Origin of the sequence: Pseudomonas sp. ICBG1301 (assembly GCF_016918385.1) — a bacterium.
GTDB classification, from domain to species: domain Bacteria; phylum Pseudomonadota; class Gammaproteobacteria; order Pseudomonadales; family Pseudomonadaceae; genus Aquipseudomonas; species Aquipseudomonas palleroniana.
The window spans coordinates 342,813-398,627 of sequence record NZ_JAEKGB010000004.1; the positions used below are offsets into that span (position 1 = coordinate 342,813).

54 protein-coding genes (1 of these 54 cut by a window edge) are annotated in these 55,815 nt (G+C 60.2%); 33 read left to right on the forward strand and 21 right to left on the reverse strand.

Going from position 1 to position 55,815, the window contains the following annotated elements; all coding sequences use genetic code 11:
- On the forward strand, window positions 1-34 hold the 3' portion of the coding sequence (locus JBE38_RS11615) for a secondary thiamine-phosphate synthase enzyme YjbQ (protein ID WP_060753622.1). It extends 392 nt beyond the left edge of the window; only the last 34 of its 426 coding nucleotides appear in the window; the start codon falls outside the window, past its left edge; its stop codon occupies window positions 32-34.
- A gap of 103 nt (window positions 35-137) precedes the next feature.
- Window positions 138-461 carry a transcriptional regulator SutA gene (sutA, locus tag JBE38_RS11620; RefSeq protein ID WP_198760999.1) on the forward strand — a complete coding sequence of 108 codons (324 nt, stop codon included), beginning with the start codon at window positions 138-140 and terminating at the stop codon, window positions 459-461.
- A 198-nt stretch (window positions 462-659) separates the two neighbouring features.
- Here sutA and JBE38_RS11625 read toward each other — a convergent pair whose 3' ends face one another.
- Genes JBE38_RS11625 through lptM form a run of 6 tightly spaced genes read right to left on the reverse strand, consistent with a single transcriptional unit; the run spans window position 660 to window position 5,245 of the window.
- Complete coding sequence (locus JBE38_RS11625; RefSeq protein ID WP_205344339.1) at window positions 660-1,355, reverse strand: HAD family hydrolase; 696 nt, start codon at window positions 1,353-1,355, stop codon at window positions 660-662.
- On the reverse strand, window positions 1,352-2,251 hold the full coding sequence (gene xerC, locus JBE38_RS11630; protein ID WP_205344340.1) for a tyrosine recombinase XerC: 900 nt from the start codon (window positions 2,249-2,251) through the stop codon (window positions 1,352-1,354). Before xerC ends, JBE38_RS11625 begins: the two co-directional genes overlap by 4 nt.
- A 2-nt stretch (window positions 2,252-2,253) precedes the next feature.
- Window positions 2,254-2,970 carry a DUF484 family protein gene (locus JBE38_RS11635; protein ID WP_060753618.1) on the reverse strand — a complete coding sequence of 239 codons (717 nt, stop codon included), beginning with the start codon at window positions 2,968-2,970 and terminating at the stop codon, window positions 2,254-2,256.
- 13 nt (window positions 2,971-2,983) lie between these two features.
- Complete coding sequence (gene dapF, locus JBE38_RS11640) at window positions 2,984-3,814, reverse strand: diaminopimelate epimerase (protein ID WP_090368005.1); 831 nt, start codon at window positions 3,812-3,814, stop codon at window positions 2,984-2,986.
- A 3-nt stretch (window positions 3,815-3,817) separates the two neighbouring features.
- On the reverse strand, window positions 3,818-5,065 hold the full coding sequence (gene lysA / locus JBE38_RS11645; protein ID WP_205344341.1) for a diaminopimelate decarboxylase: 1,248 nt from the start codon (window positions 5,063-5,065) through the stop codon (window positions 3,818-3,820).
- A gap of 9 nt (window positions 5,066-5,074) precedes the next feature.
- On the reverse strand, window positions 5,075-5,245 hold the full coding sequence (gene lptM / locus JBE38_RS11650; protein WP_078739734.1) for an LPS translocon maturation chaperone LptM: 171 nt from the start codon (window positions 5,243-5,245) through the stop codon (window positions 5,075-5,077).
- A 238-nt stretch (window positions 5,246-5,483) separates the two neighbouring features.
- Between lptM and cyaY the strand changes: the two genes are divergently transcribed.
- From cyaY to rnk, 3 genes are all read left to right on the forward strand, one after another.
- A complete protein-coding gene (gene cyaY / locus JBE38_RS11655) occupies window positions 5,484-5,816 on the forward strand; it encodes an iron donor protein CyaY (RefSeq protein WP_060753615.1) in 333 nt (110 codons plus the stop codon).
- A 2-nt stretch (window positions 5,817-5,818) separates the two neighbouring features.
- Window positions 5,819-6,037 carry a DUF1289 domain-containing protein gene (locus JBE38_RS11660; protein WP_081086974.1) on the forward strand — a complete coding sequence of 73 codons (219 nt, stop codon included), beginning with the start codon at window positions 5,819-5,821 and terminating at the stop codon, window positions 6,035-6,037.
- Between the two features lie 130 nt (window positions 6,038-6,167).
- Window positions 6,168-6,581 carry a nucleoside diphosphate kinase regulator gene (rnk, locus tag JBE38_RS11665; RefSeq protein ID WP_060753614.1) on the forward strand — a complete coding sequence of 138 codons (414 nt, stop codon included), beginning with the start codon at window positions 6,168-6,170 and terminating at the stop codon, window positions 6,579-6,581.
- Here the strand turns inward: rnk and JBE38_RS11670 are convergent.
- The 3 genes from JBE38_RS11670 to JBE38_RS11680 all read right to left on the reverse strand — a co-directional run bounded on the left by JBE38_RS11670 (window position 6,578) and on the right by JBE38_RS11680 (window position 10,277).
- Entirely contained in the window at window positions 6,578-9,418 is a 2,841-nt protein-coding gene (locus JBE38_RS11670; protein ID WP_205344342.1) for a class I adenylate cyclase, read from the reverse strand. The two genes, rnk and JBE38_RS11670, sit on opposite strands and share 4 nt — an antisense overlap.
- A gap of 170 nt (window positions 9,419-9,588) precedes the next feature.
- Window positions 9,589-9,840, reverse strand: a complete 252-nt coding sequence (locus JBE38_RS11675; protein WP_060753612.1) for a TIGR02647 family protein — start codon at window positions 9,838-9,840, stop codon at window positions 9,589-9,591.
- A 152-nt stretch (window positions 9,841-9,992) separates the two neighbouring features.
- Entirely contained in the window at window positions 9,993-10,277 is a 285-nt protein-coding gene (locus JBE38_RS11680; RefSeq protein ID WP_060753611.1) for a hypothetical protein, read from the reverse strand.
- A gap of 126 nt (window positions 10,278-10,403) precedes the next feature.
- Between JBE38_RS11680 and JBE38_RS11685 the strand changes: the two genes are divergently transcribed.
- Window positions 10,404-11,063: a glutathione S-transferase family protein gene (locus JBE38_RS11685; RefSeq protein ID WP_205344343.1), complete on the forward strand. Its 660-nt coding sequence runs from the start codon at window positions 10,404-10,406 to the stop codon at window positions 11,061-11,063.
- Between the two features lie 58 nt (window positions 11,064-11,121).
- Here JBE38_RS11685 and argH read toward each other — a convergent pair whose 3' ends face one another.
- On the reverse strand, window positions 11,122-12,516 hold the full coding sequence (gene argH, locus JBE38_RS11690) for an argininosuccinate lyase (RefSeq protein ID WP_034110688.1): 1,395 nt from the start codon (window positions 12,514-12,516) through the stop codon (window positions 11,122-11,124).
- A 503-nt stretch (window positions 12,517-13,019) separates the two neighbouring features.
- Here argH and JBE38_RS11695 point away from each other — a divergent pair.
- The 7 genes from JBE38_RS11695 to rsd all read left to right on the forward strand — a co-directional run bounded on the left by JBE38_RS11695 (window position 13,020) and on the right by rsd (window position 19,403).
- A complete protein-coding gene (locus tag JBE38_RS11695) occupies window positions 13,020-13,766 on the forward strand; it encodes a LytR/AlgR family response regulator transcription factor (RefSeq protein ID WP_060753609.1) in 747 nt (248 codons plus the stop codon).
- A gap of 138 nt (window positions 13,767-13,904) precedes the next feature.
- Window positions 13,905-14,846: a hydroxymethylbilane synthase gene (gene hemC, locus JBE38_RS11700; protein ID WP_205344344.1), complete on the forward strand. Its 942-nt coding sequence runs from the start codon at window positions 13,905-13,907 to the stop codon at window positions 14,844-14,846.
- The gene (locus JBE38_RS11705; RefSeq protein WP_205344345.1) at window positions 14,843-15,601 is read left to right on the forward strand and encodes a uroporphyrinogen-III synthase; all 759 of its coding nucleotides are present in this window, start codon (window positions 14,843-14,845) and stop codon (window positions 15,599-15,601) included. The genes hemC and JBE38_RS11705 overlap by 4 nt, the downstream gene beginning before the upstream one ends.
- A gap of 18 nt (window positions 15,602-15,619) precedes the next feature.
- Entirely contained in the window at window positions 15,620-16,732 is a 1,113-nt protein-coding gene (locus tag JBE38_RS11710; RefSeq protein WP_090368016.1) for a uroporphyrinogen-III C-methyltransferase, read from the forward strand.
- 5 nt (window positions 16,733-16,737) lie between these two features.
- Window positions 16,738-17,979 (forward strand): heme biosynthesis protein HemY, encoded by a 1,242-nt coding sequence (locus JBE38_RS11715; RefSeq protein ID WP_090368018.1) that lies wholly within the window; start codon window positions 16,738-16,740, stop codon window positions 17,977-17,979.
- A gap of 235 nt (window positions 17,980-18,214) precedes the next feature.
- The gene (locus JBE38_RS11720) at window positions 18,215-18,736 is read left to right on the forward strand and encodes a disulfide bond formation protein B (protein ID WP_060753604.1); all 522 of its coding nucleotides are present in this window, start codon (window positions 18,215-18,217) and stop codon (window positions 18,734-18,736) included.
- Between the two features lie 208 nt (window positions 18,737-18,944).
- Entirely contained in the window at window positions 18,945-19,403 is a 459-nt protein-coding gene (rsd, locus tag JBE38_RS11725) for a sigma D regulator (RefSeq protein WP_205344346.1), read from the forward strand.
- A 53-nt stretch (window positions 19,404-19,456) separates the two neighbouring features.
- Here the strand turns inward: rsd and JBE38_RS11730 are convergent, their stop codons facing one another.
- Window positions 19,457-20,134, reverse strand: coding sequence for an FKBP-type peptidyl-prolyl cis-trans isomerase (locus JBE38_RS11730; RefSeq protein ID WP_126870977.1), 678 nt, complete (start codon window positions 20,132-20,134; stop codon window positions 19,457-19,459).
- A gap of 192 nt (window positions 20,135-20,326) precedes the next feature.
- On the opposite strand from JBE38_RS11730, the gene JBE38_RS11735 reads away from it, so the two are divergent.
- A complete protein-coding gene (locus tag JBE38_RS11735; RefSeq protein ID WP_205344347.1) occupies window positions 20,327-21,445 on the forward strand; it encodes an AlgP family protein in 1,119 nt (372 codons plus the stop codon).
- On the opposite strand, the gene JBE38_RS11740 is transcribed toward JBE38_RS11735, so the two are convergent.
- Window positions 21,442-21,906 (reverse strand): TIGR02444 family protein, encoded by a 465-nt coding sequence (locus JBE38_RS11740; protein WP_205344348.1) that lies wholly within the window; start codon window positions 21,904-21,906, stop codon window positions 21,442-21,444. The two genes, JBE38_RS11735 and JBE38_RS11740, sit on opposite strands and share 4 nt — an antisense overlap.
- Window positions 21,907-21,956: 50 nt before the next feature.
- On the opposite strand from JBE38_RS11740, the gene JBE38_RS11745 reads away from it, so the two are divergent.
- From JBE38_RS11745 to JBE38_RS11760, 4 genes are all read left to right on the forward strand, one after another.
- Window positions 21,957-23,867, forward strand: coding sequence for an ATP-binding cassette domain-containing protein (locus tag JBE38_RS11745; protein ID WP_104994997.1), 1,911 nt, complete (start codon window positions 21,957-21,959; stop codon window positions 23,865-23,867).
- A complete protein-coding gene (locus JBE38_RS11750) occupies window positions 23,867-24,421 on the forward strand; it encodes a mechanosensitive ion channel family protein (RefSeq protein WP_090368030.1) in 555 nt (184 codons plus the stop codon). The genes JBE38_RS11745 and JBE38_RS11750 overlap by 1 nt, the downstream gene beginning before the upstream one ends.
- Before the next feature lie 70 nt (window positions 24,422-24,491).
- A complete protein-coding gene (locus JBE38_RS11755) occupies window positions 24,492-25,124 on the forward strand; it encodes a LysE family transporter (RefSeq protein WP_060753597.1) in 633 nt (210 codons plus the stop codon).
- Window positions 25,125-25,278: 154 nt separating this feature from the next.
- A complete protein-coding gene (locus JBE38_RS11760; RefSeq protein WP_104994995.1) occupies window positions 25,279-27,177 on the forward strand; it encodes an FTR1 family protein in 1,899 nt (632 codons plus the stop codon).
- A gap of 124 nt (window positions 27,178-27,301) precedes the next feature.
- On the opposite strand, the gene elbB is transcribed toward JBE38_RS11760, so the two are convergent.
- Window positions 27,302-27,976, reverse strand: a complete 675-nt coding sequence (gene elbB, locus JBE38_RS11765) for an isoprenoid biosynthesis glyoxalase ElbB (protein ID WP_060753595.1) — start codon at window positions 27,974-27,976, stop codon at window positions 27,302-27,304.
- 116 nt (window positions 27,977-28,092) lie between these two features.
- Between elbB and JBE38_RS11770 the strand changes: the two genes are divergently transcribed.
- On the forward strand, window positions 28,093-29,328 hold the full coding sequence (locus JBE38_RS11770; RefSeq protein WP_060753594.1) for a sterol desaturase family protein: 1,236 nt from the start codon (window positions 28,093-28,095) through the stop codon (window positions 29,326-29,328).
- On the opposite strand, the gene JBE38_RS11775 is transcribed toward JBE38_RS11770, so the two are convergent.
- The gene (locus tag JBE38_RS11775; RefSeq protein ID WP_090368034.1) at window positions 29,309-29,944 is read right to left on the reverse strand and encodes a DedA family protein; all 636 of its coding nucleotides are present in this window, start codon (window positions 29,942-29,944) and stop codon (window positions 29,309-29,311) included. The genes JBE38_RS11770 and JBE38_RS11775 overlap by 20 nt on opposite strands.
- A 209-nt stretch (window positions 29,945-30,153) precedes the next feature.
- Between JBE38_RS11775 and hemB the strand changes: the two genes are divergently transcribed.
- Window positions 30,154-31,167, forward strand: coding sequence for a porphobilinogen synthase (hemB, locus tag JBE38_RS11780; RefSeq protein WP_060753592.1), 1,014 nt, complete (start codon window positions 30,154-30,156; stop codon window positions 31,165-31,167).
- Between the two features lie 18 nt (window positions 31,168-31,185).
- Window positions 31,186-33,408, forward strand: a complete 2,223-nt coding sequence (gene ppk1 / locus JBE38_RS11785) for a polyphosphate kinase 1 (RefSeq protein WP_060753591.1) — start codon at window positions 31,186-31,188, stop codon at window positions 33,406-33,408.
- Between the two features lie 241 nt (window positions 33,409-33,649).
- On the opposite strand, the gene ppx is transcribed toward ppk1, so the two are convergent.
- Entirely contained in the window at window positions 33,650-35,152 is a 1,503-nt protein-coding gene (ppx, locus tag JBE38_RS11790) for an exopolyphosphatase (RefSeq protein ID WP_090368040.1), read from the reverse strand.
- 444 nt (window positions 35,153-35,596) lie between these two features.
- Here ppx and JBE38_RS11795 point away from each other — a divergent pair, with 444 nt between their 5' ends.
- From JBE38_RS11795 to JBE38_RS11810, 4 genes are all read left to right on the forward strand, one after another.
- Window positions 35,597-36,253 carry a DUF1120 domain-containing protein gene (locus JBE38_RS11795; RefSeq protein WP_060753589.1) on the forward strand — a complete coding sequence of 219 codons (657 nt, stop codon included), beginning with the start codon at window positions 35,597-35,599 and terminating at the stop codon, window positions 36,251-36,253.
- A gap of 168 nt (window positions 36,254-36,421) precedes the next feature.
- A complete protein-coding gene (locus tag JBE38_RS11800) occupies window positions 36,422-37,078 on the forward strand; it encodes a fimbria/pilus chaperone family protein (protein ID WP_205344349.1) in 657 nt (218 codons plus the stop codon).
- A 3-nt stretch (window positions 37,079-37,081) separates the two neighbouring features.
- Window positions 37,082-39,577, forward strand: coding sequence for a fimbria/pilus outer membrane usher protein (locus JBE38_RS11805; protein WP_205344350.1), 2,496 nt, complete (start codon window positions 37,082-37,084; stop codon window positions 39,575-39,577).
- The gene (locus JBE38_RS11810; protein WP_205344351.1) at window positions 39,567-40,100 is read left to right on the forward strand and encodes a hypothetical protein; all 534 of its coding nucleotides are present in this window, start codon (window positions 39,567-39,569) and stop codon (window positions 40,098-40,100) included. Before JBE38_RS11805 ends, JBE38_RS11810 begins: the two co-directional genes overlap by 11 nt.
- Here JBE38_RS11810 and JBE38_RS11815 read toward each other — a convergent pair.
- The 4 genes from JBE38_RS11815 to JBE38_RS11830 are packed head-to-tail and all read right to left on the reverse strand — an operon-like array spanning window position 40,072 to window position 42,911.
- Window positions 40,072-40,809: an amino acid ABC transporter ATP-binding protein gene (locus JBE38_RS11815; RefSeq protein ID WP_060753585.1), complete on the reverse strand. Its 738-nt coding sequence runs from the start codon at window positions 40,807-40,809 to the stop codon at window positions 40,072-40,074. The genes JBE38_RS11810 and JBE38_RS11815 overlap by 29 nt on opposite strands.
- Window positions 40,796-41,446, reverse strand: coding sequence for an amino acid ABC transporter permease (locus JBE38_RS11820; RefSeq protein ID WP_060753584.1), 651 nt, complete (start codon window positions 41,444-41,446; stop codon window positions 40,796-40,798). The genes JBE38_RS11815 and JBE38_RS11820 overlap by 14 nt, the downstream gene beginning before the upstream one ends.
- A complete protein-coding gene (locus JBE38_RS11825; RefSeq protein ID WP_205344352.1) occupies window positions 41,443-42,111 on the reverse strand; it encodes an amino acid ABC transporter permease in 669 nt (222 codons plus the stop codon). Before JBE38_RS11825 ends, JBE38_RS11820 begins: the two co-directional genes overlap by 4 nt.
- 14 nt (window positions 42,112-42,125) lie before the next feature.
- Window positions 42,126-42,911 carry a transporter substrate-binding domain-containing protein gene (locus JBE38_RS11830; RefSeq protein WP_060753583.1) on the reverse strand — a complete coding sequence of 262 codons (786 nt, stop codon included), beginning with the start codon at window positions 42,909-42,911 and terminating at the stop codon, window positions 42,126-42,128.
- Between the two features lie 254 nt (window positions 42,912-43,165).
- Here JBE38_RS11830 and JBE38_RS11835 point away from each other — a divergent pair, with 254 nt between their 5' ends.
- The 6 genes from JBE38_RS11835 (at window position 43,166) to JBE38_RS11860 (ending at window position 50,443) form a co-directional block, all read left to right on the forward strand.
- Complete coding sequence (locus tag JBE38_RS11835) at window positions 43,166-43,861, forward strand: FadR/GntR family transcriptional regulator (protein ID WP_205344353.1); 696 nt, start codon at window positions 43,166-43,168, stop codon at window positions 43,859-43,861.
- Window positions 43,862-43,982: 121 nt separating this feature from the next.
- Window positions 43,983-44,312 carry a thioredoxin TrxA gene (gene trxA / locus JBE38_RS11840; RefSeq protein WP_060753581.1) on the forward strand — a complete coding sequence of 110 codons (330 nt, stop codon included), beginning with the start codon at window positions 43,983-43,985 and terminating at the stop codon, window positions 44,310-44,312.
- Between the two features lie 234 nt (window positions 44,313-44,546).
- Complete coding sequence (rho, locus tag JBE38_RS11845) at window positions 44,547-45,806, forward strand: transcription termination factor Rho (RefSeq protein ID WP_003206716.1); 1,260 nt, start codon at window positions 44,547-44,549, stop codon at window positions 45,804-45,806.
- A 154-nt stretch (window positions 45,807-45,960) separates the two neighbouring features.
- Window positions 45,961-47,949, forward strand: coding sequence for an acyltransferase family protein (locus JBE38_RS11850; protein WP_090368052.1), 1,989 nt, complete (start codon window positions 45,961-45,963; stop codon window positions 47,947-47,949).
- A 59-nt stretch (window positions 47,950-48,008) separates the two neighbouring features.
- Window positions 48,009-49,475 (forward strand): 4-hydroxy-3-polyprenylbenzoate decarboxylase, encoded by a 1,467-nt coding sequence (gene ubiD, locus JBE38_RS11855; RefSeq protein ID WP_060753579.1) that lies wholly within the window; start codon window positions 48,009-48,011, stop codon window positions 49,473-49,475.
- Window positions 49,475-50,443, forward strand: a complete 969-nt coding sequence (locus JBE38_RS11860; protein WP_060753578.1) for a CDP-6-deoxy-delta-3,4-glucoseen reductase — start codon at window positions 49,475-49,477, stop codon at window positions 50,441-50,443. Before ubiD ends, JBE38_RS11860 begins: the two co-directional genes overlap by 1 nt.
- Here JBE38_RS11860 and JBE38_RS11865 read toward each other — a convergent pair.
- Window positions 50,440-50,904 carry a hypothetical protein gene (locus JBE38_RS11865; protein ID WP_060753577.1) on the reverse strand — a complete coding sequence of 155 codons (465 nt, stop codon included), beginning with the start codon at window positions 50,902-50,904 and terminating at the stop codon, window positions 50,440-50,442. The genes JBE38_RS11860 and JBE38_RS11865 overlap by 4 nt on opposite strands.
- Window positions 50,905-51,188: 284 nt before the next feature.
- Between JBE38_RS11865 and JBE38_RS11870 the strand changes: the two genes are divergently transcribed.
- Together JBE38_RS11870 and JBE38_RS11875 are read left to right on the forward strand one after the other, a co-directional pair.
- A complete protein-coding gene (locus JBE38_RS11870) occupies window positions 51,189-53,573 on the forward strand; it encodes a TonB-dependent receptor plug domain-containing protein (protein WP_205344354.1) in 2,385 nt (794 codons plus the stop codon).
- A 27-nt stretch (window positions 53,574-53,600) separates the two neighbouring features.
- Entirely contained in the window at window positions 53,601-54,257 is a 657-nt protein-coding gene (locus JBE38_RS11875; protein WP_060753575.1) for a gamma-glutamylcyclotransferase, read from the forward strand.
- Here the strand turns inward: JBE38_RS11875 and glpT are convergent.
- A complete protein-coding gene (gene glpT / locus JBE38_RS11880) occupies window positions 54,243-55,592 on the reverse strand; it encodes a glycerol-3-phosphate transporter (protein ID WP_060753574.1) in 1,350 nt (449 codons plus the stop codon). The genes JBE38_RS11875 and glpT overlap by 15 nt on opposite strands.
- Window positions 55,593-55,815 lie beyond the last annotated feature (223 nt).

Sequence of the window (55,815 nt, forward strand, 5' to 3'; positions counted from 1 at the left end):
AGTCCTCGCCACCTTGCACGGTGATGAGGCATAAGCCACTGGTTATCCGGTGGATGTTGATTTTTTTCCGGCGACCTTCGACAGAAGGCGAAGCTGGGCTATAACTAATCTGCTTTTCGCAAGTCATGAGGTAGAACATGAGCGACGATGATCTGGAAAACGACGACCTCGAAGTGGGTGACGACGACACCGAAGAAGGTCTTGAAGCCGCGGCGGAAGACGTTGCTGAAGACGACGGTGGTGATGATGTACCTGTTCCTGCGGCCAAAGGCAAAGCCAAGGCTGCGGTTTCGGTAGACGAACTGCCGAGTGTTGAAGCCAAGAACAAAGAGCGCGACGCGCTTGCCCGTGCGATGGAAGAGTTCCTCGCCAAAGGTGGCAAAGTGCAGGAAGTCGAGGCTAACGTGGTGGCAGACCCACCGAAGAAGCCGGATAACAAGTACGGCAGCCGACCTATCTGAGGTCAGCCACCTGCTTGTAAGAAAAAGCCCGCCGTCGCTGCGGGCTTTTTCATGCCCTGGTCATTGTAGTGAGCGGGCTTGCCCCGCGCTGGGGGGCAAAGCCGCCCTAAACCCAGGCGCCTCGGTTTTTCTGAAATACCGCGATGCCCTTGTTGGGGCGGCTTCGCCCCCCAGCGCGGGTGTAGAACCGAAGACAGGTCATTGCCAGCTGGCGAGCAGTGGCGGTAACTCGGTCAGGCTGCGAATCTCCGCGTCCGGACGCTTGTCCGCTTCCCACGCCTTGCCCGTCGGGTTGAACCACACCGCCCGAAGGCCGGCCTGCTGCGCCCCAGCGATGTCATCCCCCGGATGATCGCCAATATGCACCGCCTGGTCGGCCTCCACGCCACCCCGCTGCAATGCCTCTTGAAACAGTCGCGCATCCGGCTTGGCAATGCCGATATCTTCAGCGCGCAGGGCGAAGTGAAAGTAGTCCGCCAGCCCCACACGTTGCACATCGGCATTGCCATTGGTGATAACCCCCAGCAGGAAGTGCTGGCGCAAGGCTTGAAGCATGGGCTCGGCCTCGGGAAAAGGGGTGAGCTGATGACGCGCATGGATGAAGGCTTCGAAGCATATGTCCGCCATCTGTGCGGCTTCAGGCGGTGGATAGCCGGCCTCTTCAAATGCATGCAGCAGTATCCGGTGACGCAGGATGCTGATGCGGTGCTTCAACTCGGGATGGCGCTCCAGCACTTGCTGGCGCAGGCTGGCGAAATGCTCAAGCGGCAGGTCGCCGACCTTGGCGGCATGGGTCGCCAGCCATTCGCGCATCGACGCTTCGGCACTGATAATGACGGGGACGTTGTCCCACAGGGTGTCGTCCAGGTCGAAAGTGATCAGTTTGATACTCATGAGTCGCCGCCCTTGATGCGTTTGGCCCGAGGATGGGCGCTGTCGTATACCGTTGCCAGGTGTTGGAAATCGAGGTGGGTGTAGATCTGCGTGGTCTTGATATCGGAGTGGCCGAGCAGCTCCTGTACCGCACGCAGGTCCTGGGAGGATTCGAGCAGATGGCTGGCAAAGGAGTGGCGCAGCATGTGTGGATGCAGGTTCTGCCCCAATTCTCGCTCTCCGGCCGCCTTGACCCGCAGTTGGATTGCTCGTGGTCCGAGGCGCCGCCCTTGTTGGCTGATAAACACGGCATCGTCCACCGGGTTGGCCAGGGCGCGCAGCGGCAGCCACAGTTGCAACGCTTCCCGGGCTTTGCGGCCCACCGGCAGCACGCGGGTCTTGCTGCCCTTGCCGAGCACTTGCACCAGGCCGTCGGCCAGGTCCAGTTGGTCAAGGTTCAGGCCGGTCAGTTCCGATAGCCGCAGGCCAGAGGAGTAGAACAGCTCAAGGATCGCCTGGTCGCGATGGGCGAGGAAGTCGTCTTCAACGGCGCCATCGAGCAATTGCAGGGCGCGATCGGTATCCAGCGTCTTCGGCAGGCGTCGTTCGCCCTTCGGCGGAGAGAGGCCATTGGCCGGGTCGTGGTCGCACAGACCCTCGCGGTTCAGAAAGTGATACAGGCCACGCACCGCTGATAGCAGGCGTGACAGGCTGCGCGAAGATTGGCCGGCCTGGTGCAGGCGGGCGATCAGGCTGCGCAGGCTCTGGATATCCAGGGCCTTCCAGCTGGTGATCTGCTGTTTTTTACAGTGTGCCAGGACCCTGTCCAGGTCCCGCCGGTAGGCTTGCAGGGTATGGGGCGACACCTGGCGCTCGTTGCGCAGGTGAGCGCAATAAGCGTCCAGTTGCCGTTCCATGGCTAGCGCACCGCGCGCAAGGTGCTGGTGAAGCGCGGTAATACGCGGCCAAGCACTTCGGCAATGTAGGTCAGGAACAACGTGCCCACCGAGCTCTTGTAGTGCGCAGGATCCCGACTGGCGATGGCCAATACGCCATGCAGGCCCTGGTGGCTGAGGGCGACCACGGCGGTGGAGCCGATCTGCTTGCGTTGTTCGGCACCAAACAGGAAGTCCAGTTCGTGTTCGCGCAAGGTGCCGCTGATGGTCTTGCCTTCGGACAGCAGGCCACCGATAGCGGTCTGTGCCTCGCCACCGCTGACCCAGCGACCCACCGGCATCGGGTTGTCGCTGAACAGGATCAGGCTGACAAACGGCACCTGGAAGTCCTGGCGCAGGCTGTCTTCCACGGCGATCACCGTTTCTTCCAGGCTGTTGGCGTCCATCAGGGTCAGGATCAGGCGGCGTGTCTTGTCGAACAGGCGGTCATTGTCGCGGGCCACGTCCATCAGATGGGAGAGCCGATGGCGCATTTCGATATTGCGCTCGCGCAGGATGTTCATCTGGCGCTCAACCAGCGAAACGGTGTCGCCGCGCCGGTGAGGAATGCGCAGGGCCGGCAGCAGTTCTTCGTGATCGACGAAAAAGTCCGGATGAGCCTCAAGGTACGCCGCGACGGCAGCGGCCTCCAGACTGTCGGTTGGGGATGCTTGTGCGGGTACTTGAGGCTTATCGGTCATTGGTTTGGCTCACTCATAGACGGACCTGTCCTTCGTATACGCGCGAGGCCGGCCCGGTCATCATCACCGGGTGGCCAGGGCCTGCCCATTCGATGGACAAGCGTCCGCCGGGCAGGTCGATCAGCAACGGCGAATCCATCCACCCCTGGCTGATCGCGGCCACGGCAGCGGCGCAAGCACCGGTACCGCAAGCCTGGGTTTCGCCGGCGCCGCGTTCCCATACACGCAATTGCGCGCGGGAACGGTCGATCACCTGCAGGAAGCCCACATTGACCCGTGCCGGAAAGCGCGGGTGATGTTCGATTTTCGGCCCCAATTCATGCACAGGAGCGTTGTTGATGTCATTGACCCGCAGCACGGCATGCGGGTTGCCCATGGAGACGGCAGCGATGTCGACGTTCTTGCCGTCAACCTCCAGCGCGTAGCTTGCGGCCTGCTCGGTAGCCTGGAACGGAATGTCTGCCGGCACCAGGCGGGGCTCGCCCATGTTGACGCTGATCTGGCCGTCGTTGCGGACATCCAGTTCAATCACGCCACCCTTGGTCTCGACGCGAATCTGGCGTTTGGCGGTCAGGCGCTTGTCCAGCACGAAGCGCGCAAAGCAACGTGCACCGTTGCCGCACTGTTCCACTTCGGAACCGTCGGAGTTGAAGATCCGATAACGGAAATCCACCTCCGGGTTGCTTGGCGCCTCGACGATCAGCAACTGGTCGAAGCCAATGCCGGTGTGACGGTCGCCCCACTGTTTGGCGTGTTTGGGCTGGATGTGCGCGTGCTGGCTGACCAGGTCGAGGACCATGAAGTCATTGCCCAGCCCGTGCATCTTGGTAAAACGCAGCAGCATGGCTTACTCCGGCAGCAGGCTTTCGCCAGCATACAACTCGGCTACCGTCTCGCGGCGACGCACTTCGAACGCTTGATCACCGTCCACCAGCACCTCGGCGGTACGGCCGCGGGTGTTGTAGTTGGAACTCATGACAAACCCATAGGCACCTGCCGAATGTACGGCCAGCAGGTCGCCTTCTTCCAGGGCCAACTGACGATCCTTGGCCAGGAAGTCGCCGGTCTCGCAGATCGGGCCGACGATGTCGTAGGCGCGTGCAACACCTTCGCGCGGTGTTACAGCGGTGACGTTCATCCAGGCCTGGTACAGCGCCGGGCGGATCAGGTCGTTCATCGCCGCGTCGACGATGGCGAAATCCTTGTGCTCGGTGTGCTTGAGGTACTCGACCTGGGTCAGCAGCACGCCGGCATTGGCAACGATGTAGCGGCCCGGCTCGAACATCAGCGTCAGGCCGCGGCCCTCGATGCGCTGGAGTGCTGCCTTGATGTAGTCGGCCACCAGCGGCGGTTCTTCGTCGCGATAACGCACGCCCACACCACCACCGAGGTCGATGTGGTGCAGGTAGATACCGCATTCGCCGAGGCGGTCGACCAGTGCCAGCAGGCGGTCGAGGGCGTCCAGGAACGGTGGCAGCGTGGTCAGTTGCGAGCCGATGTGGCAGTCAACGCCCAGCACTTCCAGGTTGGGCAGTTGAGCGGCGCGGATGTACACGTCTTCGGCGTCGGCAATGGCGATGCCGAACTTGTTCTCTTTGAGACCGGTGGAAATGTACGGGTGGGTGCCGGCATCGACGTCCGGGTTGACGCGCAGGGAGATCGGCGCACGAACGCCCATCTCGGCGGCGACCACTTGCAGGCGCTCAAGCTCGTCGGTGGATTCGATGTTGAAGCAATGCACGCCGACTTCCAGCGCACGGCGCATGTCTTCGCGGGTTTTGCCGACGCCGGAAAACACAATCTTGTCCGCTTTGCCACCGGCTGCCAGCACGCGTTCCAGCTCGCCACGGGAGACGATGTCGAAACCGGCGCCCAGGCGCGCCAGGACATTCAGTACACCCAGGTTGGAGTTGGCCTTGACCGCGTAGCACACCAGGCTTGGTGTGCCTTCCAGCGCGTCGGCAAAGCTGCGGTATTGGGCTTCGATATGCGCACGGGAGTACACATAGGTCGGGGTGCCAAAGCGCTCGGCAATCGCGGACAACGCCACGCCTTCCGCGAACAGCTCGCCGTCCCGGTAGTTAAAAGCGTCCATGGAGTTCCCTTATTCGTAGGTGTCGTGCTTATGCGCTTTGGATGGCTTTTGCGACGATTGTGCCTGGTCGTTCGGGTCTTTGCTGTCATCCGGCAGGTACAGCGGGCCTTTTTGACCACAGGCACTAACGAGGCAAGCGACCGCGACGAGCGCAGCAAGGGAAGAGATCAGGCGCTTCATGGCGAAATCCTTGAATATGCATTAATTGCGCCCGAGTATACCGACCACCCGCCAGCTTGCCTATGCGCTGAAATACCCGTCCGGCGGGGGTTTGCCGAGACGGCCGGGAAGCGTACTACGCTGCTTGAGGATATTTCACGCCGCCAATCGTGTTGAAATCGGTATCCTTTGCAATTGGCGAAGCTCGCCCGTATGGTGCGGCGCTTGAGCAGAACCAGACACTTTTGAGGTTGCCACAATGAGTTTGACCGAAGCCCGTTTTCACGACTTGGTGGATTCGACCCAGCAGGCGCTGGAAGATATTTTCGACGACAGCGGCCTGGACGTGGATCTGGAAAATTCGGCTGGCGTGCTGACGGTCAAGTTCGAGAGCGGCCAGCAGCTGATCTTCAGTCGTCAGGAGCCGCTGCGTCAGCTCTGGCTGGCGGCGCGTTCTGGTGGTGTACATTTCGACTACGACGAAGAAAGCGGCAAATGGCAGTGCGACAAGAGTGAAGAGCTGCTGAGCGAGATGCTCACGCGCCTGGTCAACGACTACACCGGCGTCGAGCTGGACTTCGACGAGATCTGACGGTGACCCAGCCCGCACCTGCACGCCCGCCAAAGCCACTGTTCAGTAATGTCAGCCCGGCGGTGCCGTCACCTTGTATCAGTTTGTGTCGACTGGATGAGCAGAAAGTCTGCCTTGGCTGCTTTCGTCACGTGGAAGACATCCGTGAATGGCGCTCCGCCGACGATTCCCGGCGCCGGGTGATTTGTGCCGAAGCCGAGCAGCGCAGGGCGCGCGTCTGAGGCCGTCTTGTTTATTTGTGACGCTGTGGTAGTGTCCAGATACACCTCAACTCATCGAGGTCCGCGAGAACCCCGCCTTTTTTGGCGGGGTTTTGCTTTTTTGTGCAGAAAAAAGGAGTCTGCCTGAATCATGACCACCGCACCGTCCATCATCCTCACCCGTCTTGACGTGCAGCGCCTGGAGCAATTGATCGACCGCTTGGGCGACGAGTCTCCCGGCGTCGAAGCGTTGCAAGCCGAACTCGACCGCGCCGAAGACGTGGTTGGTCACGATGAAGTGCCTGCGGGTGTCGTGACCATGAACTCCAGCGTGCATTGTCGCGAGCAAGGCAGCGGCAAGGACTACCACCTGACCCTGGTCTACCCGAAACACGCGAACGCCGATGAAGGCAAAATCTCGATCCTGGCACCGGTGGGCAGTGCGTTGCTCGGCCTGCAGATAGGCCAGCACATCGACTGGCCGGCACCGGGCGGCAAGACCCTCAAGCTGGAGTTGCTCAGCGTTGAAGGCCAGCCCAAGGATGGCGGCGCCTTTCCTCTCTAAACCTGGTTCAGCGCCTTGTTGAGCGAGAGTTCGAGCTCGGCCTTGTAGCGCAGATACAGGTTGCTCGGGCTTTGCACATCACCGAGCAGGCCCGAGAGGTCCAGGTCGGTGATGTAGCAGCGGTAGCGCTCGGCTTCGCGGCGTTGCCCGACGATCTCCTGGGCGACCACGGCAAACAGTTGGTCGCCAAATTCCAGTTCGGAAAACTCGCGCTGATTGCAGTACAGCGTGATGCCCACTCGGCCGTGAGCGGCTTTGCCGATAATCGCCTGCACCTCATAAAACGCTTTGTCGGCCGGGGTCGAAGGTGCCGGCCGAGGCTCGATGCCGCGTGCACGGGTACTGCCGGACGGCAATAGCTGGTAATACAGGGTTCGCACTTCGCCCAGCGGTTGTTGTGTGTCCAGGGACGACAGGGCCTCGCGGCGATAGATGATCGATTGAAGGAACCGTTGCAACGGTGCCAACAGGCTCTGTTCGTCATGAAAGGGCAGGCGTTGCTGCCAGAGTGCATTGAACTCATCCAGTACGTACAACTCGGCATGGCCTTCATTGACCCGGTAGAACACCTGTACGCAATCGGCCAGGCCCATGGGCAGCAGCAACGCCAAGTCGTGGTCTTCCAGGGCCATGGCGTCCAGGTGCAGCGGGCTGTAGCTGGCGAGTTCTTCGCTGAGGTAGGCGATCAGTGCGTCCTGGGTTGGCAGCGACACATGGTTGGCCTGGCCCGGCACCAGTTCCATCACGTGATAATGCTGCTGCACCTGGAGCAGGTAACGGTGATTGCCTTGGCCGATCAGCAGGTTTTGTGCGGTATCGAAGATTTCTTCGACGCGCTGGGCAATGAACTGCGCACGGTTGTGGCAGAAGCAGCGTACCCGCAACCTGGGCAAGTGATTCGGCGGCAGTTGGTTGAGGTAGTCACGCAAGCATTCGAGCAGCGCGTGGGGGCCGTCGTAACGGCTGACCATCACCTCGTTCCAGCTATTGAGCGTGACCTGATCCAGGGTCAGCACGAGGTTGTCGCGTACACCGGCATAGCTGAGCGAGTCGGTGCGCTCGGTGGTCATCAGGATGTTCAGGTCGCGGTGATGTTTGAGCGGGTCAACGCCGACATTGATCAGCAATAACACTTCTTCCGGAACCGCCGAACGCAGCAGGCGTTCTTCATCGACGCTGACCAAGGGCAGGGCGATGGTCTGCTGCAGGCTGCCCAGCAGGTTGAACAGCTCGAACTCCGTCATGTCACTGGTGCCCGGGTGCAGCGCCAGGCGGGTGCTGCTGTCGATCACACCGTTGCGATGGCACCAGGTGAGCATTTCCAGCAGGTCGCGGCTGCGCTTGATCGGCGCGAAGTGCTCCCATTCCAGAGCCGTAAGGTTACCGTTATACAGGCCCCAGTAGTGCCGGCCGGGCTCTTTACGATTGGGCGATTGCACCAGGGTCAGGGTGTCTTCGGCCAGGTCCGGGGCGATGCCGGGGTTGATGAACTCGACCTTGCCGGCCTTGCGTTCAAAAGCAGCATATAAGCGTCGACCCAGCACATTGAGGTCACGCCGGTTGATCGGGCTGACGGTCTTCTCGGTGCGGGCGAACTGGGTCAGGAAGCGGTAGCTGTAATTGAGCTCATTGACCAACGCCCGGCGTTCCAGCGCGACCTGGCGCACTTTCCACTGGCTGCGGCTGTCCAGCAGGGTCAGCTGGCGCGGGTCCCAGCCCCACTCGTGGGCCAGCCGTTCCAGCAGCAGGCGTTGCCAACTGGTGGTGCGCTGGCCGGCGCTGAGTTTGCGGTTGACCTTCAAGTACAACGCGCGCCGCACCAGCTCAAGGCGCTCCGGCTCGTTGCGGGCCTTGAGGTATTCCTCGATCCGCCGATAGACCACGATGTACGGGTCCAACTCATCCAGGTCCAACTGGTTGGCGAACACCGCGCGTTTGAAGCGCAGGCTCAGGCACTGCACGTTCGGGTGTTCGCTGGCGTAGACCTCGGTCAGCAGCAACTTGAGCACCGACTTGTAGGGCGACTCGATGCCCTTGAACAGTTGCCAGAGGCCGGCGCCAATGAACTCGCCTGGAGGAATGTACGCCAGGTGGCCCAAATCGAGGGTTTCGTTGGCGCGGATAAAGCGCTTGGAAATCAGCGCATGGGTGAACTCGGCATAGCGGGTTTCTTCATACACCGGCACCAGCCACCAGATCGGCGTGCGTCCGGCCAGCCAGATGGCGGTGCGGTAGAACTCATCCAGCAGCAGGTAATGCTGGGTGGTCCCGCAGTCGTCGGAGCTGAGCTGCGTATCACGCTCACCCAGGACAAAGCGCGTCGGTTCGATCAGGAAGAAGTGCGCCTCGGTGCCCATGGTCAGGGCCCAGGCTTCCAGTAGCTGGCACTTTTTACGTAGCTCGGCCAGTTCGTTGTCGTTGAGGTCCGGGGCGTGGCACACCCACACGTCCATATCGCTTTGATCCGCCTGGGCCAGGGTGCCGAGGCTGCCCATCAGGAAGAGGCCGTGGATCGGCCTGGGATGATTGACCGGGCGTGGCTTGTAGGAGAACGAGCGAGTCAGGCGTTGGGCTTCATTGAGGGCTTGGGCGTCGGGTTCGAAGTTGGACAGGCCGGCCGGGGTGCTGCCGGACACGTAGCCAGGCAACAGCGGGTGATTGACGTGGAAAAACAGCGGCAACATCGCCAAGACGCTCTGCTGGCGTGGTGTCAGCCCTTCGACGGCGCGGGCCATGCGGCCCTCGTTCAGGGTCATGAAGCGTGCGCGCAACTGGGCCAGCACCTTGCGGTCGATGCCTTCATCCAGGTCGGGGCGGATTTCGTGGGTGCGGGTCATTTCGCAGGCGTTGGCTCGAAGAGCCCGACATGGGCGGCCGTGTAGGAGTTTACAGTCAGAAGGGTAGGAGGTTTAGAGGGGAAAAGGCTTTTTGGCGCCAGAATTTTCACTATTACACAGCAATGCCCTCGGAATCCGCAGCCAGCGGACTCCGTGGGCGGTATCAGGTCTCAGGCGGCTTCTTTTTTCGTGGTGCTCAGAATTGTCAGCAGGCCTTGGGCGTGCTCGGCTGCATCCCGACCGAGGCTTGTCAGGTAGCCGCCGTCGGGTTGGGTGATCAGCTCTTTTTCAAACAGGCGCCTGGCAGCGGCGATGGCAGTGGGGGCAGCGGTCTGGTGGACTTTAAGACCTTCCTGGGAGCTGTCCAGGTTGAAGAGTGCAAGGATTTCCAGTTCGGCAACCAACTCAGGGGTATACGACATAAGGACTCCAGACTTTCTAGAATTTATTAGAGGCTAGCAGGACATAAGGTGAACGCACTTTGCCGGGCTGTCCAGTCACAAACTCCTGGGTCTTGATATGGCGCAAGTTTGTGGCGAGGAAGCGGGCTTCCCAGCCACCAACATCCCTGGATTCAGGCGTTTTCCGGAGGCAGGTCGGGCAATGCACGCAGCGCGGTTTCGTACCATTGGGTATCGAATGCGCGGTCTTCTTCGAGCATCTTGTCGATTTCGACAGCCAATACATGGGCCATGAGATTCAGAATGTCTTCGCGCTCGTAACCCACCAGCGTCAGCTTGTTGAAGGTGGCCTTGGCGGCAGGCGGGTTGTCGCTCTCGATCTGGTTTTCAATCGCCTGGGTCAGCGTGCTCTCGGTGAACTCTTCTTCGTCGTTGTCGATATCGGTCGGCTCGCTCATGGCAGGCTCCTCAAGGAAAGGACGCCAGTCTACGCCCATTCAGGCAAGTGATGCTGCTGGCAAGGTCGGGTTCGGGAGGCTATAACGCTTGCAGCCAACCCCACACATGGCATGGAGGCACGCGCAATGCTCAAGCTTTACGGTTTTTCGGTCAGTAACTACTACAACATGGTCAAACTGGCGCTGATGGAGAAAGGACTGCCGTTTGAGGAAGTGCTGTTTTTCCCAAGCCAGACTCCAGAGGCACTGGCGGTAAGCCCGCGTGGCAAAGTACCGGTGCTGGGCGTGAAGCAGGGTTTCATCAATGAGACCAGCGTAATCCTTGAATATATCGAGCAAACCCAGGAAGGCCCTGCCCTGTTGCCGGGCGATCCGTTTCAACGCGCCCAGGTGTTGGCGCTGTGCCGGGAAATTGAACTGTATATCGAGTTACCGGCCCGCGCGTGCTTTGCCGAGGCATTTTTCGGTATGCCGGTACCGGACGCAATCAAGGAGAAATCCAAGGCTGATTTGCTGTTGGGGATCGCATCGTTGGGGCGTCACGGTAAGTTTGCACCGTATGTGGCGGGTGAGAGTTTTACGATTGCCGACCTCTATTTCATGTACAGCGTGAACCTTGCCTGCGCGGTGGGCGAAAAGCTGTTCGGGCTGGATTTTCTGGAAGGTCTGGCGCAGGCCAAGGCGCTGCTGGAGCGACTGCACGCCATGCCTAATGCCCAGAAGGTGGCGGCGGACAGGGAAGCGGCGATGCCGGCATTTTTGGCGATGATCGCTGCCAAGAAATAGTCAGCATTGGTGCTGTTCAAAATGTGGGAGGGAGCAAGCCCCCTCCCACAAGCATGCATCAGCGGCTGGCGAGCAGGGCCTGGCCGCGCGCGACGGCTGCCTTGACCTGCGCCGGCGCAGTGCCGCCCACGTGGTTGCGGGCGTTGACCGAGCCTTCCAGGGTCAGCACGGCAAACACGTCCTGCTCGATCTGGTCGCTGAACTGGCGCAGCTCTTCCAGGCTCATTTCCGCCAGGTCCTTGCCGGTATCCACGCCGTATTTGACGGCATGCCCGACGATTTCATGGCAGTCACGGAACGGCAGGCCACGGCGCACCAGGTAGTCCGCCAGGTCGGTCGCGGTGGAGAACCCACGCAGGGCCGCTTCACGCATGATTGCGTGCTTGGGCTTGATCGCCGGGATCATGTCGGCAAAGGCGCGCAGCGAGTCGCGCAGGGTATCGGCGGCGTCGAACAGCGGCTCCTTGTCTTCCTGGTTGTCCTTGTTGTAGGCCAGCGGCTGGCCTTTCATCAGGGTCAGCAGGCCCATCAGTGCGCCGAATACGCGACCGCTTTTGCCGCGCACCAGCTCGGGCACATCGGGGTTTTTCTTTTGCGGCATGATCGAGCTGCCGGTGCAGAAGCGGTCTGGCAGGTCGATGAATTGGAATTGCGCGCTGGTCCACAGCACCAGCTCTTCGGAAAAGCGCGACAGGTGCATCATCGCGATGCTGGCTGCGGCGCAGAATTCGATGGCGAAATCACGGTCCGACACGCCGTCCAGGGAGTTGCCGCCAACGGCGTCAAAACCCAGCAGTTGTGCGGTGTACTCACGATCGATCGGGTAAGTGGTTCCGGCCAGCGCGGCGCTGCCCAGGGGCATGCGGTTGGCACGTTTGCGGCAATCCACCAGGCGCTCGTAGTCGCGGCTGAGCATTTCGAACCAGGCCAGCAGGTGGTGGCCGAAGGTTACAGGCTGTGCAGTCTGCAGATGGGTGAAGCCGGGCATGATGGTGTCCGATTCGCGCTCGGCCTGCTCCAGCAAACCTTTTTGCAGGCGGGTGATCTCGGACAGGATCAGGTCGATTTCGTCGCGCAGCCACAGGCGGATATCGGTGGCCACCTGGTCGTTACGGCTGCGACCGGTATGCAGCTTCTTGCCGGTCACACCGATGCGATCGGTGAGGCGCGCTTCGATATTCATGTGCACGTCTTCCAGGTCGACGCGCCAGTCGAACGTACCGGCTTCGATCTCACCGCGAATGGTGGTCAGGCCGTCGATGATGCTGTCGCGCTCGGCGTCGGTCAGCACCCCGACCTTGGCCAGCATCGTGGCGTGGGCGATCGAGCCCATGATGTCGTGGCGGTACAGGCGCTGGTCGAAGGTGACGGAGGCGGTGAAGCGGGCGACGAAGGCGTCGACGGGTTCACTGAAGCGGCCGCCCCAGGACTGGTTGGTCTTGTCGGTGCTCATGGATTCGCTCGTGATCTGCTTAAAAGAGGCATGGAGGTGTACCGGCGATAATAACAGGGTTGCCTGGGGAGGCGGTGCTGCGGGTGGTCGGCATTTTTATTTGTACAAAGGGTGGCTAAGTGCCTTGCCGCCGAACGCGTCCGGGAAGAGACTGGAGCCAGATGTTTATTGAAACGATATTTGACGATTGAGCAATGTGGTCTCAGTGAGCGTCTACAGTTGCACTGATAGAGCGTGAATGCACCAAAGTCGGGTGATGCGGTCGAAGCCCTGACTATCCATTAGAAAAGGGGGGTATTCGGATTGTGTATCAGTAAACCCTACGACGATGCCCTGAGGCAGGCGGTCTTGGGCGCAATTGAACAGGTCCGGGTAAATATGGGTGCCACTCTTGGGGCACTTTTTGCCGCTCGCGCTAGTCTTAGCGTGGATCGCTGTGACGCAAGTCACCGCACCTGTCTACGCTATCCTTGTGCGAGACTCACGCAGGAATCCAGCGCAATATGAATGTCCTGATCGTTGATGACGAACCCCAAGCCCGCGAGCGACTGAGCCGTTTGGTCAGTGAACTCGAGGGTTATACAGTCCTTGAACCGAGCGCCACCAACGGCGAGGAGGCGTTGACGCTGATCGACAGCCTCAAGCCGGATGTGGTGTTGCTCGATATCCGCATGCCAGGCCTGGATGGCCTGCAAGTCGCGGCTCGCTTGAGCGAGCGAGAGTCGCCACCCGCAGTGGTGTTGTGCGCCGCTCACGAAGAGTTCGCCGCACCCACGCTTGAGGCCAGTGGCGTCAGCTTCCTGGTCAAGCCGGTGACTGGCGAAGCCTTGCTCAAGGCCCTGAAAAAGGCCGAGCGCCCAAACCGCGTCCAACTCGGTGCCCTGACGCTGCCCGCCGCCCAAAGTGGCAACGGGCCGCGCAGCCATATCAGTGCGCGCACCCGCAAGGGTATCGAGCTGATCCCCTTGGACCAGGTGGTCTACTTTATTGCCGACCACAAATACGTGACCCTGCGGCACGAGGCGGGCGAGGTGTTGCTTGATGAGCCCCTCAAGGCCCTCGAGGATGAGTTCGGCGACCGCTTTGTGCGTATCCATCGCAACGCGTTGGTGGCCCGTGAGCGAATAGAGCGCCTGCAGCGCACCCCCCTTGGGCACTTTCAGCTGTTTTTGAAAGGGCTTAACGGTGATGCCCTGATCGTCAGTCGACGCCATGTCGCGGGTGTGCGCAAGATGATGCAGCAGCTTTAGCCCAAAGGCTGCGGCGAGGTTTTCAGCCCCGATCCCGGTGCGATGCGGCCAGGGAGGCCCCGCACTTGCTGATTCAAATCAAAGCGTGTCTGCCTGAGCTGTTATTATCTGCCGTATCTATTCAGTACGGATTGATCCATGTCCTCTCGCGAAATCCGCATCGCCACCCGTAAAAGCGCCTTGGCCTTGTGGCAGGCCGAATACGTCAAAGCACGCCTTGAACAGGCCCATCCGGGTCTCAAGGTGACCCTGGTGCCCATGGTCAGTCGCGGCGACAAACTGCTGGATTCGCCCCTGTCGAAGATCGGCGGCAAGGGTTTGTTCGTCAAGGAACTGGAAACCGCACTGCTGGAAAACGAAGCCGATATCGCCGTGCACTCGATGAAAGACGTGCCCATGGACTTCCCCGAAGGCCTGGGCCTGTATTGCATCTGCGAACGCGAAGACCCGCGTGATGCGTTTGTTTCCAATACCTACAAGTCTCTGGACGAACTGCCCTTGGGCAGTATCGTCGGCACCTCCAGCCTGCGTCGCCAGGCGCAGTTGCTCACCCGTCGCCCGGACCTGCAAATTCGCTTCCTGCGTGGCAATGTCAATACCCGCCTGGCCAAGCTGGACGCCGGAGAGTACGACGCGATCATTCTCGCGTCCGCCGGTTTGATCCGCCTGGGCTTCGAAGACCGCATCACTTCGCCGATCAGCGTCGAAGACAGCTTGCCCGCAGGCGGACAGGGCGCCGTGGGCATCGAATGCCGTACCGCCGACAGTGAAATTCACGCCCTACTCAAGCCCCTTGATCATCCGGATACTGAAGTCCGTGTCACCGCCGAGCGCGCCCTGAACAAGCACCTTAACGGGGGGTGCCAGGTGCCGATTGCCTGTTATGCCGTGCTTGAAGGTGAAAACCTTTGGCTGCGTGGCTTGGTAGGCGACCCGGACGGCGGCACGTTGCTCACCGCTCAAGTGCGTGGGCCACAGCGTGACTCCACAGCCTTGGGCATCCAGGTGGCTGAGGAACTGTTGGCCAAGGGTGCCGGCGCCATTCTGCAAAAGGTCTACGGTGAGGCGGGTCCGCAGTGACCCAGTGGCGTGTGCTGCTGACGCGGCCAGCCGAAGAGTCGATGGCGCTGGCGGCGTCATTGTCCGAGGCCGGCATTTTCAGCAGCAGCCTGCCCTTGCTGGATATCGAAGCTTTGCCGGTCACGGCTGAGCAACAAGCTGTGTTTAGTGGCCTGGGCCGCTATTGTGCGGTGATTGTGGTGAGCAAGCCTGCCGCACGCCTGGCCTTGCAGCAGTTGGATCGAGTCTGGCCGCAACTGCCCTGGTTCAGTGTCGGCGCGGCCACCGCACAGGTACTGGCCGATCACGGCCTCAACGTTCAATATCCGCAAACCGGCGACGACAGCGAGGCCTTGCTTGCATTGCCGACCCTGCGCGAGGCTATCGCAGGTCCAGGCGCCCGTGTATTGATCCTGCGGGGTGAGGGCGGCCGAGAGCTGCTGGCTGAGCGTTTGCGCGAACAAGGTGCTAGTGTCGACTATCTGGAGTTGTATCGCCGTTTCTTGCCGGCTTATGACGCTGGGGTGCTGATGCAACGCATCCAGTTGGAACGCTTGAACGGCGTGGTGGTCAGCAGTGGGCAGGGTTTGCTGCACCTGCAAGCCCTGGCCGGGCCGGACTGGCCACAGGTGGCACGGCTGCCATTGTTCGTGCCCAGCCCGCGAGTCTATGAGATGGCGCGGGCTGCGGGCGCAGAAAAAGTTGTGGATTGTCGCGGTGCGAGTGCCGCGGCTTTGTTAGTGGCGTTACGGAGCTATCCCGTTCCCACTCTCTGATACGCAAAGGACGGATACGTGAGCGAAACAGCCTTGCCTAAAGATGAAGCTCAGCCCGCGCTCGATGCGCCGGTTGCACCGGTCACCGAACCACGCCGTGGCAATGGCCTGGCGATCCTCGCCCTGCTGCTGGGCGCCGCGGGTGTTGCCGCCGGCGGCTGGGGAATCTGGCAGGTGCGCAGCCTGCAGGCCAGTAACCAGCAGCAGTTGAGCCAAGTGCAAAGCCTCGACGACCAATCCCAATCCTTCAAGCAGAGCCAGCAACAGCTGACGGCGCGGCTGGCGCAGTTGCCCAGTGCTGACGAGCTGGAGGAGCGCCGCCGCTTGGTGGCCCAGTTGCAGGGCGACCAGCAACGTTTGAGCCAGCGTCTGGAAACGGTGCTGGGCGCCAGCCGCAAGGATTGGCGTCTGGCCGAGGCCGAGCACCTGATCCGTCTGGCCAGTTTGCGTTTGTCCGCCCTGCAAGACATCAACAGCGCTCAGTCGCTGGTCCAGGGCGCCGACGAAATTATTCGCGAACAGAGCGATCCCGGCTCCTTCGCCGCCCGCGAGCAGTTGGCCAAGAGCCTTGCCGCGCTGCGTAGCACCGAGCAGCCGGACCGCACCGGGCTGTACCTGCAATTGGCCGCGCTGCGTGACCAGATTGTGCAACTGGCGGCTGTCGCACCTGAATACCAGCTCACCGAGCCTGCCTCCCAAGGGCGTCCGACCACCGATACAGACAACCGCTTGAGCGAATGGTGGGAGCAGATTTCCCGCTACTTCCGCATCGACTTCAACCCCGACGATAATATTCGCCCACTGCTCGCCGGCCAGGGCTTGAACCAGGTACGCCTGGCCCTGAGCCTGGCTCTGGAGCAAGCCCAATGGGCGGCGCTCAACGGTGAGGCGGCGGTGTACAGCCGCTCTCTGGCTGAGGCGCGCAGCGTGCTGCAGGACAACTTCAACCAGGACAACCCGCAGAGCAAAGCGATGCTGGCGCGTATCGCTGAACTGGAGCCCAAGGCAGTTTCGGTGGTGACGCCGGACCTGGCGGCAAGTCTCGCGGCGGTGCAGGCGTATCTTGAGCGTCGTCACCTGTCTGCCGATGAAGCCAAAGCATCGGCGGGCACGCCGGCGACCCAGGAGTAGAGCCGATGAAACGTTTCTATGTGGTCCTGGTGCTGGCGATTGCAATCGCTCTGGCATTGGCAGTGGGCATTTCGAAACACACCGGCTACGTGCTGATTACCTATCCCCATGTGCTGCATTACGAGTCGAGCTTGTGGGCCACGTTGGTGGCGGTGTGTGCCATTGGCCTGGCGATCTACCTGGCCCGCGTTTTATTGAGCCTGATCACCACCTCCGGGGGGGTGGTCAACCCATGGTCGCGGCGCAATCGCAGTCGTCGGGTACAGATTGCGATCGAGCAGGGCCAGATGGACCTTGCCGAGGGCCGCTGGGCCAGCGCCGAGCGCCATCTGCATCGCGCCGCCGAGGCGGAGCGCCAACCCTTGCTGTATTACCTTGGCGCAGCACGTGCGGCCAATGAGCAGGGGCGTTACGAAGAGTCCGACGGTTTGTTGGAACGCGCTTTGGAGCGCCAGCCCCAGGCGGAACTGGCCATTGCCTTGAGCCATGCGCAATTGCAGATGGACCGTGGCGATACCGACGGCGCCCTGGTCACTCTGCAGGCCATGCACGAGCGCCACCCGCATAACGCTCAGGTATTGCGCCAGTTGCAGCGCCTGCATCAGCAGCGAGGTGATTGGGCGTCGGTCATTCGCTTGTTACCGGAGCTGCGCAAGGACAAGGTGCTTCCTGCCAGCGAGCTGGCTGAATTGGAGCGTCGCGCCTGGGGTGAAAACCTGGGCGTGGCGGCCCAGCGTGAGGAGCATGGCGAAGCCGGCTTGCAGTCGCTTGAACGGGCCTGGGAGCAACTGACTTCCGCCCAGCGCCAGGAGCCGCAACTGGTGTTGGCTTACGCCGACCAACTGCGTCGACTGGGCGCTGATGCCAAGGCCGAAGAAGTGCTGCGAGGTGCGATCAAGCGCGGCTACGACAGTCATCTCATGCGGCTTTATGGGTTGTTGCGTGGCAGCGACCCGGCCCGTCAGCTCAAGTTTGCCGAAAGCTGGCTCAAGGATCATTCGGGTGACGCCAGCCTGCTTCTGACGTTGGGTCGCCTATGCCTGCAAAATAGTTTGTGGGGCAAAGCGCGGGATTACCTGGAGAGCAGCCTGCAGGTACAGCGCAACCCAGAGGCTTGCGCCGAGCTGGCCCGCCTGCTGGCCCAATTGGGTGATACCGAGCGCAGCAACCAGCTGTTCCAGGAGGGCCTGGGGTTGCTCGACAACCGTCTGTTGGCCGCTCCATTACCCGTGCCCGCGCGGGTTTGAGGTCGAAAAGGGGGAAGGGTTGGTGCGGAGCTATCTGACAGCCAGCCCTGAACTTTGCACAAACCTTTGTTGTAAATGTCCTGCTCTTCAATTCCTACGTGCAATTGCGGAGTTTCCTCCCGATTCTGGCGGGATGTCTCTACGGTTTCGCGGAATTGTCTGCTCTAGCGCGTATTGAAAGGGGTCGGGCCTTTCCTCTACCGTAGCGACCTATCTTTCGTGGTACGGATAAACAATGTCTTTGGCCCCCTTACGCTCTATGTTTTTCCTGGCGTTCATGGTTGGTGGGCTGACGTTGGGTGCGTCTTTCTACCTGGAATACGGCGCGCTGTTACAGCCTTGCTTCCTGTGCCAGGTACAGCGGCTGTTTCTCGCTGCCTATGCGCTGATCAACCTGATCGCGGCCCTTCATAATCCAGCGCGGCCGGGCCTCTACCTGTACGGGCTGGCGAGCATGGCGTGCGCATGCTTCGGCGCCATCACCGCAGTGCGTCAGGTATTACTGCAGAACGCGGCATCGGACCAGATTCAAGATTGTTGGCCGAGCCTCCAGTACATGATTGAAAACCTTTCCTTTTGGCAGGCGGTACGGTCGGTCTTCAACGGCACCGTCGACTGCGTCGAGATCAACTGGACGCTGTTCGACCTGAGCCTGCCCGAATGGAGTCTGTTGTTCTTTTTAGCGATGCTTATTTTGGGAATCATGCAGTTTTCGCGGCTGTTGTTCAGCCAACGTTTGCGCATTGCACTGCCATGAATATGAGGTTCAAGTTGTAGGATGGGATTAAACACTTGTATGAACTTTCTCTCCTGCGTACCTTGAAGCCATAGTCATGCGGGCATAATCTGGCCCGCACGCGTTATCAAATCTGTTTATCGGACGCGGCCTTGTCCGGCTGCTGCTTTATCCTTGAGTGTTGCGCGGGCACAAGGCAGCAGCGCCCCTATAGGGAAGAGAGATCATCATGCTGGAAAGTTGTCAGAATGCTCAGGAACGCTGGGGTGGGGTGCACAAGCTGATCGATAGCTGGCTGAAGGCACGTCACGAACTGGTTCGGGCCTTTGATGCTCTCGGTGCCAAGCCCGAAGCTCTGGCTGAGAACCGCGAACCGTTGCAGGACTTCTGTGGTGTGTTGGTGGACTATGTGTCTGCCGGCCATTTTGGTGTCTACGAGCAACTGACCGAGGAGGCGCAAGCCTTTGACGATCAGCGTGGGCTGAAACTGGCCGAGACAATCTACCCGCGGATCGATGCCATCACTGAGAAACTGCTGGCGTTCACTGACCTGTGCGATGCAGGACAATGTGTTGCGGAAAAATTCAAAGAACTGGGCGCGCTGTTGCATGAGCGTTTCGAGCTGGAAGACTGCTTGATCGAAGTGTTGCACAACGCTCACAAGGAAGAACCTGTTACTCAGGCTTGACCCTTGATAACCGTACAAAAAACGGTGCGCATGACGCACCGTTTTTTATTGGGTCAGTGGCGCGTACCGAGCAGTTCGATCTCGAATACCAACGGTGTATACGGCGGTATCAACTCGCCCGCGCCGTCTGCGCCATAGGCCTGTGCAGATGGAATGACCAGACGCCATTTCGCGCCTACCGACATCTGTTGTAACGCTGAACGCCAGCCGCTGATCACGCTGTCCAGGCGGAACCACTGCGGTTGCGTGCTCTGATCGAAAACCGTCCCGTCGGGCAACCGCCCTACATATTTCACCTGCACCTCATCAGTCGCTGACGGCTTGTTGCCCGTGCCTGGCATCAACTCGGTGAGCAGGATGCCATCCGCCAATTCGCGCACGCCCTTGACTGATTTTTCCTGGGCCAGGAATTGCTGTTCGGCGGCGAGGGCTTTTTCGCTCTGCGGAGCTTGGGCGTCGGATTCGCTCTGTGCCTCATGCTGGGCGAGGATCTGTTCGATACGCGTGTTATCCAGCGCCAGCGGCTTGCCTTGATAAGCCTGCTTGAGGCCGTCGACGAGCGCCTGGATCTGCAGGTCCGGGACTTCCTGGCGCAGTCGTTCGCCGAGGCTCGCACCCAGGCTGTATGCGAGGTCGTGCGGGTCGGGCGCGGTGGTTTTGGAGGCGGATTGCTCGTTCGCGTTGGCCACGCAAATCCCCAAGCCAAGCACTAGAAAAAGGTAACGCGACATGGGCATTCTCCCGGCGAAAGTGCGACGGATTATGCCAGTGTGAGTCGGTAAAAAGTGCCGTGGTTTTTCGTTATATCGATAAGAATTTTCTCACGTTGCAACGCGAGGCAAATGATACTGTCAACATGCCCTAGCGGCGGTAAGAGCAGAGGGCTAGTATGAGCCGCACCCACGTCAGCCAGGAGGTAAACCATGTCGGCCAAACAGAAGCCTGTAAATACCCCGTTGCACTTGCTCCAACAACTTTCGGGCAGCCTGCTCGAACATCTTGAAAGCGCGTGTTCCCAAGCCTTGGCCGATGCAGAAAAGCTGCTCGCCAAACTGGAAAAACAACGCGGTAAAGCGCAAGAAAAACTGCACAAATCCCGCACCAAACTGCAAGACGCCGCTACTGCCGGCAAGGCCAAGGCTCAAGCCAAAGCTAAAGAGGCTGTCAAAGAACTTGAGGACTTGCTCGACGCCCTCAAGGATCGCCAAGCTGAAACCCGTACCTACATTTCCCAACTCAAAAAAGATGCTCAGGAAAGCCTGAAGTTGGCACAGGGCGTGGGGCGTGTGAAGGAAGCCGTCGCTAAAGTACTGGGCTCTCGTACCCCTGCAAAAGCGGTAGCCAAGCCAGTTGCTAAAACCGCTGCTGCGAAACCAGCCGCCAAGCCAGTTGCCAAAACCGCTGCTGCAAAACCAGCCGCCAAGCCAGTTGCCAAAACTGCTGCTGCAAAACCAGCCGCCAAGCCAGTTGCCAAAACTGCTGCTGCAAAACCAGCCGCCAAGCCAGCTGCCAAAACTGCTGCTGCAAAACCAGCCGCCAAGCCTGCTGCTAAAACCGCTGCTGCGAAACCAGCCGCCAAGCCAGCTGCTAAAACCACTGCTGCGAAACCAGCCGCCAAGCCAGCTGCTAAAACCGCTGCTGCAAAACCAGCCGCCAAGCCAGCTGCCAAAACTGCTGCTGCAAAACCAGCCGCCAAGCCAGCTGCCAAAACCGCTGCTGCAAAACCAGCCGCCAAGCCAGCTGCTAAAACCGCTGCTGCGAAACCAGCCGCCAAGCCAGCTGCTAAAACCACCGCTGCAAAACCAGCCGCCAAGCCAGCTGCCAAAACCGCTGCTGCAAAACCAGCCGCCAAGCCAGCTGCCAAACCTGCTGTTGCAAAACCAGCGGCCAAGCCAGTAGCCAAACCTGCTGCCGCTAAACCAGCCCCGGCCAAGCCAGCAGCACCTGCCGCTGCTCCGGTAGCGTCTACCGCACCATCTGCTCCGGCCAGCAGCACCCCTGCACCGGCAGCACCCAGCACCACTCCAACCAGCGCTTCCTAAGTGTTGGTGATCACGGCGCGCAGGCGCTGCGCGTCGTGGTCAAGGTTGGCGGCAGCCTCAGCCGCCAGTCTTTCCAGCCACGGCTGGTGATTTGCCTGCGCCTCTGTCGGCCACTCTTGTGACACAGCTTCCAGTCGCGCCAGCAACTCGTGTTCCGCCTCCAGCTCCAGGGCTTTGACCCGCTCGCGTAACGACGCCAACGACTCATCCTGCTGCGATAACGCACGCCATTGCACACGCACCTGCCGCAACGGCTCAACCACCTGCGTCTGCCAAGGTTCGGCGATCAGTTTCAGGGCCTGAATTCGTTCGGTGCGCACTGCCACGCCGCGCTGTTCCAGCCATGCTCCGCAGAGCAACAGGCACACATTCGCTCCCCGCTCCTGCAGGCGCAGGCAAGCGGCCTCGACGCCCGGGCGGGCGTAAGTCGAGAGGGCAAAGCTCCACAGGTCAGCACACATATTCACACCCAAGCCAGCGGCCAACGAAGCTGGTAGACTCCGCCGCCATTATGATCCGACTTCAAAGCCTAACATTACAGCGTGGCCCGCAACGTCTTCTCGAAGACGCCGAGCTGACCCTGCACGCCGGTCACAAAGCCGGCCTGATCGGCGCCAACGGCGCCGGAAAATCCACGTTGTTCGCCTTGTTGCTGGGTGAGCTGACCCCGGATTCCGGGGACTGCCTGCTGCCGGCCGACTGGCGCATCGCCCATATGCGCCAGGAGATCGACACGCTGGACCGCATCGCGATCGACTACGTGCTCGATGGCGACCTGCGTCTGCGCCAGGTGCAAAACGACCTGGCCGAGGCCGAGAAAGCCCAGGACGGCGCCGCCCAGGCCCGCCTGCACTCGGAACTCGACAGCGCCGACGGCTACACCGCCGACGCCCGCGCCCGCAAGATGCTCGCCGGCCTCGGTTTTACCAACGAACAGATGGACCGTCCGGTCGCCGACTTCTCCGGTGGCTGGCGCATGCGCCTGAACCTGGCCCAGGCGCTGATGTGCCCCTCGGATCTGTTGCTGCTCGATGAGCCGACCAACCACTTGGACCTCGATGCGATTCTGTGGCTGGAAGACTTCCTCAAGAGCTATCAGGGCACCTTGTTGCTGATTTCCCACGATCGGGATTTCCTCGACGCCGTGGTCGATAACATCGCCCATGTCGAGCAGAAGAAAATCACCCTCTATCGTGGCGGCTACACCGCGTTCGAGCGTGCGCGTGCCGAGCGTCTGGCCCAGCAGCAACAGGCCTACGAGAAGCAGCAGGCGCAGCGTGCGCACATGGAAAGCTATATCGCAAGGTTCAAGGCCCAGGCCACCAAGGCTCGTCAGGCCCAGAGCCGAATCAAAGCCCTGGAGCGCATGGAAGAGCTGTCGGCGGCCCACGTCGATTCGCCGTTCGATTTTGTGTTCCGCGAGTCGGCCAAGATCTCGAGCCCGCTGCTGGACCTCTCGGATGCCCGCCTGGGTTATGGCGACAAAACCATTCTGGAGAAGGTCAAGCTGCAGCTCACGCCCGGTGCGCGCATTGGTTTGCTCGGCCCCAACGGTGCGGGCAAGTCGACGCTGATCAAGAACCTGTCCGGGGAGCTGTCGCCTTTGGCGGGTCGTTTGACCCGTGGCGAGAACACCGTGGTGGGTTACTTCGCCCAGCATCAACTGGATTCGCTCGACGCCAAGGCCAGCCCTTTGCTGCACCTGCAACGCCTGGCGCCAACCGAGCGCGAGCAGACCTTGCGCGACTTCCTGGGTGGTTTCGACTTCCGCGGTGCGCGCATCGACGAGCCGGTGCTGAACTTCTCCGGCGGCGAAAAAGCCCGCCTGGCCCTGGCGTTGATTGCCTGGGATCGGCCCAACCTGTTGCTGCTCGACGAACCCACCAACCACCTGGACCTCGAAATGCGCCTGGCACTGACCATGGCCCTGCAGGAGTTCAGCGGCGCGGTATTGGTGGTGTCTCACGACCGCCACTTGCTCAAGAGCACGACCGACAACTTCCTGCTGGTGGCTGACGGCAAGGTTGAAGAGTTCGACGGCGACCTGGATGACTACGCACGCTGGCTGACGGACTACCGCCTGCGCAACGCACCGGTCAGCAACACGCCGGTCAACCCGGACAAGACTGATAAGAAGGCCCAGCGCCAGGCTGCCGCCGCGCTGCGCCAACAGTTGGCGCCGCACAAGCGTGAAGCCGACAAGCTGGAAGCTGAACTGGGCAAGGTGCACGAGCGTCTGGCCAAGATCGAGGCCAGCCTGGGCGACAGCGCCGTGTACGAAGCCGCACGCAAGGACGAACTGCGCGACCTGCTGGCCGAACAGGCCAAGCTCAAGGTGCGTGAAGGGCAGTTGGAGGAAGCCTGGATGGAGGCTCTCGAACTGCTGGAAACCTTGCAAGCGGAGTTGGAGGCGCTGTCCTGATGGAGGCGCTGCAATTGCCGTTACCGGCGCAGTGGGTCGAGCCGGTGTGGATTGGCGTGCAAATCCTGCTGATCCTGTTGGCCGGCTACCTTGCGCAACGCTTTGTAGCCAAAGGGCTCACCCGCCTGGGTGAGCGCTACCCATTCCCTCCGCAACTGCTGATGCCCCTGCGCGGTGGTTTGCGCTGGCTGATCATGGGCAGTGCGCTGATCTTCGTGTTGGAGCGCCTGGGTGTCTCCGCCACGGTGCTCTGGACGGCGCTGTCGGGTTTTGTCGCGGTCGCTGCCGTGGCGTTTTTTGCCATGTGGTCGGTGCTGTCCAACCTGTTGTGCGCGATTTTGATTTTTACCGTCGGGCCCTTCCGTCTGGGTGACATCGTCGAACTGATAGACACCCTCGACAAGCCAGGCGTGAAGGGGCGTGTCGTGGCGATCAACCTGCTCTACACCACGCTGGTCGAGTTGGAGGAAGCCGGTACTCACTGCGCAACGGTGCAGGTGCCCAACAGCTTGTTCTTCCAGCGCTCGGTGCGACGCTGGAACACACCTGCATAAAAATTGATAGCCAGGCTTCGGTGGTCGGAGTTAGCTTAGCGCTTACGACGAATTTGCAACGAGGTGGATAATGGCTCTCGATACATGGCTGGCCTTTTTCCTGGCCAGTTGGATCATCTCCCTTTCGCCTGGCGCAGGTGCCATCGCCTCGATGTCCAGTGGCCTGCAATATGGCTTTTTGCGCGGCTACTGGAACGCCCTGGGCCTGCAGATTGGCCTGGCAATGCAGATCGCCGTGGTCGCGGGTGGCCTCGGCGCGATTCTGGCGGCGTCTTCCACGGCGTTCTACGCCATCAAATGGTTTGGTGTGGCGTACCTGGTGTACCTGGCGATCAAGCAATGGCGCGCCTTGCCCATGGACATGACCGATGATGCGGCGGGGCGCCCGATCGGCAAGCCGGTGGCGATGATGTTCCGTGGGTTCCTGGTCAACGCCAGCAACCCCAAGGCGCTGGTGTTCATGCTGGCGGTGCTGCCACAGTTCGTGAACCCGCAGGCGCCGTTGCTGATCCAGTACCTGATCCTGGGCGCGACGATGATCAGTGTCGACATGATCGTGATGGCGGGCTACACGGGGTTGGCCTCGAAAGTCCTGCGCCTGTTGCGTACGCCGAAGCAGCAAAAACGCATGAATCGTACGTTTGCCGGGTTATTCGTGGGGGCGGCGGGTTTCCTGGCCAGCCTGCATCGCGCAACCGCGTAACTGACGAAATTCATTAGAAAGGTGAGAGGGAGCAATTCCCTCCCATCTGGCTTCAAAAAGCCCTAGCCTGCACACACCAATTCACTTACGCCTTGAGTCAAACCCTCTAAAGCACAACAATGTGTTACTTCGTGTTTAGCTTTGAGATTCATTCATGATTGCCCCCTTTCGTTTTCTCGCCTGCCTGCTGTTGCCGGCACTGATGTCGTGCAGCTTCAATCTGCTGGCTGCGACAGCCGAGGGCGCCCCACAAGCCCTGCATTTGCTGGACTATATTGGCGCTGACTACCCGCCGACGGTGGAGGCCGGCAAGGTGGTTGACGAGTCAGAATACCAGGAACAGGTGGAGTTCCTGGGGGTACTGCAAGGTTTGGTCGCGCAGTTGCCGGAACGGCCTGAGCGCGCAGAGCTGGTCAAAGGCGTCGATGAATTGCTGGCGGCGGTTACCGCGCATGAAGACGGTGTGGCTGTTGCCCATCAAGCCCGTCAATTAGGGGCCAAACTGGCGGTGGCTTATGAAGTCAGCCAGGCACCGGCCATCACTCCCGACCCGACTCGCGGCGCACCGCTCTATGCCCAGCATTGCTCGGTGTGCCACGGCACTGCCGGCGCCGGTGACGGCCCGGCCAGCACCGGCATGGCCCCGCCACCCGCCAATCTGCGCGATGCCACGCGCCTGGACCGCCTGAGCCTCTACGCGATCTACAACACCCTCGGCCTGGGCGTTGAGGGCACTGACATGCCGTCCTTTGCCGACCAATTGGACGACCGTCAACGCTGGGACCTGGCCACCTACATCGCGGGTTTCACCGCCGACCCGGCTGCCGCCAAAAGCGAGCAAGCGTTCAACCTTGCCGACCTCGCTCGCCAGACCCCCAATGAAGTGCTGGCAGCAGACGGCCCGACGGTCGCCGCCACCTTCCGTGCCCAGCGCGCGCAACCGCCGCAGGTCAAGCGTGGCCCTGCGCAGTTGCTCGACTACACCGCCGCCACCCTGGACAAGAGCCTCATCGCGTTCCGCAACGGTGACCACGAGCAGGCGTATGACCTGTCGGTAGCGGCTTACCTGGAAGGCTTCGAGCTGGTGGAAAGCTCCCTGGATAACGTCGACGCCAACGTACGCAAGGACACCGAGAAGGCGTTGATGGCCTATCGACAGTCTCTGCAGGATGGTTTGCCGATCGAGCAGGTGCAGCAGCGCCTGGATGTGGCCAAGGGCAAACTTACCGAGTCTGCCGGCCTGTTGGGCGGTGATGGCCTGAGCTGGTCTCTGAGTTACATCTCGGGCTTGCTGATCCTGCTGCGCGAAGGTCTGGAGGCGATCCTGGTACTGGCGGCGATCCTCGCCTTCCTGCGTAACACCGGCCAGCAATCGGCAGTGCGCAGTGTCAACGTAGGTTGGGGCCTGGCGCTGTTGGCCGGGCTGGGCACTTGGGCATTGGCGGCGTATGTGATTGACGTGAGCGGCGCCCAGCGCGAATTGCTTGAGGGCTGCACCGCATTGTTCGCCAGTGTGATGGTGTTGTGGCTGGGCGTGTGGATGCATGACCGCCGCCACGCGGCAGCCTGGCAGGATTACATCAAGAGCAGCCTGGTGGGCGGCGGTGGGCGGTTTGGGTTTGCCGTGCTGGCGTTCTTCTCGGTCTATCGCGAGCTGTTCGAAGTGATCCTGTTCTACGAAACCCTGTGGCTGCAAGCCGGCCCGGCCGGGCACAACGCTGTATTGGCCGGTGGCGCCACGGCGCTGGTGCTGCTGGTGGGCCTGGCCTGGGTGATCTTGCGCGGCTCGGCGAAACTACCATTGGCGCTGTTTTTCGGCATCAACGCGGCGCTGTTGTGCGCACTGTCGGTGGTATTCGCCGGGCACGGTGTGAAGGCTTTGCAGGAAGCCGGCATCTTCGGCACCCGGCCGGTGGCGTTTTTTGACTTCGACTGGCTGGGCATTCATGCCGATGCGTATTCGCTGAGTGCACAGGCGGTGGCGATTCTGGCGATTATGGTGCTGTATGGCCGTAGTCGCCTGGCCGAAAAGCGCCGAGCCGTCACCTTGTAGTGAGCGGGCTTGCCCCGCGCTGGGGGGCGAAGCCGCCCCAAACCCAGCCACCGCGTTTTAGCTGAGTCACCGCGATGGCTGGATTAGGGCGGCTATGCCGCCCAGCGCGGGGCAAGCCCGCTCACTACAAGGGGTGTTCGTTCTCGTGGGTCAGTTCCAACACTCGATCCACGAGCTTGTTGATGCCTGAAGCGACCTCGCTGATGCGTTTGCCAAGCATATAGGCCGGCGTGCTCACCAGCTTGCGGGCCTTGTCCTCAACGATATCTTCCACCGCGCATTCCTGGTGGGTGGCGCCCATCTTGTCCAGGGCCGCTGCGGTGTCGGGACAGTTGCCGATGGTGCAGGTTACGCCAGGGCCGTAGATTTTTGCGGCCAGGGCAGGGGCGATGCAGATCAGCCCCACGGGTTTGCCGGCCTCTGCAAAAGCTTCCGCCAATGCCAGCAGTTGTGGGTTGACGCTGCAACCGGCTCCTTCCACCGCAAAGTTCGACAGGTTTTTTGCCGCGCCAAATCCGCCGGGCACGATCAGCGCGTCAAAGTCGTCGACGCTCGCTTCGCGAATGTCCTTCACTTCACCACGGGCGATGCGCGCCGACTCCACCAGCACATTGCGCGACTCGGGCATTTCCGCGCCGGTGAGGTGGTTGATCACATGCAATTGCGCGACATCCGGGGCAAAGCATTGAACCTGGGCGCCACGCTGATCGAGGCGCAGCAGGGTGATCACGCTTTCGTGGATCTCTGCGCCGTCGTATACGCCACAGCCCGAAAGGATCACTGCAATCTTTTTGCTCATGAGTACTTCTCCCTATTTCGTGGCGTTAAATGTCTACTAATTTGTCACCTGTTGCCAATGGGATCTCCTGCCGCTACACCTAACCTTGATGTAACAAAAATACATCGGACTAGCCCATGGACTTCGTGCCTTACGCGGTACCGTTTTTCATCGCCTTGATCGTGATCGAGCTGCTCGCCGACCGCTGGCGTGGCGCACGCAACTATCGGGTGGCGGACGCCATCAACAGTCTCAGCACCGGCGTGTTATCGACCACCACGGGGCTTTTGACCAAAGGCGTGGGGCTGTTGACGTACGCCTTCGCTCTCAAGCACCTGGCGTTGATCGAACTGTCGGCCCACAGCGTGTGGACCTGGGTGTTCGCCTTCGTGTTCTACGACTTCTGTTACTACTGGCTCCATCGCATGGGGCATGAGCGCAATATCCTGTGGGCCGCGCACTCGGTGCACCATCAAAGCGAGGACTACAACCTCACCACCGCACTGCGTCAGACCAGCACCGGCTTTCTGTTGAGCTGGATCTTCTATCTGCCCCTGGCCGTGCTCGGCGTGCCGCTGGTGGTGTTTATCAGTGTGGCGTCGCTCAACCTGCTGTACCAATTCTGGGTGCACACCCGGCATGTGCCCAAGCTCGGCTGGTTCGAGTGGTTCTTCGTGACACCCTCCAATCACCGCGCCCACCATGCACAGAACGCGCTCTACATGGATCGCAATTACGGCGGCGTGTTCATTATTTGGGACCGGCTGTTCGGCTCGTTCCAGGAAGAGGACGATAACGAGCCGGTGATCTTTGGCGTCACCACGCCCCTGGCCAGTTGGAACCCGCTCTGGGCCAACCTGCAGTTTTATGCACAGCTGTGGAACGATGCGCGGCGCACCGAGCGCTGGTGGGACAAGCTGCGCATCTGGTTCATGCGCACCGGCTGGCGCCCGGCGGATGTAAAGGCTAAGTATCCAATGGCCAAGCATGACCTGAGCCAGTTCCGCAAATTCGAAGTGCCGTTGGATACGCGACAGCAGGTCTATATCGCCCTGCAATTTGCCGCGTATGTCGGGTTTGGCAGTTATTTGATGAATTTCGGCGAGGGGTTGCCCACGGCCGCGTTGATACTGGGCTGGAGTGCCATGGCGCTGGGGCTGTTTACCTTGGGCGTGGCCCTGGAGAATCGCCCGTGGGCGCTGAAGGCCGAACTCTTGCGGCTGGTGTTGAATGTGCCGCTGGTATGGCTGGCGCCGCTGGTCGGGCTATGGCCGGCCAGCCATCTGGGCTGGCTGGGCTTGGTGAGCTACAGCCTGCTCAGCGTGATTGGCCTCTACTGCTGCAGAAGCCAGGTTACTCGACTGGTGTCTTAGGGGGGGCGACAGGAACCGGCTCGGCTGCCAGCCGGGCCTTGGCCTCGGCACAGGCCTCGCGGGCGATGCGGGCGTTTTTGATCCGACGACGCAGCCACAGGCCGAAGCCCAGTACCAGCAATGCGCCCAATACCCACAGCTCGTACTTCTTGATGCTCCCCAGCATGCCTTCCAGCACTGCGCCGAAGTGGTACGCCGCAGCGCCCAGGGCCACCGCCCACACAGCGGCGCCAATACCGTTGAGGATCAGGTAGCGCAATGGCGGGTAGCCGGAAAGGCCAATCGCCACGGGCATTACCGTGCGCAACCCGTAGACGAAGCGGAAACTCAGCACCCAGATATCCGGATGTTTGCGGATATGTTCCAGGGCCTTGTCGCCCATCAATTGCCAGCGCGGTTTGCGCGCCAGCAGCTTGCGACCGTGTTTGCGGCCCATGTAGTACCAAAGCTGGTCACCGGCGTAGCTGCCGAAAAAGGCAACGACGACCACCAGGTTGATATCCATGTAGCCACGGAACGCCAGGAAGCCTGCGAGGACCAGAATGGTCTCGCCTTCGAAAAAGGTGCCCAGGAAGAGCGCAAAGTAGCCGAAGTCATGCAGAAATTGTTGAAGCATGGTCTGGGGATGCTGGCGAAATGAACGCGCAGCCTACGCCTTCGCGAACATTCATGAAAGTATCGAGATGTGTCACGAAGTGAACAAATCCTACATAAACGACGAATGCGACTACAGGTCGCATCGATAAGCACAACTGTCATTCCTTCGTCATAATGGCCGCTTATAACTGCAACGCTCGCCCGTAAACGCGGGCTCAGGAGTCTGTCGTGAGCTTTACCCCTGCCCATCGCCTGTTTCCCGCCACCCGTCTGCGTCGCAATCGTCGTGATGATTTTTCCCGCCGTCTGGTGCGTGAAAATGTACTGACTACGAATGATCTGATCTTGCCGGTCTTTGTGCTGGACGGGGAAAATCGCCGGGAAACGGTGGCCTCGATGCCGGGTGTGGAGCGCTTGACCATTGATTTGCTGCTTGAAGAAGCGGCCGGTTGGGTTGAATTGGGGATCCCGGCGTTGGCGCTGTTCCCCGTGACCCCACCTGAACTCAAGTCGCTGGATGCTGCGCAAGCCTGGAACCCCGACGGGATCGCCCAGCGCGCTACCCGCGCCCTGCGTGAACGGTTCCCGGAGTTGGGGGTGATCACCGACGTGGCCCTGGACCCGTTCACCACCCACGGGCAGGATGGCATTCTTGACGAAGACGGCTATGTTCAGAACGACATCACTGTCGATGCGCTGGTCAAACAGGCGCTGTCCCACGCTGCGGCAGGTGCCCAGGTCGTTGCGCCCTCGGACATGATGGATGGCCGCATCCAGGCGATTCGCGAAGCCCTGGAACTGGCCGGCCACGTCAATGTGCGGATCATGGCCTATTCGGCCAAGTACGCCAGTGCCTATTACGGCCCATTCCGCGATGCGGTGGGTTCGGCGCTGAACCTGGGCAAGGCCAACAAGGCTTCGTACCAGATGGACCCGGCCAACAGCCATGAAGCCCTGCACGAAGTGGCGGCCGACCTGGCCGAAGGCGCCGACATGGTCATGGTCAAGCCAGGGATGCCTTACCTGGACATCCTTTACCGGGTCAAAGAGGAATTCAAGGTGCCGACCTTTGTCTATCAGGTCAGCGGTGAATACGCCATGCACATGGCCGCGATCCAGAATGGTTGGTTGAGTGAAGGGGTGATCCTCGAATCCCTGACAGCCTTTAAACGTGCCGGCGCCGATGGCATTCTGACCTACTTCGCCGCCCGCGCTGCCCAATTGCTTAGAGAGCAACAATAGCCCTCACAGGAACACTCGATGAATACCGAAGGACTTACAGAAGTTGCCGTAAAAGACGCTCACCCGGTGGTTGAACAAGTCACCGAGACCCCGCCGGAGCTGGAGCCGGCACCGCCTGCTGTGGCGACTGAGCCACCTGTGCCGGCCCCGGTTCCCGTCGTGACCAACCTGGATGACAGCAGCCTGTACATCCACCGCGAGCTGTCGCAACTGCAATTCAACATCCGCGTGCTGGAGCAGGCGCTGGATGAGTCCTACCCGCTGCTGGAGCGGCTCAAGTTCCTGCTGATCTTCTCCAGCAACCTGGACGAGTTCTTCGAGATCCGTGTCGCCGGCCTCAAGAAACAGATCACTTTCGCCCGCGAGCAAGCCGGTGCCGATGGCCTGCAGCCGCATCAGGCCCTGGCCCGCATCAGCGAGCTGGTTCACGGCCAAGTGGATCGCCAGTACGCGATCCTCAATGACATCCTGTTGCCGGAACTGGAGAAGCATCAGGTCCGTTTTATCCGTCGTCGTCACTGGACCACCAAGATCAAGACCTGGGTGCGCCGCTACTTCCGCGACGAGATTTCACCGATCATCACCCCGATTGGCCTCGACCCGACGCACCCGTTCCCGTTGCTGGTGAACAAAAGCCTGAACTTCATCGTGGAACTCGAAGGCATCGACGCCTTCGGTCGCGACTCGGGCCTGGCGATTATCCCGGCGCCGCGCTTGCTGCCACGGATCATCAAGGTACCGGAAGAGGTCGGTGGGGCTGGCGACAACTATGTATTCCTGTCGTCGATGATCCATGCACACGCCGATGACCTGTTCCAGGGCATGAAGGTCAAGGGCTGCTACCAGTTCCGCCTGACCCGTAACGCCGACCTGGCGCTGGACTCCGAAGACGTCGAAGACTTGGCCCGTGCCCTGCGCGGTGAGCTGTTCTCGCGGCGCTACGGCGATGCGGTGCGCCTGGAAGTGGCCGATACCTGCCCGAAACACCTGTCGGACTATTTGCTCAAGCAGTTCAACCTGGGCGAGACCGAGCTGTATCAGGTCAATGGCCCTGTGAACCTGACGCGCCTGTTCAGCATCACCGGCCTGGACAGCCACCCGGAGCTGCAATACACGCCGTTCACTCCGCAGATCCCGAAACTGCTGCAAAACAGCGAGAACATCTTCAACGTCGTGAGCAAGCAGGACATCCTGCTGCTGCACCCGTTCGAGTCCTTCACCCCGGTGGTCGACCTGCTGCGCCAGGCTGCCAAGGACCCGCATGTGCTCGCTGTGCGCCAGACGCTGTACCGTTCCGGCGCCAACTCGGAAATCGTGGATGCATTGGTCGACGCTGCGCGTAACGGCAAGGAAGTCACCGCGGTGATCGAACTGCGTGCACGCTTTGACGAAGAGTCCAACCTGCAACTGGCCAGCCGCCTGCAAGCGGCCGGTGCGGTGGTGATCTACGGTGTGGTCGGTTTCAAGACCCACGCCAAGATGATGCTGATCCTGCGCCGCGAAGCCGGTGAGATCGTCCGTTATGCCCACTTGGGTACCGGTAACTACCACGCCGGCAACGCGAAGCTCTATACCGACTACAGCCTGCTGACCTCCGACGATGCGTTGTGTGAAGACGTTGGCAAGTTGTTCAGCCAGCTGATCGGCATGGGCAAGACCCTGCGCATGAAGAAGCTGCTGCATGCGCCGTTTACGCTCAAGAAGGGCATGCTCGACATGATTGCCCGCGAGACCCAGTTCGCCCTCGACGGCAAGCCGGCGCACATCATCGCCAAGTTCAACTCGCTGACCGATCCGAAAATCATCCGCGCGCTCTACAAGGCCAGCCAGTCCGGTGTGCGCATCGACCTGGTGGTGCGTGGCATGTGCTGCCTGCGCCCAGGCATTGTGGGGGTGTCGCATAACATCCATGTGCGCTCGATCATCGGTCGTTTCCTGGAGCACACGCGGGTCTTCTACTTCCTCAACGGAGGCGAAGAGCAGATGTTCCTCTCCAGCGCCGACTGGATGGAGCGCAACCTCGATAAGCGTGTAGAGACGTGCTTCCCGGTGGAAGGCAAGAAGCTGATCATGCGGGTCAAGAAGGAGCTGGAAAGCTACCTCACCGACAACACGCATAGCTGGAGCCTGCAATCGGACGGCCGCTACGTGCGCAACACGCCAACCGGCAACCAGAACCCGCGCAGTGCGCAGGCGACGTTGCTGGAGAAGTTGGGTAGCCCGATTCTCACCGTGAACTAAAAAGTGTGGGAGGGGGCTTGCCCTAATGCCTGTCAGTTAAGCGATAAAGCGGACGATGGATAAATTGTGGGAGGGGGCTTGCTCCCGATGGCCTGCGTAGCAGGCCCATTTTTGAGGCCGCTGCGCGGCCTATCGGGGGCAAGTCGAATCCTCGCACCGCCCCTCCCACAGTGACCGCGTTAATCTTTAACTGACCGGCATTAGGGCTTGCCCCCTCCCACAATTTGTTTTGTTCTTTGGGTCAGCGCACGTTCAGGCTGAATCCTACCCGCGTCAGCCACTCCGCTTCCTGGGCGAAATCCGCCTGGGTCAACTGGTTTTCATCCAGCCAGCCTTTGGGGAATACCACGTCGAGGCTGTCGCCGTTGGCCCTCAGGGTCACTTGAGGCATTTCCTGGGTGCCACGGATGTGGTGGAACAGGATCGCAAAGCGCAGCAGCGCACACAGGCGTATCAGCTTGATGCCGTCGTCGCCGAATTCGGCAAACTTGTCCTTGGGAATATTGCGGCGGTGGCCGCGCACCAGGAGGGCGAGCATCTGCTGGTCTTCTCGGGAGAAGCCTGCGAGGTCGGAATGCTCGATCAGGTAGGCGCCGTGCTTGTGGTAATGATAGTGGGCGATGTCCAGGCCCACTTCATGCACCTTGGCGGCCCAGCCGAGCAGCTCGCGCCATACGCCGTCTTCCAGGTCCCAATCCGCGGCCACCTGGTCGAACGCATGCAAAGCCTTGCGCTCCACGCGAATCGCTTGTTCCAGGTCGACGTGGTAGCGCTCCATCAGCGAGCTGAGGGTACGCTCACGCACGTCCTCATGGTGATGGCGCCCCAACAGGTCATAGAGCACGCCTTCGCGCAGGGCGCCATCGCAGTGGTCCATGCGTTGCAGTTCGAGGGCGTCGAAGATCGCTTCGAGAATCGCAAGGCCGGCCGGGAAGATGGTGCGACGGTCGGGCTTGATGCCATCGAAGTCGATTTTCTCGGCATCGCCCAGCTTGAACAATTTGCGCTTGAGCCACGCCAGCCCTTCGGCGTTGACCTCGCCGGTGCCATGGCCGCCGGCTTTCAAGGCCAGGCCGATGGCGCGGATGGTGCCGGACGAGCCGATGGCCTCATCCCAGGTCAGGCGGTGCAGGGCGTGCTCGATGCTCATGATCTCCAACCGTGCCGCCGTGTAGGCCTGGGCGTAGCGCGCCGGGGTGATCTTGCCGTCCTTGAAATAACGCTGGGTGTAACTGACGCAACCCATCTGCAGGCTTTCACGCAGCAGTGGTTCGAAGCGCTGGCCGATGATGAACTCGGTACTGCCGCCGCCGATGTCCGCCACCAGGCGTTTGCCCGGAGTGTCGGCCAGGGTGTGGGAAACGCCGAGGTAGATCAGGCGGGCTTCTTCACGGCCGGAGATGACTTCTACCGGGTGCCCGAGGATTTCTTCGGCGCGATGGATGAAGTCGTTGCGGTTACGCGCTTCGCGCAATGCGTTGGTGCCCACGATCCGTACGGAGCCCGGGGGCATTCCGTTGATCAGTTGGGCAAAGCGCTTGAGGCAGTCGAGCCCGCGCTGCATGGATTCTTCATTGAGTTGACGCTCGTCGTCGATCCCGGCAGCCAGCTGTACTTTTTCGCCGAGCCGCTCAAGGATGCGGATTTCGCCGTTCTGGGCCTTGGCCACGACCATGTGAAAGCTGTTGGAGCCCAGGTCGATGGCGGCGATCAGGGACAGATTCTTGGCTTGGGATTGCGGCATGGTTTGGGGTCTCGGTCGATAACCTTGCCATCGTGCCACGATCGACCGCTGGCGCCAACGCGTTGTGCTTCGGGAATTTCTCTGAGGCTGTATGTGAGACTTTTTTGTAGGAAATGTAGGTTGTCTTTCCAGGCTTTTGTAGAAGTGCTTCTGGGGCGGCGTAGGATATTTAACTAGTGTAGGTTTTAAGTCCGATTATGATTTTGCCTACAATCCAGCCGTGCAGTTTTTATTCCTTATGTTAGTTGAACCTACCGTTGGAGGTTGCCACGCTGACAGTTTCTTTTTACCGCTCCCACAATAATTGAGGTGCCGTCTTATTCTTTAGTCAACTACCAAGCGAACAGACTGTCACTCGGCAATTTTGCCGTGGTGTTATTTATTTATGGCTTGTCTTGTAAAGAAAAATAAATACACCTGATAACTTTTTGTGACAGGTTGAATATGAAAAAAATTGTTGGATTGACTCTTGGTATCGCTTGCCTGGCCGCAACCCTCAATGCACAGGCTTCCACTACTGCCGAGCTGATCGTCAGGGGTACGATCAAACCGGCGGCGTGTAACCTCAGCATGACCGGCGGCGGCATTATCAACTACGGCGAAATTCCTTCGGGTCAACTGCTCCCGACGGCATTCAATCCGCTTGCGGAAAGGACTACCCCGCTGACCGTCAGTTGCGGTACCACGCCCGCCAAGTTCGGGCTGAAATTTGTCGACCTGCAGGCCGGCAGCAAGGTGCCTGGCATCCTGAATGCGCTTGGCGCGGGCTATACCGAGACGCATAACTTTGGCCTGGGCCTTGTGTCTGGCCGCAAGACCGGCGGTTTTGCCGTCACCCTGAAGGATCTCAGGGCTTCGGCCGTTGTGCTCAACCCCATCATGCGTATCGGCGCCGGTGCCTGGCAGAACAGTGACGGAAAAGTCGCGCAGTCGCCTACCCAATACTCCTGGCGATCCGGCGTCACTGCCGTTCCCGCTCCGGTCGCACAACTGACCGGGACTATCGCTGTCAGGGCGGTGATCAATAAAGGCCAGGATCTGGACCTGAGTCGCGACATTACCCTGGATGGGCGCGCGACACTTGAACTGAGCTACATCTAAGCGACTGGAATACAGCCGATCAGGAAACTGACTCGTTTCTTGTCGGCTGTTTCTAAGTGGATTTCAGTTTGTCAATTGTCACTTCCATGTCGTGGAGCGTACTGAGTGCCCAGACTTTCAGTAATACTAAGTTCGTGGTTGTTATATCCAGGGTCTTTTTTTTGTTTTATGGGCATTGCAGCCGCGGACGGTATGTTGCCGGAAACTACAGTGGTTGTGCTTTATGAAGCGCAGGGCGAAGCCACGATCAATATAAAAAATACCGATGCGACGCCGGCGCTACTGCATTCGGTCATTGAAAACATACCGGAAGATCCTGAGCCGCTATTGATTGTTACACCGCCCATTACACGTGTGGAGGCCGGTGAGACTCAGCTGGTGCGTTTCATCAGTACTCTTAAGGCGCCACTCAAGGCCCAGCGGCTGAAGCGAGTGACCTTCGAGGGGATTCCCCAGGCACGTGCGGCGGGTGGTGCGACCATTGGTATCACCCTGCGGCAGAATTTACCGCTGATCCTGCATCCGCGAGACCTGCCGGTACATCAAACCCCTTGGGAACTGCTGAAGTGGGCACAGGCGGGGGAGCGCCTCACCGTTCACAACGACAGCCTTTATGTGGTGCGCCTGGCGCCGGAGGTGCAATTACTGCCACGAAGGTCTGCGGCTACTTTGCCACGGACCTACATTTTGCCGGGTGAAACCCTGACGGTGAAGGTTGACGGCGGGCTGGAGGGCTTGACTGAGGTCGAGATTCAACCGGCCACGGTCTATGGGTTTTCGGCGGACAGCTATCGGGCCCTTATCAATGTCAGTGGGGTTGATTGACCCATGACATCAAGTAACAGACTTGTCGCATCGTTATGGCCCAGGCGACCCAGCCTGTTTGTGGGGGTTGCGACGCTATGGAGCTTGCCCGGCCTCGTCCCCGCACTGGAGCTGGGGGAAGGTTTCGACTTGGCGGCGCTGACCACGCACGGTATTGATCCGAAGGTTTCCGACTACTTTCGCAGTGCCGCGCGTTTTCGCGAAGGTGTGCATGTGGTGGGATTGCGGATCAATGGAAACCCGCTTGGGTTGGTGGATGCGCAGTTCGACGCACAAGGGCAGCTGTGTTTTACCCCGGGCTTGCTGGATAAAGCAGGCTTGGTGAAGCCCGCCGGTCTTGTCCGTGAAGGCGACGCCTCGAGTGCGGCCTGCCATGATTTCCTTGGCGCCTTCCCGACGACGATGGTACGGCTTCGGCCCGGCAGCAATGAAGTGGCGCTGGTGGTACCCACTCAATCACTGCGTGAGCCGCAATGGGAGGCCGCAGACTTTTCCCGAGGCGGCGCCGCGGCGTTGTTCAACTATGACGTGCAGGGGTTTGACAGCCGCTCGCGCAGCGGGCCGAGCCGATTCGTTTCGGCCTATACCGAGGCAGGTTTCAACTTGGGCGATTGGATTGTTCGCAGTCGTCAATTCTATGTATCCGACAACGGGAACGCCCGAACCGAGCATCTCTATGCTTACGCTCAGCGGGACATCGCTGCACTGCAGTCGACTTTCCAGGCCGGCCAGATTTCCACGAATAATCCGCTGTTTGGCGGTATCCAGTTATCGGGTGCGCAGTTTTCTCCTGATGGCCAGTCGCGAGCGCCGGCAGGCAGCAACAACGCCGTGGTGGAGGGGCTGGCCCAAAGCCAATCGCGAATTGAGGTGCGTCAGTCGGGCGTCTTGATCCACAGCACGCTGGTGCCTGAAGGGCCTTTCAGGCTTACGGGCTTGCCTCTGCTCAACGGTACCAGCGACCTGGAGGTCAGCGTCATCGATGTGCGTGGCGCCAAGCGCAACTTCGTGGTGCCCGCGGCCTCTTTCGCGGGAGCTGCCCCGGCTGCGCCCGGTTACTATTTTTCCCTCGGCAAGATACGGGATAACACGCTGGATGAGGCGCCGTCGCCCGTCGTCGCCATGGGCAGTGGCACTTGGGGTTTGGGGCGCGATTCGTCAGCCGGGTTCGGTGTGTTGGGCACCGCTGAATACGGGGCGGCCGGCGGTACGCTGAGCAGTGTATTTTTCCAGCGGGTTTCCGTCGGGGCACGTCATAACCTGTCCCGGGACAGTCGCAACGCGGTGTCCGGCTCGCGCAGCAGCGTCACCGTAAGCAGCCCGGTGGCCGCCAACGTTGATCTCCACCTCAGTTCGACCCAGCAGACCCGGGGTTACCGCGAGGTCGTTGAAGCGGGCCGCCGAACCACGGCCGATGAGCTGGGGTCGCGCTTCAAGCATCAGTACACGGCGGGTGTGAGCTGGGTTGAACCTACGTTGGGAGTGTTCTCCCTGGGCTATACCCGCAGTGCTCAATTTGACGGGCAAACCGCCGAGCATGTGTTTGCTGCCTGGAACAAGTCGCTGCGCTACGCCGATGTGGCGTTGGTCGCTGATTCACAGGTGGGTGGCTCTCAGTCCCGCCATGACGCCGGGCGCGATGACCGCCGCCGTGAGCGTGACCTGGACAATGACTTGTCCGTGCGACTGCAGGTCAGCATGCCCCTGGGTGGCGAGCGCCGTGTAAACAGTTACGTCAGCCGGCGTGGGAATCAGGCCCGTGCCGGCACTGCGTTCAGTGAGCGGGTCAATGACTACGTGCGTTACGAGGTGGGCACCGAGCGTGACCTCAGTAATCGGGAGCAGTCGGTTCGTGGCCAGGTGGACCTGACGCCCCGTTATACCCGACTTGGCCTGGGGGTCAGCCGAGATGCCCAGGGCAGTAGCTATACAGGGCAGTTGCAAGGGGGCGTCGTGGCCCACGCCGGCGGGCTGACATTCTCGCCTTACACCGTGCAGGACACGTTTGGGATCGCCTCGGTGGGTGACATCGGCGCTGCAAGAATCGACACCCCGCAGGGGCCGGTGTGGACCGATTTCAAAGGGCAGGCGGTGATCCCTGGCTTGCCCGCGTACACCAGCAGCCGTCTTGAAGTTCAGACCCGGTCCTTGCCCAAGCGTGTTGACTTGAAGAACGGCACCCAGGTGCTCGCGGCCGGGCGAGGGTCGGTCAATACCGTGGCGTTCGAGGTGGTCAAAGTGCGCCGCGTCCTGCTGACTGCCAGTGACTCACAAGGTCGACCTCTGCCCCAGGGTGCTGCGGTCTTCGACAAGCACAATCGTTTTCTGACCAGTGTGGTGGGAGAGGGCATGATTTTCCTGAACGACCTTAACGATGCGCAAGATTTGCGGGTTTCCTTGTCGGACTCTTCCTCGTGTGTGTTGGACCTTGCCGTAAATGCCCAGCCCGACAATGACAAGTTCTACGAGACAGCCTCGGCGGTGTGCCATGGCCGTTAAGCTGAAATGCATGGGGCTTGCACTGTTCTGCACGGTATCGGTGGCCCAGGGCGTTCGGGCAGAAAACTGTCGGCTCTCGCTGAGCCAGTCGCGCATCGACTATGGCGTTGTTCATCGCGAGGCGTTGCGCGAAAGCCCGACGGTGACGCTCGGTTCGCGCACGCTGCACTTGAGCGTGCTGTGTGCAGAGCCTTCGGCCATCGCGTTGCGATTCACTGGCGCGGCAGATGGGCGAGGTTTCCGGTTCGGGCAACAGGGGCGCCTGCGGCTGAGTCTCAAGCATGCCCTGATGGATGGGCGCGCCGTCGATTGGGGGCTGGCACACCTGCCCGGTGAGGCCACTCGCGGGCAGTTGTTACCGGGCCAGGTCCTGGTGGCACGAGCATTGGGCAAAAGGCTGACGGCCCAGGTCGATGTCGACACTGACCTGCCTGCCGATGCCTTTGAGGTGCGCTATCAGACGGTACTGGAAAGCCAGGGCAATTTCGAACTGGTCAGTCCGGCTGTTCCACTGAACCGATGAAATTGGCGAACTCCGGGGTTTGCGGGTTGGCAAACAACACCTTGGGATCGCCCACTTCATGCACCTTGCCCTGGTGCATGAACACCAGCTTGTCGCCGACTTCCCGGGCAAAGCGCATTTCGTGGGTCACCATGATCAAGGTCATGCCGTCCTTGGCCAGTTGGCGCACGACGCTGAGTACTTCATTGACCAGCTCCGGGTCGAGGGCCGAGGTTATCTCATCACACAGCAACACTTTGGGCGACATGGCCAGGGCACGGGCAATCGCTACTCGCTGTTGTTGGCCGCCAGAGAGGCGATCGGGGAATGCGTCGAATTTTTCCCCAAGGCCGACCCGCTCCAGCATCTGGCGGGCCAGTTGTGCCGCCTTGGCCTTGGGCACTTTCTGCACCACCTGGGGTGCCAGCATCACATTCTCACCGACCGTCAGGTGCGGGAACAGGTTGAATTGCTGGAACACCATGCCGACTTTCTGTCGCAGGCTGCGCAGGTCGGCGCGGGCGGCGTCGAGATATTCGCCATCGACTTCGATCACGCCATCGTTAATGGACTCCAGGCCATTGAGGGTGCGCAGCAGGGTGGATTTGCCCGAGCCGCTGCGGCCGATGATGGCTACCACTTGGCCTTCATCCACCGTCAGGTCGATGCCCTTGAGTACATGATGGTCGCCGTAATACTTATGCAGGGCGGAAATTCTAAGCAGAGGCATGCAGTCTCCTTTCCAGGTAGCGCGCACTGAGGGACAAGGGGTAGCAGAGCAAAAAGTAACCAAGGGCCACCAGGCCATAGACCATGAAGGGCTCGAAGGTGGCGTTGGCGAGCATGCCGCCGGTCTTGGTCAATTCGGTGAAGCCGATGATCGAAGTCACGGCGGTGCCTTTGACCACTTGCACCGAGAAACCCACGGTGGGGGCCACTGCAATGCGCAGGGCCTGGGGCAGAATCACGTAGCGCAGTTGTTCAAGCGGGTTCAGCGCCAGGCTGGCCGACGCTTCCCACTGCCCATGGGCGATGGAGTCGACGCAGCCGCGCCAGATTTCAGCGAGGTAGGCGCTGGTGAACAGGGTCAGGGCAATCGCCGCCGCCAGCCACGGTGAGATATCCACCCCGAGCAGGGCGATGCCGAAAAACACCAGGAACAGTTGCATCAGCAGCGGCGTGCCCTGAAACAGTTCGATGTAGGTACGGGCGACATTGCGCGGGAAGGCCTTGCGGCTGATACGCATCGTCATGACCAGCAGGCCGATCACGCCGCCGCCGATGAATGCCACCAGCGACAATATCAAGGTCCACTGCAGGCCGGTGGCCAGGTTGCGCACGATATCCCAGAAGGAAAAATCACTCATCGGCTGTTCCTCATCACAAATCGGCGACCGATCCAGTTGAGCAACTGACGAATCATCAGTGCCATGCACAGGTAGACCAAGGTGGTCAGGGCATAGGTTTCAAAGGCTCGGAAGTTGCGCGACTGGATAAAGTTGGCGGCAAAGCTGAGTTCCTCGGTGGCGATCTGCGAACACACCGCCGAACCGAGCATTACGATAATGATCTGGCTGCTCAGGGCCGGCCAGACTTTGCCCAGCGCCGGCAGCAATACCACGTGGCGAAACGCTTCGAAGCGCGTCATTGCCAGCGCGGCGGCGGCTTCCAGTTGCCCGCGAGGGATGGCCTGGATACCGGCGCGGATGATCTCGGTTGAGTAAGCGCCCAGGTTGATCACCATTGCCAGCACGGCGGCTTGCCACTCGGTGATTTTCAGCCCCAGGGACGGCAGGCCGAAAAAGATGAAAAACAACTGCACCAGGAACGGCGTGTTGCGGATCAACTCGACATACACACCGAACAGCCAGGCAAATGGCTGACTCTTCCACGCCCGCGCCACGGCACCGACTGTGCCCAGGGCCACCCCCAGGATTGCGCCGATGGCTGTCAGCTCAAGGGTGAACAAGGCGCCACGCAACAGCAGATCGGTATTGGCCAGCACCGGCACAAAGTCGAATTGATAGGCCATGGATCAGCTCCGCTTCAGAGATCGGCAGGCAACGGCTCTTTGAGCCATTGCATCGCGTTCTTTTCCAGGCTGCCGTCAGCCTTGGCCGCGACCAGAATCTGATTGACCTTCTCCAGCAGGGCCGGCTCGTTTTTGTTCACCCCCACATACACCGGCGAGTCCTTGAGTTTCACCTTCAGCGCCGGTACGCGTTTCGGGTTGCGCTCGCTGATCGCCACCATCACCACGTTGCCGCTGGCGATCAGATCGACCTGGCCGGCAAGGTAGGCAGCGATGGTCGAGTTGTTGTCTTCGAAGCGTTTGATGGTGGCTTCCTTGGGCGCCACGGCTGTCAGCTCGATGTCTTCAATGGCGCCGCGGGTCACGCTGATGGTCTTGCCCTTGAGGTCGTCGGTGGTGCTGATGGGCGCGTCAGGCGGGCCGAACACGGCCAGGTAGAACGGCGCGTAGGCCTTGGAGAAATCGATGACTTTTTCTCGCTCGGGGTTCTTGCCCAGGCTGGAAATCACCAGGTCGACCTTGCCGGTGGTGAGAAACGGGATGCGGTTGGTGCTGTTGACCGGGGTCAGCTCCAGCTTGACCTTGAGCTGGTCGGCCACCAGCTTGGCGGTATCAATGTCCAAGCCGCGAGGCTTCATATCAGGACCAACCGAGCCGAAGGGGGGGAAATCCTGGGGTACGGCGACCTTGAGGGTGCCGCGGGCAACGATATCGTCCAGACCGTTGGCCTGGGCGGGTGCCTGGCCCAGCATCAGGCTGGCAAACAAGGCAGTGAGCAGGGCGCTGTAGCGCTTGGTCATGGCAACTCTCCGGAAGAGACGGGGGAATGTTCTGTCTGGAGCTATTGCACGGCCCATGCCATGACACTGCCAATGCTCTGGAACGCTGGAGTTTGTTGAGTCTTGTGGTCTTACTGGTCTGAACAGTCGGCTGGCGTTTCGCACCCTTTTCGAGCGCTGCCAAAACCGCGCGAGCCCCTTTGGGGCGTGGCTTGCCGAGGGCTGCGAATAGCTTTACAACTAGCCGCTCAGCTCTCTGGAACCTTGAGTCTTCTATGAATTCCATCGCCCAAGCCGTACCGGAAGCGGCCCTGCAGGCCATCCGTAAACTGATCAAGGAGCAGGGCTTCGCCGCCGGTGATGCGCTGCCATCCCAACGGGACCTGGCGGTGCAGTTGGGCGTGAGCCGAGCCTCGTTGCGTGAGGCGTTGTCATCCTTGAGTGCCTTGGGCGTGGTCAGTGTGCAGCCAGGTAAAGGCGTGTTCGTTCAAGAGGTACAGGAGACCCCGGGGTTTGCCTGGCCCTTCGCCGCCCAGGCCACGCCGTTGGATATCTTCCAATTGCGCTATGCCCTTGAAGGGTTTGCCGCGGGGTTGGCGGCGGTCATGTTGACGATTGATGAACTGGACACGTTGGAAGATAACCTTGAGGCGATGCGCAAGGTGCTCAAGGCGGGTGATTTTGAAGGCGCGGCCCGGCTGGACTTCGAATTCCATCAACGCATCTTGCTGGCCAGTGGTAACCAGGCGATGGTGAGCATCTTGAGCGCCAGCGCCGACGTGTTCCTGGAAAGCCAGAAACTACCGTTCATCCGGCCGGAGCGTGCCATGGAAACCTGGCAGGAGCACCGCAGGATCCTGCGTGCCCTGGCGCGGCGCGCCAGTGCGGCGGCGCAGAAAAGCATGCAGGAGCACGTGCGCAACGCGGCGTTGCGTACCGGTATCGCCTTCGTCACCCCGGTAGCGCCGTGAGTCGGGCTATACCCAAACTCATGCGCCGTCATAGGAAGACTCAATCAGAGGCGGCTTCCTGAACGGGGGAAGGGCGGCTATGATGGGCAACGTTTTTTTTGCTTACAATCCGGAGACATCCATGAGCAACGATCTTATCAAGCACGTCACCGACGCGACCTTTGAGGCCGAAGTACTCAAGGCTCAAGGCCCGGTGCTGGTTGACTACTGGGCTGAATGGTGCGGCCCTTGCAAAATGATCGCTCCGGTCCTGGACGACATTGCAACCACTTACGAAGGCAAGTTGACCATTGCCAAGCTGAACATCGACGACAACCAGGAAACCCCGGCCAAGCATGGCGTACGTGGTATCCCGACCCTGATGCTGTTCAAGGACGGTGAGGTTGCGGCTACTAAAGTGGGCGCGCTGTCGAAGTCCCAGTTGCAAGCTTTCCTCGACGCAAACATCTAAGCGTCGTGAAAAAAGCCCCGCAAATCGCGGGGCTTTTTCGTTAAACAGGGCTAGACGCTCCGAAACTCAGGTGGTACATTCGGCCCCGCACTGGTTTCTCCACTGCCCCCTGCAAGCCGTCGCCGACGCATTCCTTTTCGATTAGTACGCGATCCTGTCGCCTTCTCTGCGGCGCGGCCTCATTAAGCCAAAAGCTTAATTTCCCCCCTCCATAAATGATTACGTCATTCCTATATGAATCTGACTGAACTCAAGCAAAAGCCGATTACCGAACTGCTCGAATTGGCCGAACAGATGGGCATAGAAAATATGGCCCGTTCGCGCAAGCAGGACGTGATTTTCTCCCTGCTGAAAAAGCACGCGAAAAGCGGCGAGGAAATCTCCGGTGATGGCGTGCTGGAGATTCTCCAGGACGGCTTCGGCTTCCTCCGCTCTGCAGACGCTTCCTATCTCGCCGGCCCAGACGATATTTATGTCTCGCCGAGCCAGATCCGTCGCTTCAACTTGCGTACCGGTGACACCATCGTTGGCAAGATCCGTCCTCCGAAGGAAGGCGAGCGTTATTTCGCCCTGCTCAAGGTCGACACGATCAACTTCGATCGTCCCGAGAACGCGAAAAACAAGATTCTCTTCGAGAACCTGACCCCGCTGTTCCCGACTGTGCGCATGAAGATGGAGGCCGGTAACGGCTCCACCGAAGACTTGACCGGTCGTGTAATCGACCTGTGCGCCCCGATCGGCAAAGGCCAGCGTGGTCTGATCGTCGCACCGCCGAAGGCCGGTAAGACCATCATGCTGCAGAACATTGCAGCGAACATCGCACGTAACAATCCTGAAGTTCACCTGATCGTGCTGTTGATCGATGAGCGTCCGGAAGAAGTGACTGAAATGCAGCGCACCGTGCGCGGCGAAGTGGTCGCCTCGACGTTCGATGAGCCGCCAACCCGCCACGTGCAGGTTGCCGAAATGGTGATCGAGAAGGCCAAGCGCCTGGTTGAACACAAGAAAGACGTGGTGATCCTGCTCGACTCCATCACCCGTCTGGCCCGTGCCTACAACACTGTGATCCCAAGCTCCGGCAAAGTATTGACCGGTGGTGTCGATGCCCACGCCCTGGAGAAACCGAAACGTTTCTTCGGCGCTGCGCGGAACATCGAAGAAGGCGGCTCGCTGACCATTATCGCCACCGCGCTGGTTGAAACCGGCTCGAAGATGGACGAAGTGATCTACGAAGAGTTCAAGGGTACCGGCAACATGGAACTGCCCCTGGACCGTCGTATTGCCGAGAAGCGTGTGTTCCCGGCGATCAACATCAACCGTTCCGGCACCCGCCGTGAAGAGTTGCTGACCGCCGACGACGAACTGCAACGCATGTGGATTCTGCGCAAGTTGCTGCACCCGATGGACGAAGTCGCCGCCATCGAGTTCCTGGTCGACAAGCTGAAAACCACCAAGACCAACGACGAGTTCTTCTTGTCGATGAAGCGTAAGTAATACGACGTTTCAGGTCTGAAAGAATGGCGCCCCCAGGGGCGCCTTTTTTTTATCGAGAAAGGGAGCTTTTCATCGTGAACGTGTCAGTTAAGAAACAAAAAAATCTCTTTCATTGTTAATCTTTGTACTTTTTACCTGACTGGCTCACTGATTTATGACCACCCTTGCTTATCGACGAGACATTGACGGGTTACGTGCCATCGCAGTGCTTGCGGTCGTGCTGTTTCATTTCGGCGTGCCGGGCTTCACTGGCGGCTTTGTCGGCGTTGATGTTTTCTTTGTGATTTCCGGTTATCTGATCACTACGATCATTTGGCGCGAGCGTGAAGCCGGGCGTTTCAGCTTTGTGGATTTTTGGGCCCGGCGCGCCCGACGTATCCTGCCGGCGCTGTGCGTGATGATGCTGACGGCAGTGGTTGTGGGCTGGTTCCTGCTGGCGCCCAAGGACTACGAGGAACTGGGGCGTTCGATTCACAACCAGGTAATTTTCATCTCAAACCTGTTTTTCATGCGCCAGGATGGCTACTTCGATGTAGCGTCCGATATGAAGCCCATGCTGCATACGTGGTCGCTGTCGGTTGAAGAACAGTTCTACATTGTTTTTCCGCTGTTACTGACGCTGCTCTCGAGTCAGGTAAAGCGCTGGCGCATGGCTTTGTTGGTCCTGGCGCTGGCGTCCTTTGCCGCCTGTGTCTGGACACTGCCCCGTTATCCAGAAAAAGCTTTTTACCTGCTGCCCATGCGGGCCTGGGAGCTGCTGGCCGGATCCCTGCTGGCGGTGATGCCGCTGCGGGCATATCGAGCAAGCCCAATATTGGCTCAAGGTATCAGTCTTGCCAGCCTGGCCCTGATCCTGGTGGCGGTGTTCGGTTATGACGCCACCACTGATTTTCCGGGGGCTGCCGCGCTGTTGCCGGTATTGGGCGTGGTCGGGCTGATCTGGGCCAACGGCCAGCAAGTCACACTGGTCGGGCAATTGCTGGGCAGCCGGGTGATGGTGGGTATAGGGCTGATTTCCTACTCGTGGTACCTGTGGCACTGGCCCGTGCTGGTCTATGGCAAATACGCCAGCCTTGACGGCCTGGCGGCATGGGAACTTGGCGGATTGCTGGGTTTGAGCATGGTCTTGGGTTACATGTCCTGGCGTTTCGTCGAGGCGCCGTTTCGTGAGAAGCGGCTGTTGGCGGGGCGGCGCTCAATTCTGGTTGCGGCGGTTATCGGGTTGGTCGGCCTGGGGCTTGTCGGCAAAAGCATGACCTGGACGGACGGCGCGCCTTGGCGGCTATCGCCGCAGGCGTTGCAGTTCGCCCAGGCGCGGGTCTGGAGCCCTAAACTGATGAATTGCCTGTCGGATGACAAGAAAAACGATCATCGAGAGCTATGTCATTTTGGCCCGGACTCCACCAGCCGTGTTCTGGTTTGGGGCGACAGTCATGCTTCGGCCTTGATTCCCGCACTCAAGGATGGCGCAAGCAGGTACGGCTTGAGCATTACCCAGGCCGGGTATTCAGGTTGTACGCCGTTCTACCGCAAGGAAAGCACACCGGGATGCCAGGCGTTCAATCAGCGCGTCGCCGAAGTGCTGGAGCAGGGGACGTTCAGCGACGTGGTTCTGGCCGCGCGCTGGAGCCTCTATGTTTATGGCGAACACTCCGGTGATACCGGCGCCTCGATTCACGACCCGGCGACCGGCAAGTATGACCGTGCTGTCGCCGAGCAGCTTTTTGCCGCTGCTGTGCGTGCACAAGTCCAGCGGCTGCGCGCCGGCGGCCATCGCGTGTGGTTGGTCAAAGAGGTGCCGCTGCTGCCCTTCAGCGCGCCTTATCGTCTGAGTCGCCTGGCAATGCTGGGGCGACCGACGGATAGAGAAGGCATGCCCGTCGCGGATCACCTCCAGCGTCAAGCCTATATCTATGATGTGTTCGAGCAGCTTGCCAAGGCGGACTCCGGTGTCATGTTGCTGGACCCGGCCTCCAGGCTGTGCGACGCCGGGGGATGGTGCGGCGTCGAACTTGAGGGACATTCCTTGTACACCGACGACAATCACCTCTCGGATGTGGGCGCGCGGTTTGTCGAGGCGTTCCTCGAACCCTTGTTCAACGCGTCGCACGCTTCTGCCGTGACGGATAATGGCGTGCAATAAGCTGCCAGCCGCCCTCAGAGCAGGTAGGATGTACGCCTATTTTACGGGTGGCATGGTTAATGAAATTCAAGGATCTTCGGGATTTCGTGCAGCAACTTGAGCAGCGCGGAGAGTTGAAACGTATCCAGATGCCGATTTCGCCGGTGCTGGAAATGACTGAGATTTGCGACCGCACCTTGCGTAACAAGGGCCCGGCGCTGCTGTTCGAGAACCCGACCGGGTTTGATATCCCGGTGCTCGGCAACCTGTTCGGCACGCCCGAGCGCGTGGCCTTTGGCATGGGTGCCGAGTCGGTCAGCGAGTTGCGCGAGATCGGCAAGCTGCTGGCCTTCCTCAAGGAGCCCGAGCCGCCGAAGGGCTTGAAGGATGCCTGGTCGAAGCTGCCGATCTTCCGCAAGATCATCGCCATGGCCCCCAAAGTGGTCAAGGACGCGGTCTGCCAGGAAGTGGTCATCGAAGGCGACGACGTCGACCTGGCCATGCTCCCGGTGCAGACCTGCTGGCCCGGCGATGTCGGCCCCCTGATCACCTGGGGCCTGACCGTCACCAAAGGCCCGAACAAGGAACGTCAGAACCTCGGCATCTACCGTCAGCAAGTGATCGGCCGTAACAAGGTCATCATGCGCTGGCTGAGCCATCGTGGCGGCGCCCTGGATTACCGTGAATGGTGCGAAAAACACCCGGGTAAACCGTTCCCTGTTTCCGTGGCCCTCGGCGCTGACCCGGCCACCATCCTGGGCGCCGTGACCCCGGTGCCTGACAGCTTGTCCGAATATGCGTTCGCCGGCCTGCTGCGCGGTAACCGTACCGAACTGGTGAAGTGCCGTGGCAATGACCTGCAAGTACCAGCCACCGCGGAAATCATCCTTGAAGGCGTGATTCATCCAGGCGAGATGGCCGATGAAGGCCCCTACGGCGACCACACCGGTTATTACAATGAAGTCGACAGCTTCCCGGTGTTCACCGTGGAGCGCATCACTCACCGGATCAAGCCGATCTACCACAGCACCTACACCGGCCGTCCGCCGGATGAGCCGGCCATTCTCGGCGTGGCATTGAACGAAGTGTTTGTCCCGATCCTGCAAAAGCAATTCCCGGAGATCACCGACTTCTACCTGCCGCCGGAAGGCTGTTCGTACCGCATGGCCGTTGTGACCATGAAGAAGTCATACCCAGGGCATGCCAAGCGGGTAATGCTGGGTGTATGGTCGTTTTTACGACAGTTCATGTACACCAAGTTCGTTATCGTCACCGACGACGACATCAATGCCCGCGATTGGAACGACGTGATCTGGGCCATCACCACGCGCATGGACCCCAAGCGCGACACGGTGATGATCGACAACACGCCGATCGACTATCTCGACTTCGCCTCGCCGGTATCGGGCCTGGGTTCGAAGATGGGGCTGGATGCCACCCACAAATGGCCGGGTGAGACCAGCCGCGAGTGGGGCCGAGTAATCGTCAAGGATGAGGCCGTCACTGCCCGTGTCGATGCGATCTGGAAAGAATTGGGAATAGATTGATGCGTGTAACCCTGCAACCTTCCGGCGCCGTGCTGGAGCTGGTCCCTGGCGAGCGAATCCTCGAAGGCGCGCGCCGCCTCGGCTATGAGTGCCCTCAGGCCTGTCGCAATGGCGTGTGCCATGTGTGTGCGGCGCTGTTGGTGGAGGGCCGCGTGCGGCAGGCCGGTGAGGTGCGTGATCACGGTGAGTTCTACACGTGCATCGCAGAACCGCTGGAAGATTGCATTGTGTTGTGGGATGGCGTGCTGGCGCCGGGAGAGTTGCCGTTGCGCAAATTGTCGTGCCAGCTGAGCGAGTGCGTGGAGGTGGGCGGCGATGTATGGCGTGTACGCCTGCGTGCGCCGGCCGGTAAGGCGGTGCGTTACCACGCCGGCCAGTACCTGATGATCGAGCGGGAGAACGGCGAGAAATCGGCATTCTCCCTGGCTTCAGCGCCCCACGCCGGGCGCGATCTGGAGCTGCATGTACTGGCGCGCGAAGACAGCGCCCGCAACCTGCTGGACCAGTTGCAGCGTAACCAGATGGCTCGCGTCGAACTGCCATTTGGTGACACTCACCTGGCCGAATTGCCCGACGGGCCGCTGGTGTTGATCGCCGCCGGTACCGGCATGGCGCAGATGCACAGCCTGATCGAGCATTGCCGCGCCTCTGGCTTCAAGCACCCGGTACATCTCTATTGGGGCGTGCGCCGACCCGAAGACTTCTACGAAATCGAACACTGGCCACAGTGGCAGCAACTGCCCAACCTGTTCCTGCACAAAGTGGTCAGCGATCTGTGCGGCTGGGAAGGGCGTTGCGGGTTGTTGCATGAAGCCGTGTGTGAAGACATTGCCGACCTCAAGGCCGTCCACGTCTACGCCAGCGGCTCTCCGGCCATGATCTATGGCACTTTGGATGCGCTGGTCGAGGCCGGCATGGATGCACACCAGATGCGTGCCGACGTATTTGCCTACGCACCTCGCCCTTAAAAACGCGCGCCGGCCGTGAGCATTGCGGCATTGAAACCCAGCAGCACGAACTCACTGGCCACCGGGCCGACATGCACGCCCACTGAGGGGATGATCGCCGGGGCCACGCCGAATCGGTTGAGCGGTATTTTATCGCGGTATTGGCCGCGATAACCCTGAAGTGCGCCCGCTGTCACCTTCACGTAGAGCGGTGATTGAGCAATATCGTAGCGCTTGCCGGCGTAGACATAGTAAGAGCGCTGACTGAACGAGTTACGAAACGTCGCTGCGCCATACACCCGCCCTGACGCTTCGTTACGCTCCAGGTTGATCAGATCCTGATGGTTATTGTGCTGTGGATCCGGTGAAAAATGCCGGGTGTACAGGCTGGTCTGTGCGTACCAGAAACCTTTTTCGTCTTCGCTGGCCAGCGTTGTGGCAGCCGGCGCCAATAGCAGCAGACCGGTAATAAGATATTTCATGATTCGACCTCGGTAGTCGTTTGAAGGGGCGGCTAGGGTGGGTCGCTGAACGCCTACAGTTTGACGGTTGGCGTCCTGCGTGGCCTGAACCTGAGCTGACAATCAGGTCGCCTATGCTTATGCAATTTCGGTATTTTTTAAGTAAGAAATATCTTATTAAGCTATAAGCAACGGACTACCGACTTTCTGCCAATAACCAATAAATGACCGCCACCGCCCGCCAGCCGGATCGATCGTCAGAACTCAGAGCATTGAAGTTCCGAGTAGATTCCAAGGGGAGCGGTATGGGGAGCTACAAGACGTACAGGTTGTACACAGCACTTTTGTCGGCCAATTTGCTGACCGCTGTGGGATTTAATCCAGTCCACGCGGCCGAAGCCGCCGCTGAGGCACCAAAACTCGATACCGTGATCGTCACCGGCACCCGCGCCCAAGAGCGCACCGCCAGCGCATCGCTGTCGCCTGTCGATGTGATTTCCGGTGAAGCCCTGCGCAGCACCGGCTCCGATGAGTTGGGCGCGGTACTCGCACGGTTGATTCCATCGATCAACTTCCCCCGTCCGAGCCTGGTGGACGGTGCCGAACTGGTGCGCCCGGCACAGTTACGCGGCCTGTCGCCGGATCAAGTCCTAGTGCTGGTCAACGGAAAACGGCGGCATACCAGCGCTTTCGTCAATCTCGGCGGTGCCGTGGGGCGTGGTTCTGCGCCGGCGGATTTGAATGCGATCCCGCTGTCGGCGGTAGACCATATCGAAGTGCTGCGCGATGGCGCGTCCGCCCGTTACGGCTCGGATGCGATTGCCGGGGTGATCAACGTAATCCTCAAGCACGCCGACCACGGCGGCTCGATCTCCAGCAAGTTCGGCCAATACAAAAAAGGTGATGGCATCCAGCGCAACCTCAGCGGCAACACCGGGCTGGCGCTGGGCGATAACGGCTTTATCAATCTCTCGGGCGAAGGGGCCGACAACGATTACACCAACCGCGCCGGCAACGATTTTCGCCCCGCCAGCGTAGGCTCCACGACCTATGGCCAACGAGTGTTCCGCCAGGGCGAACCGGCCACGGATGAAGGCAAGTTCCAGTTCAACGGCGAATATGCGTTCAGCGATGCGGCCGAACTCTATAGCTTTGGCGGCTACAGCAAGCGGCGCGGCGAGACGGCTGCGTTTTACCGGGCGAGCAATGCGTCCAACAACATTGCGGCGCTCAACCCTAATGGCTACCTGCCGTTGATCAAAGGCAACCTGGAAGACACCTCACTGGTCGTGGGCTTGCGCGGCTTGCTGGCCTACGACTGGCATTACGACTTGTCGGCCAACTACGGCAAGAACCAGTACGAGTTGGGGACCGAAACCATCAACACCTCCCTTGGCTTGGCCACGCCGCGCAAATTCAACAATGGCACCCTGAGCAATGACCAGCGCCAAGTCAGCCTGGACCTGTCGCGTGAGTTCGACGTGGGGTTCTTGCCCTATCCTGTCTCGGTGGCCTTGGGTGGCGAATACCTGCGCCAGGGTTATCAAATCGAAGCGGGCGAGCCGGCGTCCTACTATCAGACCGGCAGTTCGGGCTTAGGTGGGTTCCGCGATGCCGACGCCGGCAGCACCTCTCGTCATAACTGGGCGCAATACCTGGACCTGGAAACCAATTTCACCGAAAAACTCAGCGCCTCGGCCGCCGTGCGGCATGAGGATTACAGCGATTTCGGCTCCAACGTCAGCGGTTCGCTGTCGGCCCGCTATGACTTCACCCCGCAAGTGGCCTTGCGCGGCAGCGTTTCCAACGGTTTCCGCGCGCCGTCCCTGGCCCAACAGAACTTTGCCTACACCTCGTCGCAACTGATCGGCAGCACTGTCCAGGAGGCCGGCACCTTTCCGGCCAGCAGTCAAGTCGCCCGCTTGCTCGGTGCTGAAGACCTGAAGCCCGAGAAATCGCGCAACTACAGTCTCGGCCTGGTGCTGGAGCCGACCGATGACCTGACCGTGACGCTCGACGTCTACCGCATCGATATCCGCGACCGCATCAGTCTGTCCTCCAACCTCAACCTGAACCCGGCGACCATCGCGTACCTGCAAGCCAACGGTGTCGGTAACATCAACTACACCAGCGCCCGTTACTTCACCAATGCCACTGACACCAGCACCGACGGCGTCGACCTGGTGGCCAACTATCGCTACCTGTTCGATAACGGCATCCGTTGGAACAGCACCGTCGGCTACAACTACAACCACACCCAGGTTACTGATGTGAAAGCCAACCCGGCGATCCTGGACAGCCTGGGAGCCAACCTGGTGCGGGTCGATCGTCGTGAGCGCATCGGTTTGCTCGGCGATACCACACCGCAGCACAAGTTGAGCCTGGGTAACGATTTCACCTATGGCAACTGGGCACTGCACAGCAACCTGGTGCGCTATGGCGAGTTCACCAGTTACCAGGCGGACAAGGTCAACGACCAGACCTTCAAGGCCGCCTGGGTGCTCGACCTTTCGGCGGACTACAAGTTGAAGAACTGGACCTTCACCCTGGGCGGCGACAACATCACCGACAAATACCCGGAGAAGGTCAACGCGTACGCCAGCAGCGGCGGCAATCTCGCCTACAGCACTTTTTCGCCGTACGGTTACAGCGGCGCGTTTTATTACGGTAAAGTTGCTTACAACTGGTAATACACAGGGGGCGCACTGTTTTTCGCCATGACCGCCATTGAAACCGATCTTTTGCAATTGGCTTACCCTCCGCGGCTCGATCTGGGGCCGCAACTGACTCACGAACAATTGATGAGCTCCATGCAGGCCACTATGGCTCGGCATAAGGGAGGGCCGGTCTGGCTATTTGCTTATGGTTCGCTGATCTGGCGTCCTGAATGTTCGTCGACCGAGCGAGTGCGGGCGCGGGTCCACGGTTATCACCGCGGCCTGTACCTGTGGTCTCACGAGCACCGTGGCACGCCGGAATTGCCGGGGTTGGTGTTTGGTCTGGATCGCGGGGGTTCCTGCAGCGGGTTTGCCTACCGTTTGCCGGAAGACCAATTGGAAGCGTCGTTGTACGCCTTATGGCAGCGCGAAATGCCTTACCCCTCGTACCGGCCGCACTGGCTCAGTTGCCGCCTGGAAGATGGCAATCAGGTGCAGGCGCTGGGGTTTGTGTTGGAGCGGCATTTGCCCAGCTATGCCGGAAACTTGCCGGATATCGTACTCAATCATGTGCTGCAAAGCGCTTGCGGGCGTTACGGCACCACTCGCGATTATGTCGAGCAGACCGTGAACGCCCTGCGTAGCCACGCCATGCCAGATAAGAATCTGGAGGCGCGGCTCAAGCGTTGTACCAAGGATTGCTCAAGCGGTAGCTGATCGCGCTTCGCTGACGCTGTTGGTATGCCACAGCGTAGGAACCAGGAACGCAATGGCCAGCAGGCACGCGCCTACCAACAACACAAACCCACCGTTCCAGCCGAAATGGTCGACGGTGTAGCCCATGGCCGCGCTCGCCGCCACCGAGCCCCCCAGGTAACCGAACAGCCCGGTGAAACCCGCAGCGGTTCCCGCAGCTTTCTTCGGCGCCAGTTCGAGCGCCTGCAGGCCGATCAGCATGACCGGGCCGTAGATCAGGAAACCGATGGAAAACAGCGCGATCATGTCGATGGTCGGATTGCCCGCTGGGTTGAGCCAGTAAACCAGGGTCGCCACGGTCACCAGTGCCATGAACACCACGCCGGTCAGGCCACGATTGCCACGGAAGATCTTGTCCGACATCCAGCCGCACAGCAGCGTACCGGGAATACCGGCCCACTCGTAGAAGAAGTATGCCCACGAGGTTTTGTCCACGTCGAAGTGCTTGGCTTCCTTGAGGTACGTCGGTGCCCAGTCCAATACGCCGTAGCGCAGCAGGTAGACAAACACGTTGGCGAAGGCGATGTACCACAGCATTTTGTTGCGCAGCACGTATTTGACGAAGATTTCCTTGGCGCTGAACTCTTCTTCGTGGCTGGCGCTGTAGCCTTCCGGGTAATCGTTCTTGTATTGCTCGATCGGTGGCAGGCCCACCGATTGCGGCGTGTCGCGCATGGTAATGAAGGCAAAGGCCGCCACCAGCAATGCCACGGTGGCCGGGACGTAGAACGCCGCGTGCCAGTCATTGAACCAGGCCATGCCCAGCAGGAACAGCGGGCCGATCAGGCCGCCGCCGACGTTGTGCGCCACGTTCCATACCGACACCACGCCGCCGCGTTCTTTCTGCGACCACCAGTGCACCATGGTCCGCCCACTGGGTGGCCAGCCCATGCCCTGGGCCCAGCCGTTGATGAACAACAAGATGAACATCATGGTCACGCTGGACGTTGCCCAAGGTGCGAAACCGAAAATGAACATCACCCCCGCTGAGACCAGCAGGCCGAAGGTCAGGAAGTAGCGGGGGTTGGAGCGGTCGGACACCAGGCCCATCAGGAACTTGGACAGACCGTAGGCAATCGCGATCGCCGACATCGCCAGGCCCAGTTCGCCACGGGTGTAACCCTCGTCGATCAGGTAGGGCATGGCCAGCGAGAAGTTTTTACGCAGCAGGTAGTACCCGGCGTAACCGAAGAAAATACCGGCGAAGATCTGCCAGCGCAGCCGTCGGTAGGTACTGTCTATTTTTTCTTCAGGCAGGGGTGCCTGGTGTGCGGCAGGACGAAAGAAAGCAAACATTCAAGAGCTCCAAATTTCTTGTTTTGACTGCGGATGCGAATGTTACAGTTTCGTTACCGAAAATAGCATCGCCTCTGATCTGCAAACACAGGAAAACGGAGCGATTGCATGTTCTCTTACGAACATGTCGCAAATAGACAAGCGTGGGTCGTAATCTGCTTCTTAGAAATAATGCAGATCAGAATGTGGGAGGGGGCTTGCCCCCGATAACGGTGGGTCAGTC

Excerpts from the sequence above, each read along its gene's own strand:
- sutA (WP_198760999.1), top strand. The coding sequence starts at position 138 with ATGAGCGACGATGATCTGGAAAACGACGACCTCGAAGTGGGTGACGAC.
- JBE38_RS11625 (WP_205344339.1), bottom strand. The coding sequence starts at position 1,355 with ATGAGTATCAAACTGATCACTTTCGACCTGGACGACACCCTGTGGGAC.
- xerC (WP_205344340.1), bottom strand. The coding sequence starts at position 2,251 with ATGGAACGGCAACTGGACGCTTATTGCGCTCACCTGCGCAACGAGCGC.
- JBE38_RS11635 (WP_060753618.1), bottom strand. The coding sequence starts at position 2,970 with ATGACCGATAAGCCTCAAGTACCCGCACAAGCATCCCCAACCGACAGT.
- dapF (WP_090368005.1), bottom strand. The coding sequence starts at position 3,814 with ATGCTGCTGCGTTTTACCAAGATGCACGGGCTGGGCAATGACTTCATG.
- lysA (WP_205344341.1), bottom strand. The coding sequence starts at position 5,065 with ATGGACGCTTTTAACTACCGGGACGGCGAGCTGTTCGCGGAAGGCGTG.
- lptM (WP_078739734.1), bottom strand. The coding sequence starts at position 5,245 with ATGAAGCGCCTGATCTCTTCCCTTGCTGCGCTCGTCGCGGTCGCTTGC.
- cyaY (WP_060753615.1), top strand. The coding sequence starts at position 5,484 with ATGAGTTTGACCGAAGCCCGTTTTCACGACTTGGTGGATTCGACCCAG.
- rnk (WP_060753614.1), top strand. The coding sequence starts at position 6,168 with ATGACCACCGCACCGTCCATCATCCTCACCCGTCTTGACGTGCAGCGC.
- JBE38_RS11670 (WP_205344342.1), bottom strand. The coding sequence starts at position 9,418 with ATGACCCGCACCCACGAAATCCGCCCCGACCTGGATGAAGGCATCGAC.
- JBE38_RS11675 (WP_060753612.1), bottom strand. The coding sequence starts at position 9,840 with ATGTCGTATACCCCTGAGTTGGTTGCCGAACTGGAAATCCTTGCACTC.
- JBE38_RS11680 (WP_060753611.1), bottom strand. The coding sequence starts at position 10,277 with ATGAGCGAGCCGACCGATATCGACAACGACGAAGAAGAGTTCACCGAG.
- JBE38_RS11685 (WP_205344343.1), top strand. The coding sequence starts at position 10,404 with ATGCTCAAGCTTTACGGTTTTTCGGTCAGTAACTACTACAACATGGTC.
- argH (WP_034110688.1), bottom strand. The coding sequence starts at position 12,516 with ATGAGCACCGACAAGACCAACCAGTCCTGGGGCGGCCGCTTCAGTGAA.
- JBE38_RS11695 (WP_060753609.1), top strand. The coding sequence starts at position 13,020 with ATGAATGTCCTGATCGTTGATGACGAACCCCAAGCCCGCGAGCGACTG.
- hemC (WP_205344344.1), top strand. The coding sequence starts at position 13,905 with ATGTCCTCTCGCGAAATCCGCATCGCCACCCGTAAAAGCGCCTTGGCC.
- JBE38_RS11715 (WP_090368018.1), top strand. The coding sequence starts at position 16,738 with ATGAAACGTTTCTATGTGGTCCTGGTGCTGGCGATTGCAATCGCTCTG.
- JBE38_RS11720 (WP_060753604.1), top strand. The coding sequence starts at position 18,215 with ATGTCTTTGGCCCCCTTACGCTCTATGTTTTTCCTGGCGTTCATGGTT.
- rsd (WP_205344346.1), top strand. The coding sequence starts at position 18,945 with ATGCTGGAAAGTTGTCAGAATGCTCAGGAACGCTGGGGTGGGGTGCAC.
- JBE38_RS11730 (WP_126870977.1), bottom strand. The coding sequence starts at position 20,134 with ATGTCGCGTTACCTTTTTCTAGTGCTTGGCTTGGGGATTTGCGTGGCC.
- JBE38_RS11735 (WP_205344347.1), top strand. The coding sequence starts at position 20,327 with ATGTCGGCCAAACAGAAGCCTGTAAATACCCCGTTGCACTTGCTCCAA.
- JBE38_RS11740 (WP_205344348.1), bottom strand. The coding sequence starts at position 21,906 with ATGTGTGCTGACCTGTGGAGCTTTGCCCTCTCGACTTACGCCCGCCCG.
- JBE38_RS11745 (WP_104994997.1), top strand. The coding sequence starts at position 21,957 with ATGATCCGACTTCAAAGCCTAACATTACAGCGTGGCCCGCAACGTCTT.
- JBE38_RS11750 (WP_090368030.1), top strand. The coding sequence starts at position 23,867 with ATGGAGGCGCTGCAATTGCCGTTACCGGCGCAGTGGGTCGAGCCGGTG.
- JBE38_RS11755 (WP_060753597.1), top strand. The coding sequence starts at position 24,492 with ATGGCTCTCGATACATGGCTGGCCTTTTTCCTGGCCAGTTGGATCATC.
- JBE38_RS11760 (WP_104994995.1), top strand. The coding sequence starts at position 25,279 with ATGATTGCCCCCTTTCGTTTTCTCGCCTGCCTGCTGTTGCCGGCACTG.
- elbB (WP_060753595.1), bottom strand. The coding sequence starts at position 27,976 with ATGAGCAAAAAGATTGCAGTGATCCTTTCGGGCTGTGGCGTATACGAC.
- JBE38_RS11770 (WP_060753594.1), top strand. The coding sequence starts at position 28,093 with ATGGACTTCGTGCCTTACGCGGTACCGTTTTTCATCGCCTTGATCGTG.
- JBE38_RS11775 (WP_090368034.1), bottom strand. The coding sequence starts at position 29,944 with ATGCTTCAACAATTTCTGCATGACTTCGGCTACTTTGCGCTCTTCCTG.
- ppk1 (WP_060753591.1), top strand. The coding sequence starts at position 31,186 with ATGAATACCGAAGGACTTACAGAAGTTGCCGTAAAAGACGCTCACCCG.
- ppx (WP_090368040.1), bottom strand. The coding sequence starts at position 35,152 with ATGCCGCAATCCCAAGCCAAGAATCTGTCCCTGATCGCCGCCATCGAC.
- JBE38_RS11795 (WP_060753589.1), top strand. The coding sequence starts at position 35,597 with ATGAAAAAAATTGTTGGATTGACTCTTGGTATCGCTTGCCTGGCCGCA.
- JBE38_RS11800 (WP_205344349.1), top strand. The coding sequence starts at position 36,422 with ATGGGCATTGCAGCCGCGGACGGTATGTTGCCGGAAACTACAGTGGTT.
- JBE38_RS11805 (WP_205344350.1), top strand. The coding sequence starts at position 37,082 with ATGACATCAAGTAACAGACTTGTCGCATCGTTATGGCCCAGGCGACCC.
- JBE38_RS11810 (WP_205344351.1), top strand. The coding sequence starts at position 39,567 with ATGGCCGTTAAGCTGAAATGCATGGGGCTTGCACTGTTCTGCACGGTA.
- JBE38_RS11815 (WP_060753585.1), bottom strand. The coding sequence starts at position 40,809 with ATGCCTCTGCTTAGAATTTCCGCCCTGCATAAGTATTACGGCGACCAT.
- JBE38_RS11820 (WP_060753584.1), bottom strand. The coding sequence starts at position 41,446 with ATGAGTGATTTTTCCTTCTGGGATATCGTGCGCAACCTGGCCACCGGC.
- JBE38_RS11825 (WP_205344352.1), bottom strand. The coding sequence starts at position 42,111 with ATGGCCTATCAATTCGACTTTGTGCCGGTGCTGGCCAATACCGATCTG.
- JBE38_RS11830 (WP_060753583.1), bottom strand. The coding sequence starts at position 42,911 with ATGACCAAGCGCTACAGCGCCCTGCTCACTGCCTTGTTTGCCAGCCTG.
- JBE38_RS11835 (WP_205344353.1), top strand. The coding sequence starts at position 43,166 with ATGAATTCCATCGCCCAAGCCGTACCGGAAGCGGCCCTGCAGGCCATC.
- trxA (WP_060753581.1), top strand. The coding sequence starts at position 43,983 with ATGAGCAACGATCTTATCAAGCACGTCACCGACGCGACCTTTGAGGCC.
- rho (WP_003206716.1), top strand. The coding sequence starts at position 44,547 with ATGAATCTGACTGAACTCAAGCAAAAGCCGATTACCGAACTGCTCGAA.
- JBE38_RS11850 (WP_090368052.1), top strand. The coding sequence starts at position 45,961 with ATGACCACCCTTGCTTATCGACGAGACATTGACGGGTTACGTGCCATC.
- ubiD (WP_060753579.1), top strand. The coding sequence starts at position 48,009 with ATGAAATTCAAGGATCTTCGGGATTTCGTGCAGCAACTTGAGCAGCGC.
- JBE38_RS11860 (WP_060753578.1), top strand. The coding sequence starts at position 49,475 with ATGCGTGTAACCCTGCAACCTTCCGGCGCCGTGCTGGAGCTGGTCCCT.
- JBE38_RS11865 (WP_060753577.1), bottom strand. The coding sequence starts at position 50,904 with ATGAAATATCTTATTACCGGTCTGCTGCTATTGGCGCCGGCTGCCACA.
- JBE38_RS11870 (WP_205344354.1), top strand. The coding sequence starts at position 51,189 with ATGGGGAGCTACAAGACGTACAGGTTGTACACAGCACTTTTGTCGGCC.
- JBE38_RS11875 (WP_060753575.1), top strand. The coding sequence starts at position 53,601 with ATGACCGCCATTGAAACCGATCTTTTGCAATTGGCTTACCCTCCGCGG.
- glpT (WP_060753574.1), bottom strand. The coding sequence starts at position 55,592 with ATGTTTGCTTTCTTTCGTCCTGCCGCACACCAGGCACCCCTGCCTGAA.